The sequence below is a fragment of the Paenibacillus sp. GCM10028914 genome, assembly GCF_042666275.1.
GTDB lineage: Bacteria > Bacillota > Bacilli > Paenibacillales > Paenibacillaceae > Paenibacillus_AQ.
This window is the reverse complement of sequence record NZ_JBHTFO010000005.1, coordinates 1-55,712: the sequence shown is the minus strand read 5'-3', so window position 1 is coordinate 55,712 and position 55,712 is coordinate 1. Positions and strand designations below refer to the sequence as shown.

The window sequence follows — 55,712 nt, the reverse complement described above, 5'->3', positions numbered from 1 at the left end:
GATTTACAGAAGCATTGCTTTGGCCATTTTTGGATAGAACATCCAAAAGACTGCGGTGACGGAGCAACAATTCGGAAACTTGATCCTGAAAAGCCTGTAAACTAGGAGCGCTCATTATTATTATCCACCTCGATATCGATATTCATTGTGTTCATTATATTCCAGTCGTTCAGGGGATTTCAACCAATTCAGATACAGGAAAAGGCAAAAAGGTTGATATTCTCGTAAATACAGCTTAACACACACAGGCTTGTATAGGTCTTCTTTATTTCTTTTGCTCATGAATTTATCAAAAATGACTTTTATCGTAGAAAAAAAAAGACTTATCACGATTACAGCTCGGAAAATTGGACCATACTGGAAATTATACAATGAATAAGGAGGTGCGGGAACTCATGTTAAAAAAAGCTATCTTAGCATTCACGGTACTGTGCGGAGCATGGTGCGGGTATACGTTATATCATACGGTGGAACGGTCGTTCCCCGAACTTTTCTCGATTTTCGGTCAAGGTTTATTTTCAGGAGGCAGTGTATTTGCACTGCTTGGAGGACTGCTCTTCGGTATGATCGCTATGCTTGCAGCAGATAAGCTTGATGGTAAGCTTCAGTCTGTCATTGCATCATTTTCACGCATACCCATGACTGATCTGGCTGCAGGAACGGCAGGATTACTTGGAGGATTGCTGATATCTCTGTTGATATACCCAAGTTTGTCTTGGCTTGGACAGGGAGGACGTTTGCTTCAGGTTGGAATTACACTTTTAGGTGGTTATATCGGCCTGCGCATTGGACTGGAGAAGAAAGATGAACTTGCTTCGCTCTGGATGTCAGGGAAGTGGAGTCAAACAACGGAGCCTGAGAGCAAGAGAATTGAAGAACATAAGATTTTGGATACGAGTGTGATCATTGATGGCCGGATTGCCGATATATGCAAAACTGGATTTATTGAAGGAACCATTGTTATTCCTGAATTTGTGCTCGAAGAACTGCAGCATATCGCGGATTCGTCTGATCTATTGAAGCGTAATCGCGGACGACGTGGATTGGATATTTTAAATAAAATTCAGAAAGAACTTGATGTGAAAGTATTAATCTATGAAGGCGACTTCGAGGAAATTTCCGAGGTAGACAGCAAGCTGGTCAAATTGGCTAAAGTTCTTCAGGGTAAAGTTGTTACTAATGATTTCAACCTAAATAAAGTGTGTGAATTGCAAGGGGTATCCGTGCTCAATATCAATGATTTGGCCAATGCGGTTAAGCCTGTAGTATTGCCAGGAGAAGAGATTTTGGTCCAGATCATTAAGGATGGTAAAGAACACGGTCAGGGTGTGGCTTATCTTGATGATGGTACGATGATCGTCGTTGAAGGTGGACGTGAATATATCGGATCGATGATGGAAGTGCTTGTTACCAGTGTATTGCAGACTTCAGCGGGGCGGATGATCTTTGCGAAACCGAAACTGTTGGAAAAAGCCCAGTAAACGGGGTATGATGGAATATGTACATATCCGTTCCCGGCTTTTGATTGCAAGCTTAGCTGCCGGGTAAAGACAGGGGTTTTGGTATGAATAAGAGCTTCGGTGTTGTCATCGTGGCAGCAGGTAAAGGTTCGCGAATGGGAACCCGTGAGAGCAAACAATTTCTACAAATTGAGGGCAGACCCATCGTTGTGCATACAATGGACATTTTCAACCAGGTACCATGGCTGCAGGAGATTGTGCTGGTCACTGGACGCGATGATGTCGCTCGTTGTGAAGCTTGGGTGAAGGAATATGGGCTGGACAAGGTTTCGGCAATTATCCCAGGTGGTAATGAGCGTCAGGAATCCGTTTACCTAGGAATTAAGCAAATGAATACAGAATGGGTAATGATACATGATGGCGTTAGGCCATTCGTTACCCGCGATGAGATCGATACCTGCCGTGAGGTGGCACTCCGAGAGGGTGCTGCTGTTCTCGGAGTGCCTGTGAAGGATACGATCAAACAAGTGAACGAACAGGGGCTGATTACGGCTACACCTGATCGTCATAGTCTGTGGGCTGTTCAAACCCCACAGGCTTTTCGTCTTTCTGACCTGCTGGCTGCGCATGAATCAGCTGAGCGTGAAGGCTACTTCGGAACAGATGATGCTATGCTAATGGAAAGAGCGGGGCTACCGGTTGCTGTCGCGGAAGGTAAATACACAAACATCAAGATTACGACGCCGGAAGATTTGGAGTATGCTGCATTTCTACAATACAAGAAAAGATAGGGGAGATACAGGATGATTCGAGTAGGTCATGGATTTGATGTACATCAGCTCGTGGAGGACAGGCCTTGCATTATTGGTGGTGTTACTATTCCGTATGAAAAGGGACTGGTAGGGCACTCTGATGCCGATGTTCTTCTCCATGCGATTACAGATGCGATTCTTGGTGCTTTAGGTCTTGGAGATATTGGACGTCACTTTCCCGATACAGATCCGAGTTTTAAGGGCGCTGATAGTCTGAAACTTCTGGAACAGGTATGGGAAATGGCTAAAGAGAAAGGTTATCGACTTGGTAATATAGACAGTACTATCATTGCTCAGAAGCCGAAGATGGCACCATATATACCGGAAATGACCACGATTATCGCTAAGGCGCTTGAAGCGGAAGAAGCACAAGTCAACGTGAAGGCTACGACGACAGAGCAGCTAGGCTTTACAGGACGGGGCGAAGGAATTGCCGCGCAATCTGTTGTATGCCTTGTTCAAGGTATGCTATCATCTTGAAAGAATCTTTGAGAAAGCGAACGGAGGGGTTAGAAATGACCGAAGAAGTCCGCGTGCGCTATGCACCGAGTCCAACGGGACATTTACATATTGGCAATGCCAGAACGGCATTATTTAATTATTTGTATGCAAGAAAACACAATGGTAAATTTATTATCCGTATTGAAGATACGGACGTGAAACGTAATGTAGCCGGTGGAGAGGAAAGCCAGCTTAAATATCTGAAGTGGCTTGGCATGGATTGGGATGAGAGTGTAGACGTTGGGGGCGAATACGGACCTTACCGTCAGACGGAACGCTTGGATATCTACCGTAAGTATTGGCAGGATCTATTAGACCGCGGGCTCGCATACCGCTGCTATTGCACGGAAGAAGAGCTGGAGAAGGAGCGGGAAGAACAGACTGCACGCGGGGAAACACCTCGCTATTCCGGCAAACACCGTAATTTAACCGAGGAGCAGCGTCAAGCTTTCGAAGCGGAAGGCCGCGTTGCCAGCATACGTTTCCGAGTTCCGGAAGATAAAGTTTACACATTTGATGATATGGTAAAAGGCACAATCTCTTTTAATACAAAAGAGACAGGCGATTTTGTCATTGTGAAAAAAGACGGTATTCCGACATACAACTTTGCGGTTGCTATTGACGACTACCTTATGAAGATTACCCATGTGCTTCGTGGAGAGGATCACATCTCTAATACACCTCGTCAGCTTATGATTTATGAAGCGCTTGGTATGGAGCCTCCGCGTTTTGGTCACATGACCTTGATTGTTGGAGAGAATCATAAGAAGCTGAGTAAACGTGATGAGTCGATCATTCAGTTTATCGAGCAGTATGACCAGCTTGGTTATTTGCCTGAAGCTTTGTTCAATTTCATCGCTCTTCTGGGGTGGTCCCCGGAAGGAGAAGAAGAAATCTTCTCCAAAGAGCAGTTGATTGATATCTTTGATGCAAACCGCCTATCTAAGAGTCCTGCGGTGTTTGATACGAATAAGCTGGCACATTTGAACAACACCTATATTAAACAGGCCGATCCGAATCGAATTGCAGATTTGGCAATCCCGCATCTACAGCGTGCATCACGTCTGCCGGAAAAATTAACACCAGAGCAGGATGCGTGGGCTCGTGCGTTGGTAGCTCTTTACCAAGAGCAACTGACATCGGCTTCTGAAATTGTAGATCTGTCTGCTATGTTTTTCCGTACTCATTTGGAGCTGGATGAGGAAGGTACTGCTATTCTTGCCGAGGAGCAGGTTCCTACGGTTCTGTCGGCTTTCCTTGCTAAGCTGGAAGGTACTGATGAATTTACAGCCGCTAAGATTGCCGCATTGATTAAAGAAGTGCAGAAGGAAACCGGATGTAAAGGGAAAGCTCTCTTCATGCCAATTCGTGTAGCTTTAACGGGTCAAACACATGGACGTGATCTGAATCAGACGATTTGGTTGCTTGGAAAAGACCGTGTGCTTGATCGTCTCCGTTCCCAGATTAAGGGTGCCTAAATGATAACGGAATTTGCATGATATTTCTTGTCATGGCACAGTCTTTTGGGTAATATATAAGAAAGTACAATTTGAAAAGCTAGGATCAGGAGAAGTACGCGTAATGTATGGCACGCTCCAGAGAGGATAACCGGAAGAGGACAAGGTCACTTGATTCTTCCAGGCTGTGAGTTATCCCGTTGCCTAAAGCGGAAATGCGCCTGTGAGCTGTATGGTTGAAGCGGATATACGCCGTTAGATCATGCCGGACGTCACCGTTAAAAGACTTGAAGTTGAACTGTGCTATCCGTCCTTAGATATGGGAGGAGTTAAGCCGGTTTAAGCAGAGTGGAACCGCGTGTTTGACGCCTCTGCAGCGACAGCTGCAGGGGCGTTTTTTAATATTCTAGTAGATCCACGATGGGGGCGGACTGGGGGAGGAGGATCGTTCATGTTCAAACAAATGAGGTCGGATATACGGACAGTGTTCGAGAATGATCCGGCTGCCCGAGGGCTTTTTGAAGTTGTGTTTACTTATTCGGGTCTCCACGCTTTGTGGGCGCACCGAATTGCCCATGCTTTATTCAAACGGCGTTGGTACTCTTTGGCCCGTATTATTTCGCAATTTAGCCGGTTTATGACTGGCATCGAAATCCATCCAGGTGCACGGATTGGCAGACGTCTATTTATCGACCATGGTATGGGTGTTGTTATCGGTGAGACTTGTGAAATTGGTGATGATGTCGTTATTTATCAAGGTGTTACACTTGGGGGTACAGGTAAAGAAAAGGGGAAACGTCACCCGACGATCGGAAGCAACGTGGTCATTGGATCAGGTGCTAAAGTACTTGGATCGTTTACCATTGGGGAGAACAGTAATATTGGTTCAAATGCGGTAGTGCTTCGAGAGGTTCCTCCGAACAGCACGGTTGTTGGTAATCCAGGGAAGATCGTGAAGCAGAACGGTGAGCGCATTCGTGACAGGCTTGATCATACGAATCTTCCTGACCCGATTGTGGATACACTGCGCAGCATGCAGAAGGAAATCGATGAACTGCGTAAAGAGCTAACAACACAGAAAGAACGGATTGCGAACCCAGAAGAGGATCGTTCAGAAATTCTGATGCATAGAGATTTACAAAAGCGATAAGAGAAAGGATCGTGACCATACGAATGGCACTTCAAATTTATAACACGTTAACCCGTATGAAAGAGACCTTTACAGCGCAAGAACCGGGTAAAGTAAGCATGTACGTATGCGGACCGACTGTTTACGATTATATTCATATCGGTAATGCGCGCCCAATGATCTTTTTTGATGTGGTACGCCATTATTTTGAGCAGCAGGGGAATCAAGTCAATTATGTCGTTAACTTTACCGATGTGGATGACAAAATGATCCGCAAAGCAGAGCAGACAGGTACAACGGTGCCGGAAGTTGCAGATAAGTTCATTTCAGCATACTTCGAAGATCTGGATGGCCTTGGCATCCCGCGTGCAACGTTAAACCCACGCGTTACCGAGAACATGGATGATATTATCAACTTCATTCGTGAACTGATCGAAAGGGACTTCGCTTATGAGAATGGCGGAGATGTCTTCTATCGGACGCGTAAATTTGACGAGTATGGTAAGTTGTCACAGCAAAAACTCGATGAGCTGCAGTTTGGTATCCGGATTGAAGTAGATCAACGGAAGGAAAAGCCAGAGGACTTTGTCCTTTGGAAAGCTGCTAAGCCGGGTGAGATATTCTGGGAGAGTCCTTGGGGCAATGGTCGCCCAGGTTGGCATATTGAATGCTCAGCGATGGCTCGGCGTTACCTAGGGGATACACTGGATATTCACGGCGGTGGGCAAGACCTGCAGTTTCCTCACCATGAATGCGAGGTAGCACAGTCGGAGGCTCTAACAGGTAAACCGCTGGCCAACTACTGGATGCATAACGGTTATATTCGAATCAATAATGAGAAAATGTCTAAATCCCTTGGTAACGGGGTATTGGTTAAGGATCTGCGTGAGCAGTATACGAAAGAAGCTATTCGCTACTTTATGCTCTCGACCCATTACCGTAACCCACTGAATTTTAGCGATGAAGTAATGGAGCAGGCACAGAACAGCATAGATCGAATTGCGAATGCGGTGGGTAATCTTCGACATCGTCTTGAGACGGCAGTTGGATCGCCGGAAGGTAAAACAGGTGTTGAAGTTGCTACTAAAATGGCAGAGGTTTTAGCTGAATTCCATCAAAAAATGCAAGACGATTTCAACACTCCGGATGCGATCACGGCTATGTTCCAATGGGCAACAGAAGCGAATCATATCTTGCAGAAGGCCTCTGTGCCAGCTGAAGATATTCAGACAGCTCTGGACGCCTTTGAAGAAATGAATGGTGTATTACGCATTGTGGATTTATCCGCAGATGAGCTTCTTGACGAAGAAATTGAGCGGTTGATTGAGGAAAGAGTAGAGGCACGCAAAAATAAAGACTGGGCACGTGCGGATGAGATTCGAGACCAATTATCCGCAGAAGGTATCGTGCTTGAGGATACAGCGCAGGGCATGCGCTGGCGGCGCAAATGAGCAGTTCTAACAACAAGGAACTGGAGGGGGGATGGTTCCCCTTTCCTCCTTCCAGACCCGTTCGTCTCATTCCGCCGATCGTACTCGCCTATATTGGGGATTCGATATATGAAATTGCGGTTCGTCAGTATTTGATTTCTCTGCCTAATCTTCGCCCGCATCATTTGCACCGTACAGCTACAAGTTTTGTATCTGCGAAAGCGCAGAGCCGTATTCTGGCTTTTCTTGATCCGATATTGACCGAAGAGGAGCGGGATGTTGTACGTCAGGGGCGGAACGCTAAATCAGGTAGTATGCCAAAGAATGCTGATGTACTGGAGTATCGGCACGCTACAGCTTTTGAGTGTCTGGTCGGTTATCTTTATTACGCTGGACATCATGAACGACTTCAGGAATTAATAAAGCAAGCTATTGAGTATATCGATAGTTCCGCTGAATAATGAGCAGATAAAGCTAGAATAAACTTAACCGCCAGTCTTATGATTTAGGGCTGAGCAGGTAACGCAGGAGGAAGAAAGAAATGCAAGAAGAAGAAGTAATCGCTGGTAAACACTCAGTGACTGAAGCGCTCCGTTCAGGACGCACAATTAATAAAATTTGGGTGGCTGAAAACGCTCAGAAGCATTTGATCACACCAATCATTGCGGAAGCTAGAAAGCTCGGGATTGTTATTCAAAATGTAGATAAGCGCAAATTGGATCAGCTCGTGCCTGGTGTCCAGCACCAAGGCGTTGTTGCTCAAGCTGCTCCTCACGCATATGTAGAAGTAGACGACCTTTTAAAGATCGCTGAAGATAAAGGGGAGTCTCCATTCCTGCTTATCCTCGACGAAATTGAAGATCCACATAACCTTGGATCCATATTGAGAACAGCTGATTGTACAGGCGCTCATGGTGTCATTTTGCCAAAACGTCGGTCTGCACAGATTACAGCGACAGTATCCAAAACCTCGGCTGGAGCCGTTGAATATGTTCCTGTTGCTAGAGTGACAAATCTTGCACAAACGATAGAACAGCTGAAAGAAAAGGGAGTATGGGTTGTTGGAACGGTAGTGGATGCTGTAGAAGAAATCTATGACACCAATGTCTTTAATGGTCCGGTCGCCATTGTAATTGGTAATGAGAGCAAAGGAATGGGTAGACTTATTCGTGAGAAATGCGATGTTCTTGTCAAACTTCCAATGGCTGGTCAAATTAATTCATTGAATGCTTCGGTGGCCGCCGGTGTCGTAATGTATGAAGTCCTCCGCCGTCGTCGTCTTCAAGGGTAGATAAGATGGCCGATTGGCGGGATGTGCTGCTGGTCGATGGATATAACATGATCGGCGGATGGCCGTTTCTCGCGGAGCTCGCTAATATCGGCATGCAGGAGGCAAGGGATGCTCTTCTGGAGAAACTGGCAGATTATCAAGCGTTCTCTGGACTTCGTGTCGTAGTAGTTTTTGACGCTTACCGTGTACCGGGTTTGGGAAAGTCATTCACTCAGGGCAAGGTGCAGGTGTACTTTACGAAGGAAAAAGAAACCGCAGATGAATGCATTGAACGTCTTGTTATCGACTTCAGCCACCGTAGGCGTAAAATCTATGTCGCGACGAGTGACTTGATGGAACAGCATATTATATTTGCTCTTGGTGCTCTTCGGATCTCAGCTAGGGAGTTACTTCACCAAGTGGAACAAAGCGAACGTGAAGTAACTCGCAAAATAAAAGAGGATCAATCAAAGTCGACGAGGAACACACTGGATAATAAATTGTCTCCTGATGTTCGTCTCATGTTTGAACGCTGGCGTCGTGAATAGATTATTGTTGAAATACAGCCGATCTAAGAAAACCCTTACACTTCTGCTATTATTGGCTTGAATTAGGTATGATATGGTTGACGGTCTTATAGACATCATATATACTTGACATATATTTCAAGTGAGTGGCGGGGTACCGTGCGTTCCGGGCCGGAGGGATTCTATTGAGTGTCGACCTCAAGGAAATCATGATGTCGGGGTATGATTTGATAAGTGATGAAGACATTGTCGAGGCGGTCCGTGAAGGTGATAGCGGGGCGCTTGAATATTTGATCAATAAGTACCGGAACTTTGTACGTGCCAAAGCTAGATCTTACTTCTTAATTGGTGCAGATCGCGAGGATATCGTACAGGAAGGCATGATCGGTCTTTATAAAGCGATTCGTGATTTCAAAGGGGACAAGCTTTCTTCGTTTAAGGCTTTTGCTGAGCTGTGTATTACACGGCAGATTATTACGGCAATCAAGACCGCAACGAGACAGAAGCATATACCGTTGAACTCTTACGTGTCTTTGGACAAGCCGATCTATGACGAAGATTCAGACCGAACGTTGTTGGATGTTATTTGCGGCACGGCTGTTTGCGATCCGGAGGAACTGTTAATTAATCAAGAAGAGTTTGTAGGACTGGAAGATAAGATGTCTGAAATTCTAAGTGATTTGGAACGGAAAGTACTGATGCTTTATTTGGACGGGCGTTCCTATCAGGAAATCGCTGTGGATTTGAGGCGGCATGTTAAATCTATTGATAATGCGCTCCAGCGGGTAAAGCGAAAGCTTGAACGTTATTTGGAGGTTAGGGATAATTAGAAGAGTATTGGATGTATGGAAGGCTCTTATCGGGCCTTTTTTTACTTCATTCTAATATTCCCTTGTTTCATTTGTTCTAACTATGACCATAATGGTAAGTAAATGCAGCCTGCTTTCAGAGAGAAAAAGGCTTGAAAAGGCGTCAACCATGTGATAAAGTGTTTTAGGTAGGCCTAAATTCGCGTGTTTTATGAATGAACGTTGTTACAGTACTGGAACAACGGTTTTGTTCATCTCGCAGGAATTTCGAATGTCTGTTACAGGACGGGACGAATTTTCCTACTAGGATCAATATCGGTTCTTCTGATGAAGAAGGACGTCTTCGGGAGGTGCAAATCATGCGGGTAATTATCACTTTGGCTTGTACAAGCTGCAAACAAAGAAACTACACAACCACAAAGAACAAGCGAAATCACCCCGACCGCATGGAGATGAAGAAATTTTGCAAGTTCTGTAACGAGCAAACTCCTCATCGCGAAACCAGATAGTTTTTTGGAGGTGTAGTCGGCGTGAAACGTGGTTTCAAGTCTCTGTTTTCCTTTTTCTCTGAAAGCTGGGCGGAACTTAAAAAAGTTCGCTGGCCCAATCGTAAAGAACTGACGAACTATACTCTCATCGTTATCGGCACCATTGCGTTTGTCACAATTTATTTTTGGGTTTTAGACATCGGTATATCCTTTGTGATCGAAGCGATAATTTAGAAGGGTCCCAGGTGGCTTGATATGGAAAAAAGATGGTACGTAGTTCATACCTATTCAGGGTATGAGAATAAAGTCAAAGCCAATTTGGAAAAACGTGTCGAGTCCATGGGCATGGAGGACAAAATATTCCGCGTTCTTGTTCCTATGGAAGAAGAGATCGTAAACAAGGACGGTAAGACAAAGACCGTCATGCGTAAAGTTTACCCGGGATATGTCTTGGTCGAAATGATTCAAACCGATGATTCTTGGTATGTTGTTCGCAATACACCGGGAGTTACGGGCTTTGTTGGTTCGACAGGCTCCGGTTCAAAACCCACGCCTTTGCTTCCAGAAGAAGTTGAACAGATTCTGAAGCATATGGGTATGGATGAACCGAAACCGAAGATTGAATTCGACATCAAGGAATCAGTTCGTATCAAGGTTGGTCCTTTTGCGAATTTCGTGGGCTCCGTTGAAGAGATTTTGGCTGATAAGAGTAAGCTTAAGGTTCACGTCAACATGTTTGGACGGGAAACCCCATTAGAGTTGGAATATACTCAAGTTGAGAAGCTATAAGCTTTGGGTTTCTTGTGGGAGGGCGTTAAAGCGTCCGCTACCACTATTTATGCAAGGAGGTGTCTTACATGGCGAAGAAAATTATCAAGATGGTGAAACTGCAAATTCCTGCAGGTAAAGCGAACCCGGCTCCTCCAGTAGGTCCAGCATTGGGTCAAGCAGGTGTCAACATTATGGCATTCTGTAAAGAATTCAACGCTCGTACTGCTGATCAAGCTGGTCTGATCATTCCGGTTGAAATTTCGGTGTTTGAAGATCGTTCCTTTACATTCATCACTAAAACTCCACCGGCTGCTGTTCTGCTTCGTGTGGCTGCTAAGATCGAAAAAGGATCCGGCGAACCAAACAAGAAGAAAGTAGCAACTGTTAAACGTGATGCGGTTCGTCAAATCGCAGAACAAAAAATGCCTGACCTTAACGCTGCAACTGTTGAAGCTGCAATGTTGATGGTTGAAGGAACTGCTCGTAGTATGGGTATTACAATCGAAGACTAATTGTCTTTCGGTGAACCGGATTATATCCGGAATATGTGGGAGGAATTTCCGCTAAAACCACAAAGGAGGAAACAATCATGGCTAAACACGGTAAGAAATACCTTGAAGCTGCTAAGCTGATTGACAGCGAAGCAACTTATGAGCCTTTGGAAGCCGTTGAACTGGTGAAAAAGGCTGCAACTGCTAAATTCGACGAAACTGTTGAAGTAGCTGTGCGTTTGGGTGTAGACCCTCGTAAACAAGACCAGGCTGTTCGTGGCGTAGTAGTACTACCTCACGGTACAGGTAAAACGCAACGCGTTCTGGTATTTGCAAAAGGTGAAAAAGCGAAAGAGGCTGAGGCGGCTGGCGCTGATTTTGTTGGCGATCAAGACATGATCAACAAAATCCAACAAGGCTGGTTCGAATTCGACGTCTGCGTAGCAACACCTGATATGATGAGTGAAGTCGGTAAATTGGGCCGTCTGCTTGGTGGTAAAGGTCTTATGCCTAACCCTAAAGCTGGTACGGTTACATTCGATGTTGCTAAAGCTGTTCAAGAAATTAAAGCTGGTAAAATCGAATACCGTCTTGACAAAGCAGGTCAAATTCACGCTCCAATCGGCAAAGTGTCCTTTGATGCGGCTAAACTCAATGACAACCTTAAAGCTCTTTTGGATGCATTGAACCGCGCGAAGCCGGCTGCTGCTAAAGGTGTATACCTGAAAGGCATCGCCGTATCTTCGACAATGGGTCCTAGTGCTCGCGTGAACACAGCTTCTTACAAATAATATTTACCATTGACTTGCTTGTCTTGGTTTGATATTATGTAACAGTTGTGAGTCCATGTGACTGACCATTAAAGTTGAATATGCTTACCGTAGACAGTAGGTGCCGTTAGCTGGCTTAATTTCCTACCGAGGTGTTATGATAGAACGTCAGCAGTATGATCGGGCAACCGGCATAATGATGATTCATCAGGCCTTCGTGATTCTACGGAGGCTTTTTTAGTGCCCGTAGGATGGTGGCCTTAGGGGTCCCAGCTAACCATACAATCAGGAGGTGTAGACATTGGCAAACGTAAAAGTGATTCAAGCTAAACAAGATGCGGTTGACGTTATAACTTCCAAGTTTCGCGAAAGTGCGACAACAGTTGTAGCTGACTATCGTGGATTGAACGTTGCCCAAGTAACTGAACTGCGTAAGCAGCTTCGTGAAGCTGGCATCGAATTTCAAGTATTGAAAAACTCCCTGCTTCGCCGTGCGACAGCAGCTGCAGAGCTGACTGAGCTAGACGAAGCGTTGACAGGTCCAACGGCTGTTGCTTTCAGTACAGAGGATGTTGTTGCTCCTGCGAAAATCTTGAACGATTTCGCTAAGAAAAACGACGCTTTGAAATTGAAAGGCGCAGTAGTAGAAGGCCGTGTCATCGGAGTGGACGAAATCAAAGCGCTGGCGGAACTTCCGTCCCGCGAAGGTCTCTTGTCCATGCTCCTCAGCGTGCTTCAAGCTCCAGTGCGGAACTTCGCGCTTGCAGTTAAAGCTGTTGCTGAAAAAGAAGAACAAGGCGCGTAAGCTCCTTATTCAACAAGTAGTTTAAACAATAAAAACTTAAATATAAAATGGAGGTTCAACCCAAATGAGCAAAGAGCAAATCTTGGAAGCAATCAAAGGCATGTCCGTTCTGGAACTGAACGATCTCGTTAAAGCAATCGAAGAAGAATTCGGCGTAACTGCTGCAGCTCCAGTAGCTGTTGTAGGTGGCGCTGCAGGTGCAGATGCTGCAGCTGAGCAAAGTGAATTCGACGTAATCCTGAATGGTGCAGGCGCGTCCAAAATCAACGTTATCAAAGTTGTTCGCGAAATTACAGGCCTCGGCTTGAAAGAAGCGAAAGAACTCGTTGACAACGCTCCAAAACCATTGAAAGAAAAAGTTTCTAAAGAAGAAGCTGAAGCTGTTAAAGCTAAATTGGAAGAAGCAGGCGCATCCGTAGAAGTTAAGTAATATCTTCTAAATGCAGCATGAAACAAACCCCTTGAATATTAGTTCAAGGGGTTTGTTATTGTAATAGACTGTTTTTTTCATGAGAAGGCTATAATGGAATTAGAAGCTATTTGCAATTTGATGTCGTATTTACGGTAATCGATTTTTGTTATACGGAGGTTGGTATGCCGAATCAGCATTATTATTCTAACCAGCCGGTGACCGAGCATAATAGGCGGGAACTGGAAACAGTGCTGCGTGGCAGCAAGTTTAAGTTCATTAGTGATGCGGGCGTCTTTTCTAAAAGCGGAGTGGACTACGGAAGTAAGGTGCTGATCGAAGCGCTTGAGATCCCGAGTGATTCTCATGTCTTGGACGTTGGATGTGGATATGGGCCTATTGGACTTTCAGCGGCGAAACTCGCAAAAAACGGCCATGTGACAATGATAGATATTAACAGTCGCGCTGTAGAATTGGCCAAAGAAAATGCCAGACTGAATGGAATTAGTAATGTCACGATTATGGAAAGTGATCTGTTTGAAGGTGTGAAGGGTAAAGAGTTTGATATCGTTATAAGTAACCCGCCGATTCGTGCTGGGAAGGAAACGGTGCACAAAATCTTTGAACAAGCCTATGAACATCTGAAAGAACGGGGAGAGCTATGGATCGTTATCCAGAAAAAACAAGGCTCCCCATCGGCCAAAGCCAAACTGGAAAGCCTGTTCCCTCGTGTAGAGGAAGTAACGAAAGACAAAGGGTATCGTATATTTAGAGCGATAAAAACTACTTCGTGAATTAGCAAATAGGCTATTGACTCGGATTTCTGGCTGTGGTATTATTATAAAATGTCAGTATTAGGATGGTCTCCTTGTCTTTAGTTTGCTGAAATGTCAAGACTTGATGTGGGTATCATTGCATAAAGTCAGTCATATTGACGTATAATATGTACATTTTGGGCAAATCTACTGGATATGAGATGATTATCATTACCATGGATAAGCCGCTCTTTTTTCGAAAAAATATTCGATAAGGGCTTTTCTCTATTTATGGGAGTTTCCTCTGTACGTTCCATTATAGTGTTACAAACAGAGGTTCGCAATGAAATTTTTAAAAGTGAGTAGACATGAGGGGTGAGTTTAAGTTGGCAGGACATCTTGTTCAATATGGTCGACGCACTCGGCGAAGTTATGCACGTATTAATGAGGTACTCGAAGTTCCGAACCTGATTGAAATCCAACAAAAATCTTATGAGTGGTTTTTGGAGGAAGGACTCCGCGAAATGTTCCAAGACATCTCGCCGATTCAGGATTTTACAGGTAATTTGGTGCTGGAGTTTATCGACTACAGCCTTGGAGAACCGAAATACACCGTCGATGACGCGAAAGAACGCGACGTAACTTATGCGGCGCCGCTCCGTGTAAAAGTCCGGCTCATCAACAAAGAGACTGGAGAAGTCAAGGAGCAAGAAGTGTTCATGGGAGACTTTCCGTTAATGACGGAAACCGGAACATTTATCATTAATGGTGCCGAACGGGTCATTGTCAGCCAGTTGGTTCGCTCTCCCAGCGTCTATTTCAGCACTAAAGTTGATAAAAACGGCAAGAAAACATACACTGCGACCGTTATTCCGAATCGCGGCGCGTGGCTGGAGCTGGAGACGGACGCTAAGGATATTGTATATGTGCGGATCGACCGTACACGTAAAATACCTGTAACCGTATTGCTGCGTGCGCTTGGTTTTGGTACGGATGCAGAAATCTTGGAATTGCTGGGCGATGACGAATATATTCGTAATACCCTGGATAAAGACAACACCGACTCGACTGAAAAGGCACTTATTGAGATTTACGAGCGTCTTCGTCCAGGCGAGCCGCCAACTTTGGACAATGCGAAGAGCCTCTTGGTTGCACGCTTCTTTGATCCGAAGCGTTATGATCTTGCGAATGTAGGTCGCTATAAGATCAACAAGAAACTTCATATTAAGAACCGTCTCTTTAACCAACGTTTGGCTGAGAGTCTTATTGATGTGGAAACTGGTGAAATCATTGCGGAAGCTGGTCAAACCGTAGACCGTCGTCTTTTGGACGAGATTATGCCTTATCTTGAGAAGAGCGTTGGCTACAAAACATATCATGTTGCTGGCGGCGTTCAAGACAGTGAGGATATTACACTTCAAACGATTGATGTGTTCTCGCCGATTGAAGATGGTAAGGTCATTAAAATTATCGCTAACGGTAACATTGATAAATCCGTGAAGCATATTACGCAAGCGGACATTATTTCGTCCATTAGCTATTTCATTGATTTGCTACACGGAATCGGGAACACGGATGATATTGACCATCTGGGTAACCGTCGTCTGCGTTCCGTAGGTGAACTTCTGCAGAACCAATTCCGTATCGGTCTATCCCGTATGGAACGTGTTGTTCGCGAGAGAATGTCGATTCAAGATGCAAGTGTTATTACACCGCAGGCTTTGATCAACATTCGTCCGGTTATTGCATCGATTAAAGAGTTCTTCGGTAGCTCCCAGCTATCTCAGTTTATGGACCAGACCAACCCGCTTGCTGAATTGACGCATAAACGTCGTCTATCTGCACTCGGACCTGGTGGTTTGACGCGTGAGCGCGCGGGCTTTGAAGTTCGAGACGTTCACCACAGTCACTATGGCCGTATGTGTCCGATCGAGACGCCGGAGGGACCGAACATCGGTCTGATCAACTCCTTGTCGACATTTGCTCGTATTAATGAATACGGCTTTATCGAAGCTCCTTATCGTTGGGTTGATCCGAAGACGGGTCAAGTTACAGAACAGATTGATTATCTGACTGCTGATGAGGAAGACAACTACGTTGTAGCTCAGGCGAACGCAGCGTTAACGGAAGATAGTAAGTTTGCGGACGATATGGTAATTGTCCGTTATAACAAACAGGCCGATAACATTTTGCCAATGCCTAAAGATCGTGTGGATTACATGGACGTATCGCCTAAACAGGTGGTTTCTGTCGCTACGGCTCTGATTCCGTTCCTTGAGAACGATGACTCCAACCGTGCACTCATGGGATCCAACATGCAACGTCAGGCTGTACCGCTTCTGATTCCTAAGGCTCCGCTCGTCGGAACAGGAATGGAGCATAAATCTGCGAAAGATTCCGGTGTTTGTATTGTGTCCAAACATGACGGAATTATTGAGCGCTCAACTGCTAATGAGATCTGGCTCCGCCGCATTGAAACTGTGGATGGACAAGAAGTCAAAGGCGATCTCGTTAAACATAAATTACACAAATTTATGCGTTCGAACCAAGGTACCTGCATTAACCAACGTCCAATCGTACAGCGTGGGGATGTAGTTAAGAAGGGTGATATCCTTGCGGATGGTCCTTCCACAGAGATGGGCGAGTTGGCGCTTGGACGTAACGTTGTGGTGGCATTCATGACCTGGGAAGGTTATAACTATGAGGATGCGATTCTACTTTCTGAGAAACTCGTGAAAGAGGATGTGTACACTTCGATTCACATTGAGGAGTACGAATCCGAAGCACGTGATACGAAACTCGGACCTGAAGAAATCACACGTGATATTCCAAACGTTGGTGAAGAAGCGCTGAAGAACCTGGATGAGCGTGGTATTATCCGTATCGGTGCTGAAATCAGTGCTGGAGATATCCTCGTTGGTAAAGTAACACCTAAGGGTGTGACGGAACTGACTGCAGAAGAGCGTCTCTTGCATGCAATCTTCGGTGAGAAAGCACGTGAAGTGCGTGATACTTCCCTGCGTGTTCCTCACGGTAGTGACGGTATTATCGTTGATGTGAAGGTATTTACACGTGAGAACGGCGACGAATTGCCGCCGGGCGTAAACCAATTGGTTCGTGTATATATCGCTCAAAAACGTAAAATCTCTGAAGGTGACAAAATGGCCGGACGTCACGGTAACAAAGGTGTCGTTGCCCGTATCTTGCCTGAAGAAGATATGCCGTTCTTGCCGGATGGCACACCGGTGCAGGTTGTTCTTAACCCGCTCGGCGTACCTTCACGGATGAACATCGGTCAGGTTCTGGAAGTTCACTTGGGTATGGCTGCCCTGCAGCTTGGTATCCATGTGGCTACACCAGTATTTGATGGTGCAAGTGAGTACGACGTGTTTGATACGATGGAAGAAGCAGGCATGCAGCGCAATGGTAAGACTGTTCTGTATGACGGCCGTACGGGCGAACGCTTTGAGCGTGAAGTTACCGTAGGTGTCATGCACATGATCAAGCTGGCACACATGGTTGATGATAAAATCCATGCCCGTTCCACGGGACCTTACTCTCTCGTTACGCAACAACCGCTCGGTGGTAAAGCACAGTTCGGTGGTCAGCGTTTCGGTGAGATGGAAGTATGGGCGCTTGAAGCGTATGGCGCTGCATATACACTACAAGAAATCCTTACCGTTAAGTCCGATGACGTGGTTGGTCGGGTGAAAACCTACGAATCCATCGTTAAAGGCGAGAATGTTCCGGAGCCGGGTGTTCCAGAATCATTCAAGGTATTGATTAAAGAACTCCAGTCCCTCGGTATGGATGTTAAGATCCTTAGCGAGAACGAGGAGGAAATCGAGATGAAAGAACTCGATGATGAAGACGATGCGGCAGGCGATAAATTGAGCCTTAACTTGGAAGGCACTGAAGTCGGAGTGGAATAACGATCAGTCATCACCCCGCCGGTTAATAGCCGGCGGCGGTGTTGTGATCGGAAGCACATAATTAGGACTAGGTTGAGGAGGGTTGCTCCTTGTTGGACGTTAACAATTTTGAGTATATGAAAATCGGTCTCGCTTCCCCTGAGAAGATTCGTTCTTGGTCTCGCGGAGAAGTCAAGAAGCCGGAAACGATTAACTACCGTACATTGAAGCCTGAAAAGGAAGGTCTTTTCTGCGAACGTATCTTTGGACCGCAGAAAGACTGGGAGTGTCATTGTGGTAAATACAAGCGTGTTCGTTATAAAGGTGTAGTCTGCGATCGCTGCGGCGTTGAAGTTACACGCGCTAAAGTTCGTCGTGAACGTATGGGCCACATTGAACTAGCTGCTCCTGTATCCCATATCTGGTATTTCAAAGGTATTCCAAGCCGTATGGGTCTGGCTTTGGATATGTCTCCAAGATCTCTGGAAGAGATCATCTATTTTGCATCTTATGTCGTGACAGACCCAGGAGATACGCCACTTGAGAAGAAACAACTGCTGTCTGAGAAAGAATACCGCAGTTACCGTGAGAAATACGGATACGGCTTCCAAGCTGGTATGGGTGCTGAAGCTGTTAAAAAGCTTTTACAAGATCTCGATGTTGAGAAAGAACTCGAATTCTTGAAAGAAGAACTTCGTACAGCTCAAGGACAACGCCGTAACCGTGCGATCAAACGTCTTGAAGTTATTGAGGCGTTCCGTAACTCCGGTAACAAACCGGAATGGATGGTTATGGATGTTCTTCCTGTTATCCCTCCAGAATTGCGCCCAATGGTTCAACTGGATGGTGGACGTTTCGCAACATCCGACTTGAACGACTTGTACCGTCGTGTAATCAACCGGAACAATCGTTTGAAAAGATTGCTTGACCTCGGTGCTCCAGACATTATCGTTCAGAACGAAAAACGGATGCTTCAAGAAGCCGTTGACGCCCTGATTGATAACGGTCGCCGTGGACGTCCTGTTACAGGACCTGGTAACCGTCCATTGAAATCCCTCAGCCACATGCTGAAAGGTAAACAAGGACGTTTCCGTCAGAACTTGCTCGGTAAACGTGTTGACTATTCCGGTCGTTCCGTTATCGTAGTAGGACCTTATCTGAAAATGTATCAGTGCGGTTTGCCAAAGAAAATGGCACTCGAACTGTTCAAACCTTTTGTTATGAAAGAACTGGTCAACAAAGGCCTAGCTCATAATATCAAGAGTGCTAAACGTAAAGTGGAACGCGTAAGTCCAGAAGTATGGGATGTACTCGAAGAAGTCATCAAAGAACATCCAGTCCTTCTGAACCGTGCCCCTACCCTTCACAGACTCGGTATTCAAGCATTTGAACCGATCTTGGTAGAAGGTCACGCGATCCGTCTTCACCCGCTCGTATGTACGGCTTACAACGCTGACTTTGACGGTGACCAAATGGCCGTTCACGTTCCGTTGTCTGCTGAAGCTCAAGCGGAAGCACGTCTTCTGATGCTTGCATCCGGAAACATCTTGAACCCTAAAGACGGTAAGCCTGTCGTTACACCATCTCAGGATATGGTTCTTGGTTCTTTCTATCTGACTATGGATAACAAAGAAGAAAAAGGAACAGGCATGATTCTGGGTAGCGTGAACGAAGCTGTATCTGCATACCAACGTGGAGCAGCAGGTCTGCATGCGCGTGTAGCGATTCCAGTTAAAGCACTTGGTAAAACAGTCTTTACGGAAAAACAACAAAAAGCGATGCTCGTTACTACAATTGGACGGATTATCTTTAACGAGATTTTCCCTGCAACCTTCCCTTACATTAACGAAGCTACTCGTGTGAACCTGTTCCAAGGTACACCAGAGAAATACTTTGTTTATGAAAAAGGTGCTAATATCCAAGAAGTAATTCAAAGTCTTCCGATCAGCGGTGCTGTCGGTAAAGAATATCTGGGTCAAATTATTGCACGCTGCTTCGAGACTTATCACACAACAGAAACTTCTGTTATTCTTGACAAAATCAAGCAGCTTGGTTTCACATACTCCACACGCGCTGGTGTTACGGTTGCTGTCTCCGACGTTATCGTTCCGCCTGAAAAGGCCGGAATTCTTAAAGAATCCGACGAGAAAGTTAGCGTCGTAATGAACCAATACCGTCGTGGTTTGATCACCAACGAAGAACGCTACGACCGGGTTATCGATATCTGGTCCAAGGCGAAAGATGATCTTACTGACGTACTCATGAAATCGATGGATCGCTTTAACTCCATCATGCTCATGGTTGACTCTAAAGCTCGGGGTAACAAATCTCAGATTACTCAGCTTGGCGGTATGCGTGGTCTGATGGCCAACCCGTCAGGACGTATCATCGAGATGCCTATTAAATCGAACTTCCGTGAAGGTCTGACAGTACTCGAGTACTTCCTATCCACACACGGTGCTCGTAAAGGTCTTGCCGATACAGCACTTCGTACAGCTGACTCTGGTTACTTGACTCGTCGTCTCGTTGACGTTGCACAGGATGTCATTGTACGTGAGGATGAGTGTAGCACGGACAAAGGCTTCACAGTTAGCCGGATTCAAGATGGTAAGGAAGTTATTGAGGATCTCTATGATCGTATTGAAGGACGTTATGCGTTTGAAACCGTTCGTCATCCAGAGACAAAAGAGATTATCGTTAACCGTAATGAATTGATCGATTCTGACAAAGCTGACGAAATCGTTAAAGCTGGTATCGAGAAACTACAAATCCGTTCCATTCTTAGCTGCCGCGCTCGCTATGGTGTCTGCAAGAAGTGTTACGGACGTAACCTGGCAACAGGTAAGTTTGTCGAAATCGGTGAAGCGGTTGGTATTATCGCTGCTCAATCCATCGGGGAACCAGGAACACAGCTCACGATGCGTACGTTCCATACCGGTGGTGTTGCGGGTGATGACATCACTCAAGGTTTGCCGCGTATTCAAGAGCTCTTTGAGGCCCGTAATCCTAAAGGTCAAGCAACGATCAGTGAGATTGACGGTGTCGTTAAAGAGATTCGCGAAACGAAAGATCGTCGTGAAATTGAAATCCAAGGTGAAGCGGAAACGAAAGTATATTCCGTTACGTATGGCTCCCGTCTGCGCGTAAGCGAAGGCAAGCATATTGAAGCCGGAGATGAATTGACTGACGGTTCGATCGACCCTAAAGAAATGCTTCGCATCAAGGGTATTCGTGGCGTGCAGAACTACATCCTTCAGGAAGTTCAGCGCGTTTACCGTAACCAAGGTGTAGAAATCAACGATAAGCACGTCGAAGTTATGATTCGTCAAATGCTTCGTAAAATCCGCATTGTTGATGCAGGAGATACAAATCTGTTGCCTGGATCCTTCGTGGACATCCACGAATACGAAACGGCTAACAAAGACGCGATCTTGTCCGGTAAAGAGCCTGCAGTGGCTAAACCGGTTCTGCTCGGTATTACAAAAGCATCCCTTGAGACGGATTCATTCCTTTCAGCTGCCTCCTTCCAGGAGACAACACGCGTGTTGACTGACGCTGCCATTAAAGGTAAAGTCGATCAATTGCTCGGCCTGAAAGAGAATGTAATTATCGGTAAACTGATCCCTGCAGGTACAGGTATGAACCGCTACCGCAGTGTGAAGTTCGAGGGACAAGATGATGTGAGTGGCGAGAACCAGCAACTGGAGACCGCTAGCGTCGAGTAATAAAGAATGCTTAGGGACTGAGAATTAGCACAGCGAATAGCTAGGCTAATTCTCTCCCAAAATTCTTTTTCCACCTTGATAATATGCTTGACATCATTTAAAGCAGATGCTAATATAGCAAAGGTGCGTGAGTAGTAGCTTTATCCTTGTTCTTTTGGAGGAATTTCCAGTGGTTAATGATAAAGGATTACAGGATGCTCATGTTAAAATCGGCACCAAACAAACAATGAAGGCCGTAGAATTGGGCCAAGCTACTGAAGTTTATGTAGCTGAAGATTGCGACCAGCGTTTGACTTCAAAAATCATAGCTCTATGCGATAAGCATGGTGTAGATATTACGTATGTGCCTACAATGAGAGCACTCGGAGAGGCCTGCGGCATCGAAGTCGGTGCAGCAATGGTAGCAGTCTTAAAACAATGAGTACGAACTGTTTTTGTTGGAGGAGGGTTCTTCTCGCGGCAAAAACTTTTCATTTGTCTTTTTATGAACCGCCTGGGTCTGTGGACTTAAAACGGTTCATATGAGGATGAGAAATATAGGAAGGGGGTGGCAGCATGCCAACAATTAACCAACTGGTTCGTAAGGGCCGTCAAGCTAAAGTTTACAAATCGAAGTCACCGGCACTGCAAAAAGGATTCAACGCTTTGAAACGTGAGGATACTAACCTCAGTGCTCCGCAAAAACGCGGTGTGTGTACTCGTGTAGGCACAATGACTCCACGTAAACCGAACTCAGCGCTTCGTAAATATGCTCGTGTTCGTTTGACAAACCGCATCGAGGTTACTGCTTATATTCCAGGTATCGGACATAACTTGCAAGAGCACAGTGTTGTTTTGATCCGTGGAGGTAAAGTAAAAGACCTTGCGGGAGTACGTTATCACATCGTTCGTGGTGCACTTGATACCGCTGGTGTGAACAACCGTATGCAAGCTCGTTCGAAATACGGCGCTAAGCGTCCTAAAGCGAAGAGCTAATTTATAGTACATGTTGAAATGACATGATTGAAGAAAGGGGGATATCCATGCCACGCAAAGGTCCAGTTACTAAAAGAGACGTGCTGCCGGATCCGGTGTATAACAGCAAGCTCGTTACACGTCTGATCAACCGCATCATGCTGGATGGTAAGAGAGGTGTTGCTCAAAGCATTCTCTATAACGCATTCAATATTATCCAAGAACGTACGGGTAATGACCCAATGGAAGTATTTGAAGCAGCCATCAAGAACATCATGCCGGTTCTGGAAGTTAAAGCTCGCCGTGTCGGCGGTGCTAACTACCAAGTACCTATCGAAGTAAAACCAGAAAGACGTACATCCCTAGGATTACGTTGGCTCGTAAACTACTCCCGCAACCGCGGTGAGAAGACTATGGAAGAGCGTTTGGCAGCTGAGATTATCGATGCTTCCAACAACACTGGTGCTTCCGTTAAAAAACGTGAAGATACACACAAAATGGCTGAAGCGAACAAAGCGTTTGCTCACTACCGTTGGTAGGATTCAGCAACTAATTTATACTTTAATTTTGAAGGGAGACTATTCGCATGGCGACAAGAGAGTTCTCCTTGAAAAATACACGTAATATCGGGATTATGGCGCATATTGACGCTGGTAAAACGACCACTACAGAACGGATTTTGTTCTACACAGGACGTACTCATAAGATTGGTGAAACCCACGAGGGTTCCGCTACTATGGACTGGATGGAGCAAGAGCAGGAACGCGGAATCACGATTACTTCCGCCGCTACTACCGCTTCTTGGAAGGGTCACCGCGTTAATATTATCGACACCCCGGGGCACGTTGACTTCACAGTAGAAGTTGAACGTTCCCTTCGTGTATTGGATGGGGCAGTAGGTGTATTTAGTGCGAAAGAGGGCGTTGAGCCTCAATCCGAAACGGTTTGGAGACAAGCTGACCGTTACGGTGTACCACGGATCGCATACGTAAACAAAATGGACATTATCGGTGCCGACTATCTGAATGTTGTTAAAGACATGAAAGAGCGTCTGCAAGCTAACGCGGTAGCTATTCAGCTTCCAATTGGTGCTGAAGCAGACTTCGTTGGTATCATCGATATCATTACGGAAAAGGCATTTATTTATAAAGATGACCTTGGACAAAATATCGAAGAAACCGAAATTCCAGCGGAATACAAAGATCAAGTTGAAGAACTTCGTAATGAGTTGATTGAGAAGGTAGCAGAACTTGATGAAGAATTGACTATGAAGTACCTTGAAGGTGAAGAGATCTCAATTGATGAGATCAAAGCAGCTCTTCGTAAAGGTGTTGTAGAAGTTAAGATCTTCCCAGTAATCTGTGGTTCTTCTTACCGTAACAAAGGGGTTCAGCTTATGCTGGACGCTGTTATCGATTACTTGCCAGCTCCTACTGATGTAGCTAGCATCGTAGGTCACTTGGAAGATGGCTCAGAAGTTGAGCGCCCATCATCCGACGAAGCGCCGTTTGCTGCATTGGCATTTAAAATCATGACAGACCCTTATGTTGGTAAACTTACGTTCTTCCGTGTGTATTCCGGTGTTCTGCAATCCGGCTCTTACGTACTGAATGCAACGAAAAACAAACGCGAACGTATCGGACGTATCCTTCAAATGCACGCTAACAGCCGTCAAGAAATCACTGAAGTATTCTCCGGTGATATCGCTGCTGCTGTAGGTTTGAAAGATACTAGTACAGGTGATACACTATGTGATGAGAAGAATCCAGTTATTCTCGAGTCCATGAACTTCCCTGATCCGGTTATCGAAATCGCAGTTGAACCAAAAACCAAAGCTGACCAAGATAAAATGGGCGTGGCTCTCGGTAAGTTGACTGAAGAGGATCCAACTCTTCGTGCTCATACTGACGAGGAAACTGGCCAAACGATCCTGGCAGGTATGGGTGAGCTTCACTTGGACGTTATCATCGACCGTATGCGTCGTGAGTTCAAGGTAGAAACCAACGTGGGTAAACCACAGGTAGCTTACCGTGAAACCTTCCGTGCACCAGCACGTGTTGAAGGTAAATTCGTTCGTCAATCCGGTGGTCGTGGTCAATACGGTCACGTATGGGTTGAGTTCGAACCTCTGGAACCAGGTAGCGGTAACCAATTCGACAGCAAAGTTGTCGGTGGTTCTGTACCGAGAGAATATATTGGACCTGCACAACAGGGTATTGAAGAGCAAATGAAGAACGGTGTACTTGCCGGCTTCCCGCTTGTTGACGTTAAAGCTACAATCGTTGACGGTTCATACCATGATGTCGATTCCAACGAAATGGCGTTTAAAATCGCTGGTTCCATGGCACTTAAAGCAGCTAAAGACAAGTGTAAGCCTGTCCTGCTTGAGCCAATCATGAAAGTAGAAGTTACTGTGCCTGAGGAATACATGGGCGATGTAATGGGTATGCTGAACTCCCGCCGTGGACGGATCGAAGGTATGGATTCCCGTGGTGGTACTCAAATTATCCGTTCCAAAGTACCTCTTTCCGAAATGTTCGGTTACTCTACTACACTTCGTTCCGGTACACAAGGACGCGGTGTGTTCTCAATGGAACTCTCCCACTACGAAGAAGTTCCTAAGAATATCTCCGAAGAAATCGTGTCCAAAGTTAAAGGCGGAGAGTAATACCGTTTTTCCTGCTGGACTTAGGGCGGGATAAGAATCCCGATTCTTGAGTCCAGCCTAAACATATATATCCCCTTAAGGAGGAATTGTTCAAATGGCAAAGGCTAAATACGAACGTACGAAACCCCACGTTAACATCGGTACTATCGGTCACGTTGACCATGGTAAAACTACTCTGACTGCTGCTATCACAAGTGTATTGTCCAAAACTTACGGTGGTGCAGCTATGTCCTTCGACCAAATCGACAAAGCTCCAGAAGAGCGCGAGCGCGGTATCACAATCTCTACTTCCCACGTAGAGTATGAAACTGATACTCGTCACTATGCACACGTTGACTGCCCAGGTCACGCTGACTATGTTAAAAACATGATCACTGGTGCTGCTCAAATGGACGGCGCAATCCTGGTTGTATCCGCAGCTGACGGCCCAATGCCGCAAACTCGTGAGCACATCCTGTTGTCCCGTCAAGTAGGCGTTCCTTACATCGTTGTATTCTTGAACAAATGCGACATGGTTGAAGACGAAGAGCTCTTGGAATTGGTTGAAATGGAAGTTCGCGACCTTCTTAACGAGTATGACTTCCCTGGCGACGACACTCCGATCACTCGTGGTTCCGCTCGTGAAGCTCTGCAAAACCCAGAAGGCGAATGGGCACAAAAAATCGTTGAAATGTTCAAAACTATCGACGAGTACATCCCATTGCCAGAGCGCGACACTGACAAGCCTTTCTTGATGCCTGTTGAGGACGTATTCTCCATCACTGGTCGTGGTACCGTTGCTACAGGTCGTGTAGAGCGTGGTACTATCAAAGTTGGTGAAGAAATCGAAATCGTTGGTATCGCTGAAGAAACTAAGAAATCCGTTGTTACGGGCGTTGAAATGTTCCGTAAATTGCTGGATTCCGCTCAAGCTGGTGACAACATCGGAGCATTGCTTCGTGGTGTAGATCGTAGCCAAATCGAGCGTGGACAAGTATTGTCCAAGCCAGGTTCTGTTAAACCTCACACAGAATTTACTGCTCAAGTTTACGTACTGAGCAAAGAAGAAGGCGGACGTCATAAGCCTTTCTTCACTGGCTACCGTCCACAGTTCTACTTCCGTACTACGGACGTAACTGGTGTAATCAACCTTCCTGAAGGTTCCGAAATGGTTATGCCTGGTGACAACATCACGGTAACAGTTAGCCTGATTTCCCCAATCGCGATTGAAGAAGGAACTAAGTTCTCCATTCGTGAAGGTGGCCGTACCGTTGGTGCTGGTTCCGTAGCAACAATCATTAAGTAATTTAGGCTTTAGAGCCTCGAATATAGCAACATTGTACTGTAACGAGCAACATTGTGATGTAACGGTAAACAGGGTCCGATCTTTGATCGGGCCCTGTTTTTTTATATTTTTATGAACTGACACAATTCGCTCACAAAACGTTCCCAAGGTTGAATAATTCCTTTACTTTCTTTTTTTTAGTTATTACAATCATGTATATAGTTTGTATAACATAAAAAGGTGGCATTTTGTCACTTGAGGAGAGACAGGAATAATGAAATGTCCTTTTTCATTCTTGAAGAAAACAAATGCGTCGACTTCAACAAACACAAATGAAATGAACCTGAAAAAAAAGTATCTTCAATTAGAAGATGCGACAGAGTTAAATGAGCAAATGAGAATGATTGGTTTGACGGAAGACGATCTGATGCTACTACGTAAAATTCGGCCGCGAATGGAAGAGAACATGGATGCGATTACAGAGGCGTTTTATCAATCAGTCGTTGATGTAGAGAAATTAAGGGAAACAATTATAAGGCATAGTACAATAGATCGTTTAAAACGAACACTTCGAGATCATTTATTAGAGATCTTTAATGGTGAAGTGAATGAAGCGTATGTGTCAAAAAGACTGCGGATCGCACAAGTACATAAAGCGGTAGGACTCGAACCGAAATGGTATCTCTCCGCTTTTCAGAATCTTCAGAATGAGTTTGTGAGAGTCATATACCATGAAAGTGATCATGAGGAAGAAAGACTAAATATTGTACGGACCGTAACGAAACTACTTAGTTTGGAACAGCAGCTGGTTCTTGATGCTTATGAGAAGGAAAATATGAAAGAGAAGCAGGAACAGTATGAAGTCGTAAAAAATGAACTAAAATACAAAATTGCTATGTTTGTTAATCAATTAGCGGATTTGAATTTGAATATAAATGAGGCTTTAGAGAAGTTAATCGCCAGTGGCAGTGAAGTTAGTGATTCGTTTAATCGCACAACGAAGACAGCACTTGGATCAATTAACTATGCCAAAGCTGGGGAAGAGCGAATATCTGAGCTGGAAGTTCGAATTAATCAAATTGATGAAAGTACCAATGAAATGCAAATGGCTGTACAAGAACTTAATAGTTCATCAAAACAAATCAATATGATTGTGGATAGTGTATCGGAAATTGCTTCCCAGATTAAACTACTATCTCTGAACGCCACAATAGAGGCTGCGCGTGCCGGCGAACAGGGTAGAGGTTTTGCAGTTGTTGCTTCTGAAGTTAGTCGATTATCAGAGGACACTCGAAACACCGTTGTACGCATAGCTGATTTTGTTAAACACTCAAGAGATCTTACTACAAAAGTTGTTGAATCCATCAAACATGTACAGGCTCTTACTCATCAGGGACGGGTGCAGTCAGCGGAGACGAGTACACTATTTAATGAAATACTTCAATCTGTACAAGCAAGCACAGATGAAATAATAAATGCAGAACAAGAAATGAGGAATCTTACGATAACCATAGGCGGAATAGGAGAAGCAACCGCAGAGGCGGCAGCATCTGCTAATGAATTTATATCGGTGACGGAGAAAATGTAATGTATTTGATCTATTAAGCACATTCATTTGAGTGTGCTATTTGTTTGTTCTATTATATGGAGAGGTCTCAAATACAAGGAAAATATCTTTTATAATTAAACACTTGCATTGCGCCTATCTTTTCTATATAATAATGAATGTTGTTCTGCGACGTTGCGATGATGTGAGAGGTTACTGACACACCCGGCCCCTTTGCCATGAGGCAGGTGTCCAGAAAATTTTCACGGAGTATGTCCGATACTAAATTGGGCGATAGAAGGAGGGAATAAAATGGCAAAGCAAAAAATTCGTATTCGCTTGAAAGCATACGACCACAGAATTCTTGATCAATCCGCTGAGAAAATTGTTGAAACAGCAAAACGTTCGGGTGCTGGTGTTTCCGGTCCGATCCCGCTGCCAACTGAAAAACAAATCATTACAGTTCTCCGTGCGGTACACAAGTATAAGGATTCTCGGGAACAGTTCGAGATGCGTACACACAAGCGCTTGATCGACATCGTTAACCCGACTCCACAAACTGTGGATGCCTTGATGCGCTTGGACCTGCCGTCCGGTGTAGATATCGAAATTAAATTGTAAGATTAGAATAATGAATTATTGAAGAGAAAAGAGGTGTCAACATGAAAGGTATCTTAGGGAGAAAACTCGGAATGACTCAAGTATTTACCGCTGAAGGTAATGTAATTCCTGTAACGGTTATCGAAGCAGGTCCTTGTGTTGTTTTGCAAAAGAAAGACCTGGAGAACGATGGCTATGAAGCTGTACAAATCGGTTTCTCCGACAAGAAAGAGAATAACGCTAACAAACCAGAAGCAGGACATGCTAAAAAAGCAAATACTGCACCTAAGCGCTACGTTCGAGAAATTCGCGGTGTTGACCTCGCGAGTGTCGAGGTTGGTCAAGAAGTGAAGGCTGATATCTTCGCGGAAGGCGAATATGTTGACGTAACTGGTATTTCTAAAGGTAAAGGTTTCCAGGGTGTAATCAAACGTTGGGGACAAAGTCGTGGACCTATGTCTCACGGTTCTCGTTACCACCGTCGTCCTGGTTCCATGGGTTCGATCCAAGCTAACCGTGTTCCTAAAGGAAAACGTCTGCCAGGTCACATGGGCCACAAAACGGTTACAATCCAGAAGCTTGAAATTGTTAAAGTAGACGTTGAACGCAACGTACTGCTTGTAAAAGGCTCAATTCCTGGCCCTAAAAAAGGTCTTGTGCAAATTAAAGAAACGGTGAAAAAATAATCGCCTAAAGAAAGGAGGAACAATCAATGCCTAAAGTAGCACTTTTAAATATCGACGGTAGCCAAGTTGGCGAAGTTGAATTGAACGATGCGGTATTTGGCATCGAGCCGAATGAGCACGTTCTGCATAGCGCAGTATTGCTGCAACGCGCTTCTCTGCGTCGTGGTACTCATAAAGTCAAAGGACGTTCTGAAGTACGCGGCGGCGGACGTAAGCCTTGGAAACAAAAAGGTACTGGTCGTGCCCGTCAAGGTTCGATCCGTTCACCACAATGGAAAGGCGGCGGCGTAGTATTTGGACCAACTCCACGTAGCTACTCCATCAAACTGCCTAAGAAAGTTCGTCGTTTGGCGATCAAATCCGCTTTGTCTTCCAAAGTGATTGACAATGCGATTATCGTACTGGATCAATTGACGCTTAACGCGCCAAAAACGAAAGAGTTCGCTAACATCTTGAGTAACCTTAAGGTTGGACGCAAAGCTCTGATCGTTGCTCCTAGCTATGATGATAATGTAGCCCTTTCCGCTCGTAATATTCCTGGAGTGAAATTCGTAGCGGCAGACGGCATTAATGTTCTTGATGTGCTGACGTACGATCAATTGATCATTACGAAGGAAGCAGTTCAGAAGGTAGAGGAGGTGCTCGCGTAATGAAGGATCCTCGCGATATAATCAAGCGCCCGGTAATCACGGAACGTACAGCCGACTACATGGCGGAACTGAAATATGCTTTTGAAGTAGATATTCGTGCTAACAAAACCGAGATTAAACAAGCCGTTGAATCCATTTTTAAAGTAAAAGTATCGAACGTGAATACAATGCGTGTTCCTGGAAAGCTGAAGCGTTATGGCCGCCACTCTGGTTACACTACAGAATGGAAGAAAGCTATCGTAACTTTGACAGCTGACAGCAAACCGCTTGAGTTCTTTGAATCGGTGGAATAAGAAATTTCTGAGTAAGGAGGGAAAATTCAGTGCCTATTAAAAAGTATAAACCGACAACCCCGGCTCGTCGTAATATGTCCGTGTCTACTTTCGAAGAAATTACTACGAATCAGCCGGAGAAATCGTTGCTTGCGCCGCTGAGCAAAACAGCTGGACGTAACAACCAAGGTAAAATTACGGTTCGTCACCATGGCGGCGGACACAAACGTAAATACCGTATTATCGACTTCAAACGTACGAAAGATGGCATTCCAGGTCGCGTTGCTACGATCGAGTATGACCCGAACCGTACTTCTAACATCGCTCTGATCCACTATGCGGATGGCGAAAAGCGTTATATCATCGCTCCTAAAGGACTGAAAGTTGGAGACCAAATCGTTTCTGGTGTTGGTTCTGACATCAAAATTGGTAATGCTCTTCCTTTGGAGAACATTCCAGTGGGTACAGTTATCCACAACATCGAATTGCAACCAGGTAAAGGCGGACAATTGGTTCGTGCTGCTGGTACAGAAGCACAGCTTCTCGGTAAAGAAGATAAGTACGTAACTGTACGTTTGTCTTCCGGTGAAGTTCGTCACATTCTGAAAACTTGCCGTGCTACAATTGGTTCTGTAGGTAACGGAGACCACGAGCTGATCAAGATCGGTAAAGCTGGTCGTAGTCGTTGGCTTGGTAAACGTCCTGAAGTACGTGGTGTTGTAATGAACCCTAACGATCACCCTCACGGTGGTGGTGAAGGTCGCGCTCCTATCGGACGTAAATCGCCTATGTCTCCTTGGGGTAAACCTACCCTTGGTGCTAAGACTCGTAAAAAAGGAAAAGCTTCTGACAAATATATCGTTCGCCGCCGCACGAAGTAATACACGTTGTGCATAACTTCGTGTAAGGCTGTGGATTACGAGATAATTTGGTGAAGGGAGGATTACTATATGAGCCGTAGTTTGAAAAAAGGACCTTTTATTGATGGATATCTGCTCAAAAAAGTGGAGGACATGAACGAATCCGGTAAAAAAGCTGTGATCAAAACATGGTCCCGTCGTTCCACAATTTTCCCGCAATTTATCGGTCACACATTCGGCGTATACGATGGCCGTAAGCACGTGCCTGTATATGTAACGGAAGACATGGTGGGTCACAAGTTGGGCGAATTCGCTCCAACACGTACTTACAAAGGTCACGAAGACGATAAGAAAACAAGACGTTAATTAATAAAGCTCTTTGTTTGAGAGGAGGTTAAACAATGGAAGCAAAAGCACATGCAAGATCGATTCGGATTGCTCCTCGTAAAGCTCAACTGGTTGTTGACTTGATCCGCGGTAAGCAAGTTGGTGAAGCGATCGCGATTCTTCGTCACACTCCGAAAGCTGCATCTCCAGTTGTGGAGAAGCTCTTGAACTCAGCAATCGCAAATGCTGAGCATAACTACTCAATGGATGTTAGTAAGTTGGTCGTAAGCCAAGTTTACGTCAACCAAGGTCCGACGATGAAACGTTTCCGCCCTCGCGCGATGGGACGTGCAAGCCGGATCAACAAACGCACCAGCCACATTACTTTGGTGGTAGCTGAAAAATAAGGAGGGAAAACGTGTGGGCCAAAAGGTAAATCCAGTAGGACTCCGTATCGGTATTATCCGTGATTGGGAATCCAAATGGTATGCAGGCAAAGATTTCGGTGATCTTTTGCTGGAAGACGTTAAAATCCGTGAATACCTGAAAAATAAATTGAAAGACTCCGCTGTATCCCGTATTGAAATCGAGAGAGCGGCTAATCGTGTGAACGTGACGATCCACACTGCGAAACCAGGTATGGTTATCGGTAAAGGTGGTTCAGAAGTTGAAGTACTGCGTGGTCAAGTGACTAAAATCGCAGGCGGCAAGAAGGTTCACATCAACATCTCTGAAATTAAGAACCCTGAAATGGACGCTATTCTTGTAGCTGAAAGCATTGCACAACAACTGGAACGTCGTGTTTCTTTCCGTCGTGCTTTGAAACAAGCAATTCAAAGAACTATGCGCTCTGGAGCGAAAGGGATCAAAACATCCGTTAGCGGACGTCTTGGCGGTGCCGAGATTGCTCGTACGGAAGGCTACAGTGAAGGAACTGTTCCACTTCATACGCTTCGTGCAGACATCGACTATGGTACAGCAGAAGCGCATACGACTTACGGCCGTATCGGCGTGAAAGTATGGATCTATCGTGGAGAGGTTCTTCCTACGGCTAAGAAACAAGCTGCTCAGGAAGGAGGCAACTAATCATGTTGGTACCAAAACGTGTAAAACACCGCAAACAACAGCGCGGCCATATGAAAGGTCGGGCAAAAGGCGGTACTGAACTGAACTTCGGCGAATTCGGCTTGCAAGCAATGGAACCAGGCTGGATCACGAACCGTCAGATCGAAGCTGCGCGTATCGCGATGACTCGTTACATTCGTCGTGGTGGTAAAGTTTGGATCAAAATTTTCCCAGACAAGCCGATTACTCAAAAGCCTCTCGAAGTGCGGATGGGTAGTGGTAAAGGTAATGTTGAAAAATGGGTTGCAGTTGTAAAACCAGGCAAGATTATGTTTGAACTTGGAGGCGTGTCTGAGGAAATCGCCCGCGAAGCGATGCGTCTCGCCGCTCACAAGCTGCCTGTTAAAACGAAGTTTGTGAAACGTGAAGAAGTGGGTGGTGAAGCAAATGAAAGCTAATGAACTGCGCAACTTAACCACTGCAGAAATCGAACAAAAAATCGCCGGATTTAAAGAAGAACTCTTTAATCTCCGTTTTCAATTGGCTACAGGCCAGCTTGATAATCCGACTCGGATTCGTGACGTGCGCAAAGAAATAGCTCGTGCTAAAACCGTTATCCGTGAAAGAGAACTTGGGATTAGTTAATGAAGCAGACGGTGCCGTCTGAATTCAGGAAGGAGGCCAAATCAATGAGCGAAGAACGCAATGCACGTAAAGTGCAAATTGGTAAAGTCGTCAGTGACAAAATGGATAAAACCATCGTTGTAGCTGTTGAAACTTATAAGAAGCATAACTTGTATCACAAGCGCATTAAATACACCAAAAAATTTAAAGCGCATGATGAGAACAACACGGCTCAAATCGGAGATACCGTTAAGATCATGGAAACTCGTCCGCTCTCCAAAGACAAGCGCTGGAGACTGGTTGAAGTTGTAGAGAAAGCGGTAATCATCTAAAGATGTAATCAGCTTTTCCGAAAGGAGGAAATTTCAATGATTCAACCATTTACTCGTTTGGCTGTTGCCGACAACTCCGGTGCGAAGGAACTGATGTGTATCCGCGTATTGGGTGGTACAGGTCGCCGTACAGCTCAGATCGGTGATTTGATCGTATGCTCCGTCAAACAAGCAACACCAGGCGGCGTTGTCAAAAAAGGTGATGTAGTTAAAGCGGTTGTCGTTCGTACGAAGCGTTCCGTTCGTCGTAAAGACGGATCTTACATTTCATTTGACGAAAACGCAGCGGTAGTTGTTAAAGAAGACAGAAGCCCACGTGGAACTCGTATTTTCGGACCAGTTGCTCGCGAACTTCGCGAGAGAGACTTCATGAAAATCGTTTCCTTGGCTCCGGAAGTAATCTAATCGGTATGATTGAGATAAGTTATGCTTGCCCAGTCAAGCCCCAGGAGGTGTAACGAATGCCTAGAGTGAAAAAAGTTCTGGAATCCCATAACAATAAATTGCACGTTAAAAAAGACGATACAGTTATTGTGATCAGCGGTAAAGACAAAGGCAAAAAAGGCCGTGTCATCGCAGCATATCCTCGTGAGAACCGCGTTTTGGTGGAAGGCGTAAACATGATCAAAAAGCATCAGAAGCCTAACCAACTAAACCCGCAAGGCGGTATCATCGAGAAAGAAGCTCCGATCCATGTATCAAACGTGATGCACGTTGATCCTAAAAGCGGAAAAGTAACCCGTATCGGTTACAAAGTGCTGGACAACGGTAAGAAAGTCCGCATCGCTAAAAGATCCGGAGAATCAATCGATAAATAGAAGTGAAGAAAGGAGGTCCCTGAATCATGGCAATCAGAATGAAAGAACGTTTTCTTAACGAGGTTACTCCTGCTTTGATGCAGAAGTTCAACTATAAAACGGTAATGCAAGTTCCTAAAATTGAGAAAGTAGTCATCAACATGGGTGTAGGTGACGCTGTAGCTAACTCAAAAGTTCTTGATTCCGCGGTTAACGACATGCAGCTGATCGCTGGTCAAAAGCCAGTTATCACTCGTGCAAAGAAATCCATCGCCGGATTCAAATTGCGTGAGAATATGCCAATCGGTGTTAAAGTAACACTGCGCGGTGAGCGTATGTATTACTTCCTCGACAAGTTGTTCAACGTTACTCTTCCACGTGTACGTGACTTCCATGGCGTATCTACTAAAGCTTTCGACGGACGTGGTAACTACACGCTCGGTTTGAAAGAACAACTCATCTTCCCTGAGATTGAGTATGATAAAGTAGACAAAGTTCGTGGTATGGATATCGTTATCGTTACAACGGCTAAAACTGACGAAGAGTCCCGTGAATTGCTTACTCAACTGGGTATGCCTTTCGCGAAATAAGACGGTTTCTCCGAAACTATTTAGGAGGTGTCAGGCTAAGTGGCAAAAACTTCGATGAAAGTTAAACAACAACGCACACCTAAGTTCAAGGTGCGGGCTTATACCCGTTGTGAGCGTTGTGGTCGTCCACATTCGGTACTGCAGAAGTTTAAAATTTGCAGAATTTGTTTCCGTGAATTAGCTTATAAAGGCCAGATTCCTGGCGTGAAAAAAGCAAGCTGGTAAGAAGTTTATAACCGGGAAGGAGGTTTACCACACATGACTATGTCCGATCCAATTGCAGATATGCTTACTCGTATTCGTAACGCTAACACTGTGCGTCACGAAACGGTAGAAATGCCTGCTTCGACGATTAAGAAACAAATCGCTGATATCTTGAAGCGTGAAGGTTTCATCCGTGATGCGGAATTTGTGGAAGATAACAAACAAGGGATCATTCGTGTTTTCTTGAAATATGGTTCCAACAACGAACGTGTCATCACAGGTCTGAAAAGAATCAGTAAACCAGGTCTTCGCGTTTACACGAAGAGCAATGAAGTGCCACGTGTTCTCGGCGGTCTGGGTATCGCGATCATCTCCACATCTAAAGGAGTTATGACCGACAAAGAAGCTCGTCAAGCCAAAGCCGGCGGAGAAGTTCTCTGCTACGTATGGTAATAAACGTCACAAGATAGGAGGTGCAATGAATGTCCCGTATTGGTCGTAAACCAATTGCAATCCCAAGCGGTGTGGAAGTCACACTCGATAACTCTGTAATCACGGTAAAAGGCCCTAAAGGTACCCTGACTCGTGAATTGCATAAAGATATGCAAATTACAGTTGAAAACAACGAAATTAGTGTTGTTCGGCCTTCCGACAACAAAACTCATCGTTCTCTTCACGGCACGACCCGCAGCGTTGTCTCGAACATGGTAAGCGGCGTGACTGAAGGATTCGTTAAAAACCTTGAATTGGTTGGTGTCGGATACCGCGCAAGCAAATCTGGCGACAAAATCGTTCTGAACGTGGGTTACTCCCATCCGGTTGAAATTACACCGGAAGCAGGTATTGAATTCGAAGTACCTACCAACACGAAGATCATCGTTAAAGGAATCGATAAAGAGCGCGTAGGTGCATACGCTGCTAAAATTCGTTCCGTACGTGAGCCTGAGCCATACAAAGGTAAAGGTATTAAGTACGAAGGCGAACGCATCATTCGTAAGGAAGGTAAGGCCGGTAAGAAGAAATAAGGTAGCGATCTTCGGGTTACCCGGGTGGCTCGCTAACCTGTTTGTCCTTACTTACCCCATGAGTCTTAAAGTGAAGCTGTTAAGGCAAAACTGAAGGGAGTGAAAGGGAAGCATGATCACGAAACAAGACAAGAATAAAGCTCGTTTGAAAAGACACCTGCGCGTGCGTAAGAAAATTCAAGGCACTGCAGAGCGTCCACGTCTGAATGTGTTCCGTTCTTCGAAACACATCTATGCTCAACTGATCGATGACGTGGCCGGCGTGACTTTAGCATCGGCTTCTACATTGGATAAAGAATTGAGCGGCGACATCAAAAACGGCGGTAGCGTTGAGTCCGCTCGTAAAGTCGGCGCGCTCGTTGCAAAACGTGCAGCAGACAAAGGTTATAAATCGATCGTATTCGATCGTGGTGGATATTTGTATCATGGACGTATTCAAGCGCTGGCTGAAGCAGCTCGCGAAGCAGGCCTTGAATTCTAAGACATTTTCAAAAGGAGGTAAACGACTTGCGTGTAGATCCTAACACTTTAGAACTGACTGAAAAAGTTGTAAATATTAACCGCGTTGCTAAGGTTGTAAAAGGCGGACGCCGTTTCAGCTTTAGTGCACTGGTAGTTGTCGGTGATGGAAAAGGTTGGGTTGGAGCAGGTATTGGTAAAGCTGGCGAAGTACCGGATGCAATCCGCAAAGCCATCGAAGATGCCAAGAAAAACCTGATTCATGTTCCATTGGTTGGAACAACAATTCCTCACCTCGTTACAGGTCATTTTGGTGCAGGCCGAGTTCTTTTGAAGCCAGCATCAGAAGGTACCGGAGTTATTGCCGGCGGACCAGTTCGTGCAGTACTTGAACTGGCTGGCGTAGGCGACATTTTGACAAAATCTCTAGGTTCTTCGAACTCCATGAATATGGTCAATGCGACTTTGGAAGGTTTGTCCCGTCTGAAGCGTGTTGAAGAAGTTGCCAAGCTTCGCGGCAAATCCGTCGAAGAGCTGTTGGGTTAAGGAGGGAATCTCATGGCTAAACTTGAAATCACCCTCGTGCGCAGCGTGATCGGACGTCCGGAAGATCAGCGTGTGACCGTGAAAACACTTGGATTGCGTAAAATCAACCAATCTGTGGTTCATAACGACGATCCAGCCATTCGCGGAATGATCAAGAAGGTAAATCACCTGGTTTCTGTTCAAGAAATCGAAGGTTAGTCCCGGGATTATCCCGGATACATTAAGGAGGTGCAACGAACGATGAAGTTACATGAGCTGAGCCCAGCACCTGGTTCCCGCAAAGAGCGCAAACGCGTTGGACGCGGACCAAGTAGCGGTACGGGTAAAACATCAGGTCGAGGTCACAAAGGACAAAACTCCCGTTCAGGCGGTGGTGTTCGTCCAGGCTTCGAAGGCGGACAAAACCCGCTGTATCGTCGTCTGCCGAAGCGTGGTTTTGTGAATCCAACTCGGAAAGAGTACGCGATTGTGAACATCGAAGAACTGAACAGCTTTGCAGCAGGTACTGAAGTAACTCCAGAAGTTTTGGTCGAGAGCGGAATCGTAAACAATACGAAGAGCGGCATCAAAATTCTTGGCAACGGTGAAGTTACCGTGAAATTGACTGTAAAAGCTAATAAGTTCTCTCAATCTGCGGTAGAGAAGATCGAGGCTGCCGGCGGTAAAACCGAGGTGATCTAATGTTTAAGACCCTGAAAAATATATGGCGTGTCGATGATCTCCGTAAACGTATTTTGTTCACCCTGTTTGTACTGATCATCTTCCGTATCGGATCGTTTGTACCAGTTCCTGGTGTAAATAAAGATGTCTTTACTCAGTCAAATCAGGCAGGAAACGAATTGTTTGGACTTCTCAACACGTTCTCGGGAGGCGCACTTCAACAATTCTCGATTTTCGCTCTCTCGATCTTTCCATATATTACATCGTCCATTATCGTACAGTTACTGTCGATGGACGTCATTCCGAAATTTGCGGAATGGGCCAAACAAGGGGAACACGGTAAAAAGCAGTTGGCTCAAGTCACCCGTTATGGTACGGTAGTGTTGGGCTTGATTCAGGCTTTCGGTATGTCGATCGGTTTTAACCGTCTTTATGGAACTGAGATGATTCCGAATGCTACCTTCGTTGATTACCTCGTTATTGCGATCGTTCTTACTGCAGGTACATCATTCTTGATGTGGCTCGGCGAGCAGATCACGGAACGTGGAATCGGTAACGGTATTTCAATTATTATCTTTGCAGGTATCGCTGCGGGAATTCCAATGCATATCCGTACAACAATTGAGTCGAACTTCATTCAAGATAGTCAGACTTTCTTGAATATTCTGAAGGCTATTATTATCCTTCTGGTACTCGTCTTGATCGTAGTAGGTGTTGTATTTATCCAGCAAGGTATCCGCAAAATCCCAGTACAATACGCTAAGCGTGTTGTAGGTAACAAGATGTACGGTGGGCAGAACACACACATTCCATTGAAAATCAATGGCGCTGGCGTCATTCCGGTTATCTTTGCAATGTCGTTACTTCAATTCCCTGTTATTCTTGCAAGCTTCTGGGCTGATCTACCATGGGCCAAGTGGGTAACCACTAACCTTGCGTATGATAAGCCACTGGGTATGGTCCTCTATGTCGTTATGATTATTGGTTTCACCTTCTTCTACACATTCGTGCAGATGAATCCGAATCAGATGGCTGACAACATGAAGAAGAATGGTGGCTATGTTCCAGGTATTCGTCCTGGTAAAGCTACTGAGAAGTATCTGACTCGGGTTATGACCCGTTTGACAATGACAGGAGCATTGTTCCTGGCTGTCATTTCAGTTCTTCCTGTATTCTTCGGAGCGCTTGCAGGCCTTCCGCGTACGGTTCAAATCGGTGGTACATCCTTGCTGATCGTAGTCGGTGTTGCACTGGATACGATGAAGCAGATCGAAAGCCAATTGATCAAACGTCATTACAAAGGATTTATTAATAAATAGTCGATAGGTTCCGGTTAGTGGTCTATTCTACTTCCGGCACCTATTGTGCTGTTCTTACTATAGGCAGGAGGAGGGACTAAGGTGAACATCTTATTCATGGGCCCTCCTGGGGCAGGTAAAGGAACACAAGCAGAGAACATTGTTAATGAATTCGGCATTCCTCATATTTCTACAGGCGACGCGTTTCGTTTGGCGATTAAACAAGGAACTCCCATTGGGATTAAAGCGAAAGAATTCATGGATCAAGGTCTGTTGGTACCTGATGATGTGACAATCGGTATTGTGGCTGAACGACTGCAGCAGTCCGATTGCGAAAAAGGTTTTTTATTGGACGGTTTTCCAAGAACCCTTTCGCAAGCGGAAGCGCTGGATGATATTCTGGCCCGCTTGAATACTCGTCTTGATCATGTTATCAACCTGAAAGTTGACCGTGAGAAACTGATGGCTCGTCTTACTGGACGACGCATCTGCAAGAATTGCGGCGCAACTTATCATGTGATCTTCAACCCGCCTAAACAGGAAGGCATTTGTGATAAATGCGGCGGTGAATTGTATCAGCGCTCCGACGACAACGAAGAGAGCGTAGGCATTCGCTTGGACGAATATATCAACAAAACTGCACCACTCCTCACGTTTTATGAGAATAAAGGTCTTCTGCGTCAAATCGATGGTGATCAGGAAATCGGCGCGGTTTCAGATGAAATTGCGTCCGTACTGCGAGGTTAAGTGTAATGATCATTTGTAAATCCGAAAAGGAACTGGGCTTGATGAGAGAAGCAGGACGGATTGTGGCTGAATGCCACAAACTCCTTTCTGCTCACATTGAACCCGGTATTACAACCGGGGAATTGGATCAAATGGCCGACCGTTTCATTCGCAGCCAAGGCGCTTTGCCGTCTTTTAAGGGCTACAACGGATTTCCTTCCAGCATTTGCGCATCAGTTAATGAAGAATTGGTGCATGGATTTCCAAGCAAACGCAAATTAATCGAAGGCGATATCGTTACGTTTGATATCGGTGCACAGTATGAGGGTTACCACGGTGACTCGGCATGGACCTACCCTGTAGGGAAGATTACCGAAGAAGCCCAGCGTTTGCTGGATGTTACTGAAGGTTCTCTATTTGCCGGACTTGCGCTAATCAAACCAGATGTCCGCTTGTTTACAATCTCTCATGCCATACAGCGTTATATCGAGGATGCAGGGTTCTCTGTTGTCCGAGAGTATGTTGGTCATGGTGTGGGCACCGATCTGCATGAAGATCCGCAAATTCCGAACTATGGCATTCCTGACCGGGGACCAAGACTCAAACCTGGTATGGTACTGGCGATTGAGCCGATGGTCAATGCCGGTAAGCGTAATGTTAAGACGCTGGAAGACAATTGGACAGTCGTTACGGTTGATGGTTCACTGTGTGCTCATTTTGAACATACAGTAGCAGTGACCGAGGACGGTATGGAAATATTGACGAAGTTGGTTGATTAGGTGGTTGATTTGAATAAAGCAGCTATTCCTCAAGTCGGTCAAGTCGTCAAAGTATTGAAAGGCAGAGATGCTGATCAATATGCCATTGTCGTTTCAATAGAAGACAGCAAGTTTGTTAGTATTGCGGATGGGAACAAACGCAAGTTTGACCAGGCGAAGAAGAAGAATCTTGTTCATCTGGAACCCCAGCCTTTCATAAGTAGTGAGGTTGTAAACAGTTTGCAAGAAAGCGGTCGGGTAACGAATGGAAAACTACGGTTCGCCGTAGCCAAGTTTTTATCCGACGAATCCAAGTGTTGATCAGAAAGGAGAATAACTGTGGCCAAGGAAGATGTCATTGAAGTTGAAGGTACGGTTATCGAACCGTTGCCGAATGCAACATTTAAAGTCGAGCTAGAGAATGGTCATCAAATTCTCGCTCACGTTTCCGGAAAGTTGCGGATGCACTTTATCCGCATCCTTACAGGTGACAAAGTGGTCATTCAATTATCACCATACGATCTGACCAAAGGTCGTATCACTTACCGTAAATAGAATTCGTTCCTTAGGAACAAAGGAAAGCTGCGAAGCGGTTTTACTGAAGTAAAACTCAGCAGCGGTTACGAACAGTTTTGCATCTAGCAAAACAACAGTCTAGTTTTCGAAGCTGGTTTTACAAACGTAAAACTTTGAGGAGGTAATTAACATGAAGGTAAGACCTTCTGTGAAGCCTATTTGCGAGAAATGCAAAGTCATTCGCCGCAAAGGGAATGTAATGGTTATCTGTGAAAATCCGAAACACAAACAAAAACAAGGTTAAAGAAGGGGGTGTAGCGTAATGGCTCGTATAGCTGGTGTGGATTTGCCACGTGACAAACGCGTTGAGATCGCCTTGACTTACATTTTCGGAATCGGTAAAACGACTTCTCAGAAAATTATCAAAGAAGCAGGCATCAATCCGGACACTCGTGTTCGTGATCTGACGGAAGATGAAGTAGGTAAATTGCGTGAAACGATCGACAAAACGGTTAAGGTAGAAGGTGACCTGCGTCGTGAAATTTCCTTGAATATTAAACGTTTGACTGAAATTGGCTGCTACCGCGGTGTTCGTCATCGTCGTGGATTGCCGGTTCGTGGACAACGTACTAAAACCAATGCTCGTACACGGAAAGGTCCTCGTCGTACGGTAGCTAACAAGAAGAAATAGGAAAGGGGGATAACAGACAATGGCTAAACCAAAAAAAGTCGTACGTACTAAACGTCGTGACCGCAAAAATATTGAATCTGGCGTGGCACATATCCGTTCCACGTTCAACAATACGATCGTAACCATTACGGATCCCCACGGAAATGCTATTTCTTGGGCAAGCTCCGGCGGCATGGGATTCAAAGGTTCCCGTAAGTCTACTCCATTTGCTGCACAAATGGCTGCTGAAACAGCTGCTAAAGCTGCAATGGAGCATGGTATGAAGGCAGTGGAAGTTATGGTTAAAGGCCCAGGTGCTGGCCGCGAAGCAGCGATTCGTTCCCTGCAAGCAGCAGGTCTGGAAGTTAACCTCATTAAAGACGTAACACCGATTCCACATAACGGATGCCGCCCACCAAAACGTCGTCGCGTATAATGAAGTCATCCTGTTAATGTGGTATAAATCCGGTGCAATCTGCTAAGAATGGTTGTTTAGGCATACTACATGGATTACTGGATAAGATGACAGTTTCATATAGGAGCGACGTTTGAAGGAGGGGTACTTGCGTGATTGAAATCGAAAAGCCGAAAATTGAGACCGTTGATGTCAATGAAGAAGGAACCTATGGGAAATTCGTAGTAGAACCGTTAGAGCGTGGATATGGTACGACGCTGGGGAATTCACTTCGCCGCATTCTGCTGTCCTCGCTGCCTGGCGCAGCCGTTACATCTGTTCAGATTGATGGTGTTCTACATGAGTTCTCCACTATTCCTGGTGTCATGGAAGACGTGACTGAAATCATTTTGAACCTTAAAGCTTTGTCGCTGAAGATTCATTCCGATGAAGAGAAAGTGTTCGAAATCGATGCCGAAGGCGAAGGGGTTGTTACCGCTGGTGACATTCGTGCGGACAGTGATGTAGAGATCCTTAATCCGGATCTTCATATTGCGACGCTCGGCCCTGGTGCGAGACTTCACATGCGTATTTTTGCGAGTCGCGGTCGTGGCTATGTCCAGGCGGATCGGAACAAACGCGATGACCAGCCTATCGGCGTCATTCCCGTCGATTCGATCTACACGCCGATTAGCCGTGTAAACTACGGTGTTGAAAATACGCGTGTTGGTCAAGTAACCAACTACGATAAGTTGACACTCGAAATCTGGACGGATGGAAGCATTCGCCCAGAAGAGGCTGTCAGCCTCGGCGCCAAAATTTTGACTGAGCATTTGTTCCTCTTCGTTGGTTTGACTGATGAAGCGAAAGATGCTGAAATTATGGTCGAAAAAGAAGAAGACAAGAAAGAAAAAGTGCTTGAAATGACGATCGAAGAGCTGGATCTCTCCGTTCGTTCCTATAACTGCCTCAAGCGTGCCGGTATTAATACGGTACAAGAGCTCACTACGAAAACAGAAGAGGATATGATGAAGGTTCGTAACTTGGGCCGCAAATCCTTGGAAGAAGTTCAAGAGAAGCTCGAAGAGCTCGGTTTAGGACTCCGTACGGAAGAATAGTTTGAGATTGTTCTAGCAAAGGAGGGAAAACACATGGCATACCAAAAGTTGGGCCGCGACTCCAGTGCGCGTAAAGCGTTGTTCCGTGACCTGGTAACCGACCTGTTCTTATATGAGCGTATTCAAACGACTGAAGCGAAAGCTAAAGAAGTTCGCTCTATCGCTGAAAAACTGATCACGAAGGCAAAACGTAATGATTTGCACTCTCGTCGTCAAGTGGCTGCATTTGTACGCCGCGAAACAGTTGATGGTGAACAAGATGCTATCCAAAAATTGTTCTCCGAAATCGCGCCTCGTTACTCCGAGCGTCCAGGCGGATACACTCGTATCCTGAAATTGGGACCTCGTCGTGGCGACGCAGCTCCAATGGTTTACTTGGAACTGGTTGACCGCGCGTAGTTAACTCGATCCCGTTAGATCACCTTTTGATATCAGGTTTGATGGTTCTGCATCATATCTGATTCAAGGGAGTGAGCACTGCATTCTGAAGTGACTGTAGTTATGTATGCCCGGCTCTACACTTGTTTATCCATTATGGAGACAGTGCAGCCTATCCAATCGGGTCGTGGTTCGAGATGGATCAAAGTCGGCTTCCGGCTCATCTCGGCTACCCCAGGGCATCGTATGCGAGGGCCTTCTAGTCATGCGGCTGACTATAAGGGATCGGCTAGCATGATGAAAAGGAGCTCCTTGGGGGCTCTTTTTTAGATATAGAAGCAATTCTTCTATTTCTTACATGCTAAACTTCTATCGTCCCTAACAGGACGATGAGGTTCTATCTGCTTGGTGGCAGATTCAAGGAAGTGAACCAGGAGGAGAACCATGCGCAATCTTCTGATGAAAGTCAGTTACGACGGAACCAACTATAATGGCTTCCAGACACAGCCTGGTGGAAACACGATTCAGGATCTACTTGAGGATGCAATTGAACGACTCTCAGGTGAACGCTTGAAGATTACAGCCTCTGGTCGTACGGATGCAGGTGTTCATGCAAGAGGTCAGGTGTTCAATTTTTATACGCATTCCAAGATTCCAGTAGAGCGCTGGTGTATTGCACTGAATTCGAGGTTACCTCAGGATATCGTCGTTACAGATGCGGTGGAAGTACCGCTTGAATTTCACTCTCGTCGGGAAGCGAAGCGAAAAACGTATCGGTATACGATTAACGCTAATCAGTTCCCTGATCTGTTTAACCGCAGGTATCAATTCCATCATCATGGCAAGCTTGATATAGCTGCTATGGAAGAAGGGCTGCGCTACCTGATCGGAACGCATGACTTTACTACCTTTGCATCAAGGAAATCTACGAAACCTTCACATGTAAGAACAATATATGATGCATGGATTGAGACTGACACGAGTATGTGTCGTCCAGGTACCAGAGATCAGGGGATTGTTCATACATTTGTGACAGGCAGTGGCTTCTTACAGCATATGGTGAGAATTATCATGGGTACGCTTATGGAAGTGGGAGAGGGCAAAAGAACACCAGAGAGCATTGCAACGATACTCGAAGCCAAAAACCGGGCAGCAGCCGGACCGACAGCAATGGGTACGGGGCTCATGCTCTGGGATGTTGAATATGATTTAACTTCTTTAGAGAAAGACGATTTTTGCTAATTCATTTACAGAATCGGATTTATTAAACGGAAGTAGAATCAGGGCTTAACATTTTTCATGGTTTGTTTAAATTTAACGACTAAAAAACGTATTGTTTAACTAAAAAATCGCTTGCGATTTAGGGGTTGTTCCTGTATTATATAAGTTGTGTTTTCTTAACGGCTCTCCCACAGCCCCGGTTAAGAAAATGCCGAGAACTATCCATCAATTAAAATAATGTTAGACATACGATCGAAGATAGATGAAGAAAATTTGACAAGAATTTTCGGATGAAAACAAGGAGGAACTATACATGCGTACGACCTATATGGCTAAGCCAAATGAAGTTGAGCGTTCTTGGTACATCGTTGATGCCGAAGGCAAAACGCTTGGCCGCTTGGCAAGTGAAGTTGCTGCTCTTATCCGCGGCAAACATAAGCCACAATTCACTCCACATGTGGATACTGGCGATTTCGTAATCGTAATTAACTCGGAGAAAATCGCTCTGACTGGTAAGAAAATGACTGACAAGAAATACTACCGTCACTCCATGCATCCAGGTGGATTGAAAGTGACTGTTGCTGAAGACATGATCAAAAAATTCCCTGAGCGCGTGATCGAGAGCGCGGTTCACGGCATGCTTCCAAAAACCCGTATGGGCGAAAAAATGAAGCTGAGACTCAAAGCTTATGCAGGCACAGCACATCCACACGAAGCTCAAAAACCAGAAGTTTACGAACTTCGCGGTTAATTAAAAGGAGGACAGTTTCATGGCACAAGTACAATACTATGGGACAGGTCGTCGTAAGCACTCGGTAGCACGTGTTCGCCTTGTACCGGGTGAAGGACGAATTGTCATTAATAAACGTGACATCAATGAATACTTCGGTTTGGAAACTCTCAAACTGATCGTTAAACAACCTTTGAACCTGACTGAAACATTGGGTAAATATGACGTTCTCGTCATCGCTCATGGTGGCGGTATTTCTGGTCAAGCTGGTGCAATCCGTCACGGGATCTCCCGTGCATTGCTGAAAGCTGATCCTGAATTCCGTGGTTCCCTGAAAAAAGCTGGATTCCTGACTCGTGACCCTCGTATGAAAGAGCGTAAGAAATACGGTCTTAAAGCGGCTCGTCGCGCACCTCAGTTCTCCAAGCGTTAATATCAACGTTTACAGCCTGCTCCACCATTGGTGGAACAGGCTGTTTTTATTTAATACATATATGATATAGCAATAGTTTTAAATAAGTTTATAAACAAAGATAAGAGGCTCCTTCGTTAATCGAAAGGGAGCCTTTTAACTGTGTCTATAAGGTTGTCTCCTGCTGTCAGATTTTAACTGAAACAATTTATATACTTACCTGCTCTTCAATACTATAGGGGGTGAGAGAGTGCAGCACGAAACCGTCGACGGTCATTTTAACAAAATTTATGATGATACATATCAAGCTTGTCTCATCTATGTAACATGCAAATGTAGAAACACTCAAGATATACCGGATATTCTTCAAGAAACATATCTGTCCTTTTATCGGATTCTTGTGGAAAAAGGGGCTGACTATATTCAGAATCCTGAAGCTTATATCATCCGAATCGCCAAATCAAAGATCGCGAAGCGTTATCGCCTTCAAGATAAATTACAGCGAATCATTCCTCTGTTTGGGCGAACTGAAGAGGATGAAGAGTTCAATCAAGCAGATGTGAATGTTAATACGTTTGATAATCCTTTGGAATCCGAAATTGTATATCAAGAGGCATTAGATCAAATCTGGCGCTTTCTAAAGAATAAGCCTCAAGGTGTACAAAAAGTATTTTTGCTCTATTACTACGCTGACATGACCATTGCTGACATCGCTCAAGTACTTAATCTGAATGAATCTACAGTGAAAAATCGGATCTACCGTACCACTCGGGAAATCCGTAATAAATTTGGCCAGGATGGTGTCTATGTATGACTGAGAAGGAAATTTTGAGACATGTAATTGAAGAGAATCTTGTGAATAAAGAAGAAATCCGTCAACAAGTTCTTAATAAGGCCCACCAAGAAAGGGAAGCAAAATATATGAATAATAAAAAATCATCTTTTCTAGATAAGAAATATCTACTGATCCCTGCAGCAGCTTGTGCAGCAGTATTTGTTATTATGGTGAATACGAGCACAGTATTTGCTTCTTCTATATCCAAAATACCGATTTTGAACAACATTGCTAAAGTCGTTACCATTAGCGAGTATACGCTCTCCCGAGAAGCAGATGAGACACATGTCAAAATGCCATCTATTACAGATTCTGCAAACAAAGAATTGGAGCAGCGCATCAATAAGGAAGTATCGGATACAATTCAAGCTCTTACAGAACAAGCGGAGATTGATTCAGCAGAGTATAAGAAGAATTATATAGCAGCGGGGAATAAAGAAAGTGATTATATACCGATGAGTTATGATTTTGATTATAAAGTCCACTGTTCTAATGATAATATACTTTCATTTGTTGTGACACAGACAGAGCGTAACAACACCATTCAACAATATCTTGATGAATCGGGAATTTCAGAACCAGCAGAATATGTGACACAGTACATGTATAACATTGACATGAAGACAGGAAAGAATATTACGCTCCAGGATTTATTAGGTGATCAGTATAAGCAGGTGGCTAATCGGGAAATTGAGCGACAAGTTAAAGAACGAGCAAAGGAAGACAGCAACCTGCTTGATTACTATGAGGAATTCTATGCCTCTAAGGGAGCTAGGGGGATTGAAGATGATCAGCAGTTTTATATCAACGAGGCAGGAAATCCTGTTCTAGTATTTGATACGTATATCATCGCACCGCTGTATGCAGGTATTCAGGAATTTGAAATACAGAAACAGAAATAACTTTATGCTCTTTCGATAAGAATAAAATCAGATTGCAATTATTAATTATTTCACTGTTTCAATGAGTTGATGATTAAGGCCTTTTCCTTTTCAGGAAAAGGTTTTTTTGTAATTTTGAGCCTTAATACAGTTGACAATAAATAGAAATGATCTATACTGTATTTAATTCATACTATTACCGTAGGATTTAATGGGTTTGTTTATAAGGGAGGGCAATACATTGAATTTACTGGAAAAAGAAGCGTGGATTAATGAGAAAGCAGTTGATTTTGAGCATAGTTCTGCCGAAGAAGTAATTAGACAAGCGATTGAAGCATTCCCAAACATTACATTTGCATGCAGTTTTGGCGCCGAGGATGTTGTTTTGGTAGACATGATTCAGAAGATCAGTCCATCGACTGATATTTTTTATCTGGATACAGACTTTCACTTCCAGGAAACGTATGAAACTCGTGATCTCATGATCGCCAAATACAATATGCAGTTTGTTCGGGTATCTCCTTTGATTACGCCGGAGGAACAGGCTGCTCAGTACGGGGATACCTTGTGGAGTGTAGATCCCAATCAATGCTGCGGTATAAGGAAAGTTGAGCCTTTAACACGGATTCTAGGTAAATACGATGCCTGGATTACAGGAATTCGCCGTGATCAGGCACCAACACGTGCCAATGCGAAAAAAGTAGAGTATGACAGCAAATTTGGACTTGTAAAATTTAATCCGATCGCGGATTGGACCAGTGATGATGTATGGAATTATATTCGTACTCATGATGTTATATACAATCCATTGCATGACCGTAATTATCCGAGTATTGGCTGCCATTATTGCACAAGAGAGGTTCTTCCGGGCGAAGATCCACGTGCTGGACGCTGGTCTGGCAATGAGAAGACAGAATGCGGCCTTCATAAATAATCAGCGTAGAAATTCTCTTCACAGTGATCTTATTAAACGTTCGTGGGAGGTATATTTATGACAACCATTTTGCCGCACGGTGGGACCTTAATCCAAAGAGTTGTTAAAGGGGATAAACGAGAGGAATTATTGAAAAAAGCGAATCAGCTAACACAAATACCGGTAAACACATGGACGATCTCTGATCTGGATTTAATCGGAGTCGGTGCCTTTTCTCCGTTAGAAGGTTTTATGAACGAGGAAGATTATCGATCTGTTATGAAGTCAATGCGATTGGCTGATGGAACCGTATGGAGTATTCCGATCACTTTATCTGTGGATGAGGAGCTCGCAGCTCAGCTGCCGATTGGTGAGCAAGCAGCGCTTGTAGGAGAGAAAGACGGCGTTATTTATGGTGTTATTACAGTAGAGAGTATATACCGGATAGATCAGCGGGAAGAAGCACGTCAGGTATTTAAGACAGACGATCTAGAGCACCCAGGTGTACAAAAGCTATTTGAACGATCCGCAACTTATGTTGGTGGACCTATTGAAGTGCTTACTCGTCCAGAGCCGGATAAATTCAAAGAGTTTTATTATGATCCTGAACAGACTAGAGCTTACTTTCAGGAACAAGGGTGGAAGACAGTTGTAGGGTTTCAGACCCGTAATCCGGTTCATCGTGCCCATGAATATATTCAAAAGAGTGCTATGGAAATCGTGGATGCTCTTTTCTTAAATCCGCTAGTTGGAGAGACAAAATCAGATGACGTTCCAGCAGATGTGCGCATGAACAGCTATTTAAAGCTTCTTGAGCACTATTATCCTGCTAATCGAACATTTCTGGGTGTTTTCCCTGCAGCAATGCGATATGCTGGTCCACGCGAAGCTGTTTTTCATGCGATCGTAAGAAAAAATTATGGCTGTACGCATTTTATTGTAGGCCGTGATCATGCAGGAGTGGGCGACTATTACGGAACATATGAGGCGCAAGAGATTTTTAGTAACTTTACAGCAGAGGAGCTCGGGATAACACCTCTATTCTTTGAGCATAGTTTCTTCTGTACCGTATGCGGTAACATGGCTTCCAGTAAGACTTGTCCACATGACAAGGAGAAGCATTTGACGCTCTCAGGAACGAAAGTACGTGGATTGTTGAGAGAAGGCAAATGCCCGCCACCGGAGTTTACTCGCCCTGAGGTAGCTCAGATTCTGATTGAGGGTATGAAAGAACGTATAACTGTATAAAGAGCGGTATATTTCACCACCTTGTCCCATATGCATGAAGTACAACACTCATGGGACGAGGTGGATTTTTTATGTCCAAGCCGGGATCTGACAAAGTAACCCTGTGGATATCTTGGAAACGAGTTAAGCGTACGATATTTGGTATCGTTCTGCTTGCTTTATTACTTACCGTAGTATCTTATGAGATTCCAAGTGCACATACGGTAAAGTACTGGAATCTGCCTCTGGCAGGTAAAGTGATAGCTTTGGATCCGGGTCATGGGGGACCTGATGGGGGAGCTGTTAGCAAACAAGGAATCATTGAGAAGGATGTCAATCTCGCCGTAACGCTATATTTACGTGATTATCTTCAACAAGCAGGTGCCTTGGTGGTGATGACAAGAGAGGGCGACTACGATCTAGCTTCAACGGAGACAAAGGGATACTCGAAACGAAAAACAGAGGATCTGAAGAAACGAGTGAGGCTAATCGAGGATAGTCGTGCGGATATGTTTGTAAGTATTCACCTTAACAGCATTCCCTCAAATCGCTGGAGTGGGGCACAAACATTTTATCCACCCAACAATGACGAAAGCAAAAGTTTGGCTGAAATCATTCAGAATGAAATTAAACATAATCTGGAGAACACGCAGCGTATCGCCAAAAAAGATGATACAGTCTTTCTGCTCCAAGCACTTCGAATTCCATCCACACTTGTTGAAGTAGGTTTTCTATCACATCCTCAGGAATCTGAAATGCTCCGTGATGAAAAATACCAAAGAAAAGTTGCTGCTTCTGTGTATAAAGGTATTTTGCGTTATACATCAGGGGAGCGTGTGAATCAGTCGTCAGAGGTAGCGAAGTAATGGTATAATAGTTAAGAATTGATACATTCAGATAATGCCATTACATAGAGCTGAGGTGCTGATTGTTATGCTGATAAGCAGAGAGCAGGTACAGGAAATTCTACAGCCGATTCAGGACTCCGAGACAGGGAAAAGCCTGATTGAGCTGCAACGAATTCGCGATATTGTGGTAAAGGAAAAGACAGTAAGATTGTCCGTCACCTACAGCAACGAAGAGGAACGGGCATTGCTTGACGGACAGATTAGAGAGCTGCTTCAAGCGATAGGAGCGGAAGATATTCATATTAGGATGCGCCCTTTAGTTTATGCAGAACAAGAAGACCCGCATGATCAAGAGAAGCTTACCAAAGGACATGCTGCAGGAATGCAAAATAACGAGCTCCTGAGTGAGAATTCTGGAGTTCATTTTATTGCTATAGCGAGTGGTAAAGGCGGTGTAGGTAAATCAACCGTTACTGTCAATTTAGCAACTGCTCTTGCACGTCAGGGTAAAAAAGTTGGATTGATCGATGCTGATATCTATGGATTCAGCGTACCGGATATGATGGGGATCGAAGAAGGGCCGAATATAACGGATGATGGAGTCATTGTCCCAGTGGAACGGTTTGGAGTAAAGGTCATGTCTATGGGATTTTTTATCCGCGAGAATAGCCCGGTTGTATGGCGTGGACCGATGCTTGGTAAAATGCTGCGTCAATTTTTCGAAGACGTAGCTTGGGGTGAGCTGGATTATATGCTGCTTGACCTTCCACCAGGAACAGGTGATGTCGCCCTTGATGTCCATCAAATGATTCCACAAAGCAAGGAGATCATAGTAACGACACCTCATGCTACTGCAGCATTCGTGGCAGCTCGTGCTGGAGCTATGGCTATTCAAACAGACCACCAAATCCTTGGGGTTGTGGAGAACATGTCTTATTACAGCTGTTCACACTGTGGGGAGAAGGACTACGTATTTGGCCGCGGAGGCGGGGGAATGCTGGCAGAAACACTCCACACGGAGCTTCTTGGACAGTTGCCGCTAGGGGGTCCAGATAACCTACCGGCAGATCCTGATTTTTCTCCATCTGTGTATAGAGCGGGTACAGAAAGTGCGATCATCTATGATGAAATAGCAGCTAAGATATCCGGTAAGTGTGATGGTTCCGCATCATAATTATACGTAACAAACAAAAGCTCCCAATTCAGGAGCTTTTGTTTTTTTAATGTAGAACAATTAGGAACCTCCGCCAGTTCCGCCACCTTGTTCTTTTTCTTTTTCGTTATTTCCTTCTTTATCGCCAGCTTGCTTTTCACCTTGGCCTTGCTCGCCACCTTTTTGTTCCTTTTTCTCAACCGAAGGTTGCAGCTCGTCCTTTACGACGGATTTTAGTAATTCTAATACTTCCATCCGGAAGAGGGGGTTTTGCATGGCTTCTTGCATAATGGTCATGGATTGTTTGCGGTAGTCAGATGTTTTCGTCAAGTCGAGGAAAGATTTCATGACCTCAGGAGATTTCAAAATATCCTGTACTGATTTTTGATATGTCGGATCTTTTATTAGTTGCTGGTGAAGCTGTTTACTTTCAGCATTGATTGCTTTAGCGAACTCGCCGGCGAATTTAGGATCAGTCATGATTTTTTCGATCTCTTTCTTATATTCTTCGGAGACAAGCGTGTCTTTTACCGCTGTACGAATCTGTTCACCGGATTGAGCGGATAACATTTTCATGCTGGTCGATCCACCCTCACCGCTTGAAGAGCCAGAACCTTTCAGCGCTTCCTCAACCGCTTTTTTTCCTTCATCGCTCTTAAGAATATCAACAACCATTGATTTCATCTCTTTATAACCGAGCTGCTGTGACGAATACCCTTGATCAGATCCGCAAGCGGTAAGCAGCCCGGTAGTTGCGCAGAGAATAATACATAAACGAAATAATGGCCACTTCATAACCGTTGTCCTCCTTTGATGGGGTTCTAGAGATAGTATGTGATGGAAATGAAGAAATATGTCGAAGCGGGAATGGTTTTTTATTGTGAACGTTGGTAAAATAATGATTTAATGGGGGTGAAAGCATTTGAGTTTACGGAAGTGGGCAAGGTTATTTTGGAAAACAATGCTCGTAGGGGCAGTGGGGGCTGTTATCGCAGGGTTGATATTACAGTTCGCTACAGGTACGATCGAGTTTAAAGGTGCCGTGGATATGCTTATATTTCCGTTGATCTTGTTCGGGTATGGGGCACTTGTGAGTGTGTATTCCCAGTTGGGTTTCTTCGCTTACCTTACCTTGAACTATATGGGCGTCGGGGTATTCAAGAGGAAGACGTGGCAGTATGTACAAATTGTTCTTTCAGTACTTGCGTTGCTAGAATTAATGTTTTTGCGTACATTTGTAGGTGGAGAGAAGAATCTTACATGGGATCTTTTATTGGGAATAGGTATTCTAATCACCGCCGCTATTGTTACATATTTTAAAGTGAAGGTCACTAACATCAATGCACTTATACCAACAATGTTCTTCATGCTGGCAGTTACAATTCTCGAAATTATTGGAGTATTAAAAATCGGGGTCAACAATGCAACCGTGTTTATTATTATTCCGTTGCTGGCGTGTAATGCTTACCAAATACTTACGCTGCATAAAGTAACTCAAGATGAGAAAAAGAGCTAATCAAATTAGCTCTTTTTTTATTAAAGTCTTATCCTATAACCCTGCTGCATCTTCAATGTTTTTTTGGAGCATGGCTTGATCCCGTACTTCAGATCCTTTGGTACTGCTCTGTTGAAGGAGGTCTGTAACAGTTACAAACTCATATCCCTGACTCCGCAGCTCATCTATAATTTTGGGAAGTGCCTCATGCGTTTGTTTCGAAGAATCGCTGGCATGGAGAAGGACGATATCACCAGGATGTGCTTTCGATACTACGCGGTCAACAATCTTGTCTACACCGATATTCTTCCAATCCTGAGAGTCGGTATCCCACTGAATCACCGTGTAATTGAGACTATCTGCAATATTTAACACCCTTTTGTCAAAATCTCCGTTAGGCATCCGGATTAGTTTCGGTTCTTGTCCGATCATTGCGGTTAAAATATTATGTGCTGTTGAAATCTGTTTACGTATTTCTTCATCGGTCAGGGTGCTGTAATTGTCATGTTTAAAACCATGGCTTCCAATTTCAAAACCACCATCCTTGATTTGATTCACAATATCAGGATGACTTTTACTCCAAGGTGCGGATAAGAAGAAAGTTGCCTTTGGAACATTTTTGTCCTTTAGAACTTGTAGGATGGGCTCTGTTCGCTTTTCACCCCAACTGATGTCAAATGTAAGTGCAATCTGCTTCTTATCTGTGGACACACTGTAAATCGCCGAAGGCGAGTTCTCAGAGAAGACAGAGATGTTATCACTTTCTACATAAATGACCCCTACAGCGAAAATGGCAGCTGCGAACACAAAGAAAAACCTTTTTATTTTCTTGCCGTTTAATACATAGAAAAAATTCATATGCTAGAGTCCTCCCCCTATTCAAATGCTACTGCTTGTTTACTAAAATCTATGCTCGTACTTGTGAGTTATTACTGTTTAAGGAGGCATGTCATGTATCGTTTTAGTATTTTTATGAAAGATTTGGCGGCGATCAAGTTGCCACTGATGATTTCCGCTGTATTATTTGCTCTAGGTATTGCCGTAGGATGGATAGGTTCAGGCCCAATTCAAGACATTATTGTTAAGGAAATTCAAGGATTGGGAGAAATGAGCCAAAGTTTAAGACAATCTGATCATCCAGAGCTAAGTTTCTTTATCTTTATATTTCTCAATAACAGTATCAAAAGTATATTGGTGTTGTTCTCGGGAATACTGTTCGGAATTATTCCGATTGTGTTTTTGGCGATTAACGGGATGGTACTAGGTTTCCTTCTAAGCGTAGTGGAGTCGAGCGGAGGGGATCTGGTCGAACTGATCTTTAAGGGGCTGCTTCCGCATGGAATTATTGAAATTCCGGTAATAATCATTGCCTGTGGGTATGGTCTAGCCTTAGGAGGGCTATCATTTAAAAGCATGGCTTTTAATAAGGACAGAGGAAGCGGGATTAAGATGCAATGGCGTGAGTTCTGGCGCAAATCAAGAACAGGCTCTTTGTGGATTGTCTTGCTGCTATTAGTGGCCGCTGTAATCGAGAGTACAATAACGTTGTGGTTGGTGTCATAATTTTCCGAAAATATGAGCATACCTAATAAAGCGGCTTTGGTCTAATTACCAGAGCGCTTTATAGGTCATGACTTATGGATAAAGGGAGACAGTATCCATTCTGCAATCTATTCGCACATTGAATATTACATAGCTCTAGACAGGAGCCGGAGATGAAGCATGTATAAGGGAATACCGCTTGTACAATTTAAAGGAGGTCCAACAATGCTTGGAATGCTGTTTAATGAAAAAGAGTGTAAAGAGCTAGATTATGTATTGCGAAAAGAGCTTGATGAAATGTTGTTGGATCTGAGTGACCAGCGACTTGATCAAAATATTCGACAGGCCATAGCCAACCGTTATAAAACGGTATTCCGGATGTATGCAAGGTTCGCTCCGCAAAAAGAGTTATCCAAATATGCGCGTAACGGGAAGTTTCCGCAAATCAAACATTAATATTTATAAAAAGTGTTGACTAACTCGCTTTCTATGTGGTAAATTAATTTTCGCTTCCTTTTCAGTGAGGACGCCGCCGAATGGCGGCTTCAAATCACATAATGAAACATCGCAAAACTTTTTTAAAAAAAAGACTTGCAAAGATGATTGGGAGTATGATATATTATAAATCCGGCCGAGAAAAACAGGCCGCACACGAAACGCTAGCTAACAAGCTGAATTGAATTCTTCGAAAAAAATAATTCAAAAAAAGCTTGCTAACTTCGAAAGAGTGTGATATGATATAAGAGTTGTTGCGAATGAGAATGAACGACAACGACGAAACAATTGACCTTTGAAAACTGAACAACGAGTGAGTTAAACCGATCTTACTTCGGTAAGATCAAAAAGAGAATTTTAATTCTCGTCAGTTTTTCTAAATGAGCGAATCGCTCTTTTCATTAAACTTTAATGGAGAGTTTGATCCTGGCTCAGGACGAACGCTGGCGGCGT

Annotated in this window: 72 protein-coding genes, 1 pseudogene and 1 other annotated feature (1 of these 74 running past the window's edge); of the genes and pseudogenes, 70 read left to right on the top strand and 3 right to left on the bottom strand. The window is 44.6% G+C overall.

Annotation, left to right across the window (positions count from 1 at the left end; all coding sequences use genetic code 11):
* A protein-coding gene (locus ACFQV5_RS04475) for a nucleoside triphosphate pyrophosphohydrolase family protein (protein ID WP_379244080.1) crosses the window boundary here: on the bottom strand, positions 1-115 show its 5' portion. The gene continues 281 nt to the left of window position 1, outside the view; only the first 115 of its 396 coding nucleotides appear in the window; it begins with the start codon at positions 113-115; the stop codon falls past the left edge of the window.
* A 280-nt stretch (positions 116-395) separates the two neighbouring features.
* Between ACFQV5_RS04475 and ACFQV5_RS04470 the strand changes: the two genes are divergently transcribed.
* The 67 genes and pseudogenes from ACFQV5_RS04470 (at position 396) to ACFQV5_RS04140 (ending at position 51,748) form a co-directional block, all read left to right on the top strand.
* Positions 396-1,481: a PIN/TRAM domain-containing protein gene (locus ACFQV5_RS04470; protein ID WP_379244078.1), complete on the top strand. Its 1,086-nt coding sequence runs from the start codon at positions 396-398 to the stop codon at positions 1,479-1,481.
* 83 nt (positions 1,482-1,564) lie between these two features.
* Complete coding sequence (gene ispD, locus ACFQV5_RS04465; RefSeq protein WP_379244076.1) at positions 1,565-2,251, top strand: 2-C-methyl-D-erythritol 4-phosphate cytidylyltransferase; 687 nt, start codon at positions 1,565-1,567, stop codon at positions 2,249-2,251.
* A gap of 12 nt (positions 2,252-2,263) precedes the next feature.
* Positions 2,264-2,752, top strand: coding sequence for a 2-C-methyl-D-erythritol 2,4-cyclodiphosphate synthase (ispF, locus tag ACFQV5_RS04460; protein WP_379244074.1), 489 nt, complete (start codon positions 2,264-2,266; stop codon positions 2,750-2,752).
* A 35-nt stretch (positions 2,753-2,787) separates the two neighbouring features.
* Positions 2,788-4,251, top strand: a complete 1,464-nt coding sequence (gene gltX, locus ACFQV5_RS04455; protein WP_379244072.1) for a glutamate--tRNA ligase — start codon at positions 2,788-2,790, stop codon at positions 4,249-4,251.
* A 430-nt stretch (positions 4,252-4,681) separates the two neighbouring features.
* Positions 4,682-5,380: a serine O-acetyltransferase gene (gene cysE, locus ACFQV5_RS04450; RefSeq protein ID WP_379244070.1), complete on the top strand. Its 699-nt coding sequence runs from the start codon at positions 4,682-4,684 to the stop codon at positions 5,378-5,380.
* 23 nt (positions 5,381-5,403) lie between these two features.
* Positions 5,404-6,810 (top strand): cysteine--tRNA ligase, encoded by a 1,407-nt coding sequence (gene cysS, locus ACFQV5_RS04445; RefSeq protein ID WP_379244111.1) that lies wholly within the window; start codon positions 5,404-5,406, stop codon positions 6,808-6,810.
* Positions 6,807-7,250 (top strand): Mini-ribonuclease 3, encoded by a 444-nt coding sequence (locus ACFQV5_RS04440; RefSeq protein WP_379244068.1) that lies wholly within the window; start codon positions 6,807-6,809, stop codon positions 7,248-7,250. The genes cysS and ACFQV5_RS04440 overlap by 4 nt, the downstream gene beginning before the upstream one ends.
* Positions 7,251-7,330: 80 nt before the next feature.
* Positions 7,331-8,080, top strand: coding sequence for a 23S rRNA (guanosine(2251)-2'-O)-methyltransferase RlmB (rlmB, locus tag ACFQV5_RS04435; RefSeq protein ID WP_379244066.1), 750 nt, complete (start codon positions 7,331-7,333; stop codon positions 8,078-8,080).
* A gap of 5 nt (positions 8,081-8,085) precedes the next feature.
* Positions 8,086-8,607 (top strand): NYN domain-containing protein, encoded by a 522-nt coding sequence (locus tag ACFQV5_RS04430; protein ID WP_379244064.1) that lies wholly within the window; start codon positions 8,086-8,088, stop codon positions 8,605-8,607.
* Between the two features lie 164 nt (positions 8,608-8,771).
* Positions 8,772-9,416, top strand: coding sequence for an RNA polymerase sporulation sigma factor SigH (gene sigH / locus ACFQV5_RS04425; protein ID WP_379244062.1), 645 nt, complete (start codon positions 8,772-8,774; stop codon positions 9,414-9,416).
* A 338-nt stretch (positions 9,417-9,754) separates the two neighbouring features.
* Complete coding sequence (gene rpmG, locus ACFQV5_RS04420; protein WP_006212941.1) at positions 9,755-9,904, top strand: 50S ribosomal protein L33; 150 nt, start codon at positions 9,755-9,757, stop codon at positions 9,902-9,904.
* A 21-nt stretch (positions 9,905-9,925) separates the two neighbouring features.
* Positions 9,926-10,117: a preprotein translocase subunit SecE gene (secE, locus tag ACFQV5_RS04415; RefSeq protein WP_379244060.1), complete on the top strand. Its 192-nt coding sequence runs from the start codon at positions 9,926-9,928 to the stop codon at positions 10,115-10,117.
* Between the two features lie 21 nt (positions 10,118-10,138).
* Complete coding sequence (gene nusG, locus ACFQV5_RS04410; protein ID WP_379244059.1) at positions 10,139-10,672, top strand: transcription termination/antitermination protein NusG; 534 nt, start codon at positions 10,139-10,141, stop codon at positions 10,670-10,672.
* 68 nt (positions 10,673-10,740) lie between these two features.
* Positions 10,741-11,166, top strand: a complete 426-nt coding sequence (gene rplK, locus ACFQV5_RS04405) for a 50S ribosomal protein L11 (protein WP_208917593.1) — start codon at positions 10,741-10,743, stop codon at positions 11,164-11,166.
* A gap of 77 nt (positions 11,167-11,243) precedes the next feature.
* Positions 11,244-11,936 carry a 50S ribosomal protein L1 gene (gene rplA / locus ACFQV5_RS04400; RefSeq protein ID WP_379244058.1) on the top strand — a complete coding sequence of 231 codons (693 nt, stop codon included), beginning with the start codon at positions 11,244-11,246 and terminating at the stop codon, positions 11,934-11,936.
* A 69-nt stretch (positions 11,937-12,005) separates the two neighbouring features.
* Positions 12,006-12,163: a sequence feature (ribosomal protein L10 leader region), on the top strand.
* 53 nt (positions 12,164-12,216) lie between these two features.
* The gene (gene rplJ, locus ACFQV5_RS04395; RefSeq protein ID WP_379244056.1) at positions 12,217-12,720 is read left to right on the top strand and encodes a 50S ribosomal protein L10; all 504 of its coding nucleotides are present in this window, start codon (positions 12,217-12,219) and stop codon (positions 12,718-12,720) included.
* A gap of 64 nt (positions 12,721-12,784) precedes the next feature.
* Positions 12,785-13,150 (top strand): 50S ribosomal protein L7/L12, encoded by a 366-nt coding sequence (gene rplL, locus ACFQV5_RS04390; protein WP_379244054.1) that lies wholly within the window; start codon positions 12,785-12,787, stop codon positions 13,148-13,150.
* A 164-nt stretch (positions 13,151-13,314) separates the two neighbouring features.
* Positions 13,315-13,923 (top strand): class I SAM-dependent methyltransferase, encoded by a 609-nt coding sequence (locus ACFQV5_RS04385; protein WP_379244052.1) that lies wholly within the window; start codon positions 13,315-13,317, stop codon positions 13,921-13,923.
* A 347-nt stretch (positions 13,924-14,270) separates the two neighbouring features.
* The gene (gene rpoB, locus ACFQV5_RS04380; protein WP_379244050.1) at positions 14,271-17,816 is read left to right on the top strand and encodes a DNA-directed RNA polymerase subunit beta; all 3,546 of its coding nucleotides are present in this window, start codon (positions 14,271-14,273) and stop codon (positions 17,814-17,816) included.
* A gap of 89 nt (positions 17,817-17,905) precedes the next feature.
* Positions 17,906-21,520 (top strand): DNA-directed RNA polymerase subunit beta', encoded by a 3,615-nt coding sequence (rpoC, locus tag ACFQV5_RS04375; RefSeq protein ID WP_379244048.1) that lies wholly within the window; start codon positions 17,906-17,908, stop codon positions 21,518-21,520.
* A gap of 169 nt (positions 21,521-21,689) precedes the next feature.
* Positions 21,690-21,941 (top strand): ribosomal L7Ae/L30e/S12e/Gadd45 family protein, encoded by a 252-nt coding sequence (locus ACFQV5_RS04370; protein ID WP_379244046.1) that lies wholly within the window; start codon positions 21,690-21,692, stop codon positions 21,939-21,941.
* A 134-nt stretch (positions 21,942-22,075) separates the two neighbouring features.
* Complete coding sequence (gene rpsL / locus ACFQV5_RS04365; RefSeq protein ID WP_054956068.1) at positions 22,076-22,495, top strand: 30S ribosomal protein S12; 420 nt, start codon at positions 22,076-22,078, stop codon at positions 22,493-22,495.
* A 47-nt stretch (positions 22,496-22,542) separates the two neighbouring features.
* Entirely contained in the window at positions 22,543-23,013 is a 471-nt protein-coding gene (gene rpsG, locus ACFQV5_RS04360; RefSeq protein WP_046680956.1) for a 30S ribosomal protein S7, read from the top strand.
* Positions 23,014-23,060: 47 nt separating this feature from the next.
* A complete protein-coding gene (fusA, locus tag ACFQV5_RS04355; protein ID WP_379244043.1) occupies positions 23,061-25,142 on the top strand; it encodes an elongation factor G in 2,082 nt (693 codons plus the stop codon).
* 94 nt (positions 25,143-25,236) lie between these two features.
* Entirely contained in the window at positions 25,237-26,427 is a 1,191-nt protein-coding gene (tuf, locus tag ACFQV5_RS04350; protein ID WP_379244041.1) for an elongation factor Tu, read from the top strand.
* Between the two features lie 274 nt (positions 26,428-26,701).
* Positions 26,702-27,994: a protoglobin domain-containing protein gene (locus ACFQV5_RS04345; RefSeq protein ID WP_379244039.1), complete on the top strand. Its 1,293-nt coding sequence runs from the start codon at positions 26,702-26,704 to the stop codon at positions 27,992-27,994.
* 270 nt (positions 27,995-28,264) lie between these two features.
* Positions 28,265-28,573, top strand: coding sequence for a 30S ribosomal protein S10 (gene rpsJ / locus ACFQV5_RS04340; protein ID WP_006037947.1), 309 nt, complete (start codon positions 28,265-28,267; stop codon positions 28,571-28,573).
* Between the two features lie 41 nt (positions 28,574-28,614).
* Positions 28,615-29,238: a 50S ribosomal protein L3 gene (rplC, locus tag ACFQV5_RS04335; RefSeq protein ID WP_379244036.1), complete on the top strand. Its 624-nt coding sequence runs from the start codon at positions 28,615-28,617 to the stop codon at positions 29,236-29,238.
* A 26-nt stretch (positions 29,239-29,264) separates the two neighbouring features.
* Positions 29,265-29,888 carry a 50S ribosomal protein L4 gene (gene rplD / locus ACFQV5_RS04330; protein WP_379244034.1) on the top strand — a complete coding sequence of 208 codons (624 nt, stop codon included), beginning with the start codon at positions 29,265-29,267 and terminating at the stop codon, positions 29,886-29,888.
* Positions 29,888-30,181, top strand: a complete 294-nt coding sequence (gene rplW, locus ACFQV5_RS04325; RefSeq protein WP_379244032.1) for a 50S ribosomal protein L23 — start codon at positions 29,888-29,890, stop codon at positions 30,179-30,181. Before rplD ends, rplW begins: the two co-directional genes overlap by 1 nt.
* Positions 30,182-30,210: 29 nt before the next feature.
* The gene (rplB, locus tag ACFQV5_RS04320) at positions 30,211-31,041 is read left to right on the top strand and encodes a 50S ribosomal protein L2 (protein WP_379244030.1); all 831 of its coding nucleotides are present in this window, start codon (positions 30,211-30,213) and stop codon (positions 31,039-31,041) included.
* 69 nt (positions 31,042-31,110) lie between these two features.
* Positions 31,111-31,386 (top strand): 30S ribosomal protein S19, encoded by a 276-nt coding sequence (gene rpsS, locus ACFQV5_RS04315; protein ID WP_379244028.1) that lies wholly within the window; start codon positions 31,111-31,113, stop codon positions 31,384-31,386.
* A 35-nt stretch (positions 31,387-31,421) separates the two neighbouring features.
* The gene (gene rplV / locus ACFQV5_RS04310) at positions 31,422-31,754 is read left to right on the top strand and encodes a 50S ribosomal protein L22 (protein ID WP_379244026.1); all 333 of its coding nucleotides are present in this window, start codon (positions 31,422-31,424) and stop codon (positions 31,752-31,754) included.
* A gap of 13 nt (positions 31,755-31,767) precedes the next feature.
* Positions 31,768-32,433 (top strand): 30S ribosomal protein S3, encoded by a 666-nt coding sequence (rpsC, locus tag ACFQV5_RS04305; protein WP_054956059.1) that lies wholly within the window; start codon positions 31,768-31,770, stop codon positions 32,431-32,433.
* Positions 32,434-32,435: 2 nt separating this feature from the next.
* Positions 32,436-32,870 (top strand): 50S ribosomal protein L16, encoded by a 435-nt coding sequence (gene rplP, locus ACFQV5_RS04300; RefSeq protein WP_379244024.1) that lies wholly within the window; start codon positions 32,436-32,438, stop codon positions 32,868-32,870.
* Positions 32,860-33,057 (top strand): 50S ribosomal protein L29, encoded by a 198-nt coding sequence (gene rpmC / locus ACFQV5_RS04295; RefSeq protein WP_007132561.1) that lies wholly within the window; start codon positions 32,860-32,862, stop codon positions 33,055-33,057. Before rplP ends, rpmC begins: the two co-directional genes overlap by 11 nt.
* Before the next feature lie 44 nt (positions 33,058-33,101).
* Positions 33,102-33,368, top strand: a complete 267-nt coding sequence (gene rpsQ / locus ACFQV5_RS04290) for a 30S ribosomal protein S17 (RefSeq protein ID WP_036589437.1) — start codon at positions 33,102-33,104, stop codon at positions 33,366-33,368.
* 36 nt (positions 33,369-33,404) lie between these two features.
* Entirely contained in the window at positions 33,405-33,773 is a 369-nt protein-coding gene (rplN, locus tag ACFQV5_RS04285) for a 50S ribosomal protein L14 (protein WP_054956056.1), read from the top strand.
* A gap of 56 nt (positions 33,774-33,829) precedes the next feature.
* Positions 33,830-34,186, top strand: coding sequence for a 50S ribosomal protein L24 (gene rplX / locus ACFQV5_RS04280; RefSeq protein WP_379244021.1), 357 nt, complete (start codon positions 33,830-33,832; stop codon positions 34,184-34,186).
* Between the two features lie 26 nt (positions 34,187-34,212).
* Entirely contained in the window at positions 34,213-34,755 is a 543-nt protein-coding gene (gene rplE, locus ACFQV5_RS04275) for a 50S ribosomal protein L5 (RefSeq protein ID WP_379244019.1), read from the top strand.
* A 39-nt stretch (positions 34,756-34,794) separates the two neighbouring features.
* Positions 34,795-34,980, top strand: coding sequence for a type Z 30S ribosomal protein S14 (locus tag ACFQV5_RS04270; protein ID WP_013312154.1), 186 nt, complete (start codon positions 34,795-34,797; stop codon positions 34,978-34,980).
* Between the two features lie 33 nt (positions 34,981-35,013).
* Complete coding sequence (gene rpsH, locus ACFQV5_RS04265) at positions 35,014-35,412, top strand: 30S ribosomal protein S8 (RefSeq protein WP_007132557.1); 399 nt, start codon at positions 35,014-35,016, stop codon at positions 35,410-35,412.
* Positions 35,413-35,441: 29 nt separating this feature from the next.
* Positions 35,442-35,984, top strand: a complete 543-nt coding sequence (rplF, locus tag ACFQV5_RS04260) for a 50S ribosomal protein L6 (protein ID WP_379244016.1) — start codon at positions 35,442-35,444, stop codon at positions 35,982-35,984.
* A gap of 112 nt (positions 35,985-36,096) precedes the next feature.
* Positions 36,097-36,465: a 50S ribosomal protein L18 gene (rplR, locus tag ACFQV5_RS04255; protein WP_379244014.1), complete on the top strand. Its 369-nt coding sequence runs from the start codon at positions 36,097-36,099 to the stop codon at positions 36,463-36,465.
* 26 nt (positions 36,466-36,491) lie between these two features.
* Positions 36,492-36,989, top strand: a complete 498-nt coding sequence (gene rpsE, locus ACFQV5_RS04250) for a 30S ribosomal protein S5 (RefSeq protein WP_379244012.1) — start codon at positions 36,492-36,494, stop codon at positions 36,987-36,989.
* 12 nt (positions 36,990-37,001) lie between these two features.
* Positions 37,002-37,187: a 50S ribosomal protein L30 gene (rpmD, locus tag ACFQV5_RS04245; protein ID WP_379244010.1), complete on the top strand. Its 186-nt coding sequence runs from the start codon at positions 37,002-37,004 to the stop codon at positions 37,185-37,187.
* Between the two features lie 42 nt (positions 37,188-37,229).
* Positions 37,230-37,670 carry a 50S ribosomal protein L15 gene (gene rplO, locus ACFQV5_RS04240; protein ID WP_379244008.1) on the top strand — a complete coding sequence of 147 codons (441 nt, stop codon included), beginning with the start codon at positions 37,230-37,232 and terminating at the stop codon, positions 37,668-37,670.
* Positions 37,670-38,968 (top strand): preprotein translocase subunit SecY, encoded by a 1,299-nt coding sequence (gene secY, locus ACFQV5_RS04235; RefSeq protein ID WP_379244006.1) that lies wholly within the window; start codon positions 37,670-37,672, stop codon positions 38,966-38,968. Before rplO ends, secY begins: the two co-directional genes overlap by 1 nt.
* An 81-nt stretch (positions 38,969-39,049) precedes the next feature.
* Positions 39,050-39,694: an adenylate kinase gene (locus tag ACFQV5_RS04230; protein WP_379244004.1), complete on the top strand. Its 645-nt coding sequence runs from the start codon at positions 39,050-39,052 to the stop codon at positions 39,692-39,694.
* Positions 39,695-39,699: 5 nt separating this feature from the next.
* Positions 39,700-40,452 (top strand): type I methionyl aminopeptidase, encoded by a 753-nt coding sequence (gene map, locus ACFQV5_RS04225; RefSeq protein ID WP_379244002.1) that lies wholly within the window; start codon positions 39,700-39,702, stop codon positions 40,450-40,452.
* 9 nt (positions 40,453-40,461) lie between these two features.
* A pseudogene (locus ACFQV5_RS04220) lies at positions 40,462-40,768 on the top strand (KOW motif-containing protein).
* 2 nt (positions 40,769-40,770) lie between these two features.
* The gene (gene infA, locus ACFQV5_RS04215; protein WP_028559500.1) at positions 40,771-40,986 is read left to right on the top strand and encodes a translation initiation factor IF-1; all 216 of its coding nucleotides are present in this window, start codon (positions 40,771-40,773) and stop codon (positions 40,984-40,986) included.
* Between the two features lie 151 nt (positions 40,987-41,137).
* On the top strand, positions 41,138-41,251 hold the full coding sequence (rpmJ, locus tag ACFQV5_RS04210; protein ID WP_003333770.1) for a 50S ribosomal protein L36: 114 nt from the start codon (positions 41,138-41,140) through the stop codon (positions 41,249-41,251).
* A gap of 18 nt (positions 41,252-41,269) precedes the next feature.
* Positions 41,270-41,638 (top strand): 30S ribosomal protein S13, encoded by a 369-nt coding sequence (gene rpsM / locus ACFQV5_RS04205; RefSeq protein WP_379244000.1) that lies wholly within the window; start codon positions 41,270-41,272, stop codon positions 41,636-41,638.
* A 19-nt stretch (positions 41,639-41,657) separates the two neighbouring features.
* Positions 41,658-42,053, top strand: coding sequence for a 30S ribosomal protein S11 (rpsK, locus tag ACFQV5_RS04200; RefSeq protein ID WP_054956043.1), 396 nt, complete (start codon positions 41,658-41,660; stop codon positions 42,051-42,053).
* Positions 42,054-42,184: 131 nt separating this feature from the next.
* Entirely contained in the window at positions 42,185-43,129 is a 945-nt protein-coding gene (locus tag ACFQV5_RS04195; RefSeq protein ID WP_208917626.1) for a DNA-directed RNA polymerase subunit alpha, read from the top strand.
* Between the two features lie 33 nt (positions 43,130-43,162).
* Positions 43,163-43,528 (top strand): 50S ribosomal protein L17, encoded by a 366-nt coding sequence (gene rplQ / locus ACFQV5_RS04190; protein ID WP_379243997.1) that lies wholly within the window; start codon positions 43,163-43,165, stop codon positions 43,526-43,528.
* A gap of 90 nt (positions 43,529-43,618) precedes the next feature.
* Entirely contained in the window at positions 43,619-43,837 is a 219-nt protein-coding gene (locus ACFQV5_RS04185; RefSeq protein WP_379243995.1) for a hypothetical protein, read from the top strand.
* A gap of 114 nt (positions 43,838-43,951) precedes the next feature.
* Positions 43,952-44,749, top strand: coding sequence for a tRNA pseudouridine(38-40) synthase TruA (gene truA / locus ACFQV5_RS04180; protein ID WP_379243993.1), 798 nt, complete (start codon positions 43,952-43,954; stop codon positions 44,747-44,749).
* A gap of 292 nt (positions 44,750-45,041) precedes the next feature.
* Positions 45,042-45,479: a 50S ribosomal protein L13 gene (rplM, locus tag ACFQV5_RS04175; RefSeq protein WP_379243991.1), complete on the top strand. Its 438-nt coding sequence runs from the start codon at positions 45,042-45,044 to the stop codon at positions 45,477-45,479.
* Positions 45,480-45,498: 19 nt separating this feature from the next.
* Complete coding sequence (gene rpsI / locus ACFQV5_RS04170) at positions 45,499-45,891, top strand: 30S ribosomal protein S9 (protein ID WP_054956038.1); 393 nt, start codon at positions 45,499-45,501, stop codon at positions 45,889-45,891.
* A 229-nt stretch (positions 45,892-46,120) separates the two neighbouring features.
* Positions 46,121-46,684, top strand: coding sequence for an RNA polymerase sigma factor (locus tag ACFQV5_RS04165; RefSeq protein WP_379243988.1), 564 nt, complete (start codon positions 46,121-46,123; stop codon positions 46,682-46,684).
* Positions 46,681-47,607 carry a DUF3298 and DUF4163 domain-containing protein gene (locus ACFQV5_RS04160; protein WP_379243986.1) on the top strand — a complete coding sequence of 309 codons (927 nt, stop codon included), beginning with the start codon at positions 46,681-46,683 and terminating at the stop codon, positions 47,605-47,607. Before ACFQV5_RS04165 ends, ACFQV5_RS04160 begins: the two co-directional genes overlap by 4 nt.
* A gap of 220 nt (positions 47,608-47,827) precedes the next feature.
* Positions 47,828-48,520: a phosphoadenylyl-sulfate reductase gene (locus ACFQV5_RS04155; protein ID WP_379243984.1), complete on the top strand. Its 693-nt coding sequence runs from the start codon at positions 47,828-47,830 to the stop codon at positions 48,518-48,520.
* 57 nt (positions 48,521-48,577) lie between these two features.
* On the top strand, positions 48,578-49,747 hold the full coding sequence (sat, locus tag ACFQV5_RS04150) for a sulfate adenylyltransferase (protein ID WP_379243982.1): 1,170 nt from the start codon (positions 48,578-48,580) through the stop codon (positions 49,745-49,747).
* A gap of 71 nt (positions 49,748-49,818) precedes the next feature.
* A complete protein-coding gene (gene cwlD, locus ACFQV5_RS04145) occupies positions 49,819-50,592 on the top strand; it encodes an N-acetylmuramoyl-L-alanine amidase CwlD (protein ID WP_379243980.1) in 774 nt (257 codons plus the stop codon).
* A gap of 70 nt (positions 50,593-50,662) precedes the next feature.
* Positions 50,663-51,748 (top strand): P-loop NTPase, encoded by a 1,086-nt coding sequence (locus tag ACFQV5_RS04140; RefSeq protein ID WP_379244109.1) that lies wholly within the window; start codon positions 50,663-50,665, stop codon positions 51,746-51,748.
* Between the two features lie 60 nt (positions 51,749-51,808).
* On the opposite strand, the gene gerD is transcribed toward ACFQV5_RS04140, so the two are convergent.
* The gene (gene gerD, locus ACFQV5_RS04135) at positions 51,809-52,522 is read right to left on the bottom strand and encodes a spore germination lipoprotein GerD (protein WP_379243978.1); all 714 of its coding nucleotides are present in this window, start codon (positions 52,520-52,522) and stop codon (positions 51,809-51,811) included.
* 127 nt (positions 52,523-52,649) lie between these two features.
* Here gerD and ACFQV5_RS04130 point away from each other — a divergent pair, with 127 nt between their 5' ends.
* The gene (locus tag ACFQV5_RS04130; RefSeq protein WP_379243976.1) at positions 52,650-53,243 is read left to right on the top strand and encodes a KinB-signaling pathway activation protein; all 594 of its coding nucleotides are present in this window, start codon (positions 52,650-52,652) and stop codon (positions 53,241-53,243) included.
* 33 nt (positions 53,244-53,276) lie between these two features.
* On the opposite strand, the gene pdaB is transcribed toward ACFQV5_RS04130, so the two are convergent.
* Positions 53,277-54,080: a polysaccharide deacetylase family sporulation protein PdaB gene (gene pdaB / locus ACFQV5_RS04125; RefSeq protein WP_379243974.1), complete on the bottom strand. Its 804-nt coding sequence runs from the start codon at positions 54,078-54,080 to the stop codon at positions 53,277-53,279.
* Positions 54,081-54,173: 93 nt separating this feature from the next.
* Between pdaB and ACFQV5_RS04120 the strand changes: the two genes are divergently transcribed.
* Entirely contained in the window at positions 54,174-54,785 is a 612-nt protein-coding gene (locus ACFQV5_RS04120; protein WP_379243972.1) for a stage II sporulation protein M, read from the top strand.
* 204 nt (positions 54,786-54,989) lie between these two features.
* A complete protein-coding gene (locus ACFQV5_RS04115; protein WP_009592811.1) occupies positions 54,990-55,220 on the top strand; it encodes a hypothetical protein in 231 nt (76 codons plus the stop codon).
* Positions 55,221-55,712 lie beyond the last annotated feature (492 nt).

Bases quoted from the DNA above. Each gene is read 5' to 3' on its own strand.
- ACFQV5_RS04470 (WP_379244078.1), top strand. From the start codon at position 396: ATGTTAAAAAAAGCTATCTTAGCATTCACGGTACTGTGCGGAGCATGG.
- ispD (WP_379244076.1), top strand. From the start codon at position 1,565: ATGAATAAGAGCTTCGGTGTTGTCATCGTGGCAGCAGGTAAAGGTTCG.
- ispF (WP_379244074.1), top strand. From the start codon at position 2,264: ATGATTCGAGTAGGTCATGGATTTGATGTACATCAGCTCGTGGAGGAC.
- gltX (WP_379244072.1), top strand. From the start codon at position 2,788: ATGACCGAAGAAGTCCGCGTGCGCTATGCACCGAGTCCAACGGGACAT.
- cysE (WP_379244070.1), top strand. From the start codon at position 4,682: ATGTTCAAACAAATGAGGTCGGATATACGGACAGTGTTCGAGAATGAT.
- cysS (WP_379244111.1), top strand. From the start codon at position 5,404: ATGGCACTTCAAATTTATAACACGTTAACCCGTATGAAAGAGACCTTT.
- ACFQV5_RS04440 (WP_379244068.1), top strand. From the start codon at position 6,807: ATGAGCAGTTCTAACAACAAGGAACTGGAGGGGGGATGGTTCCCCTTT.
- rlmB (WP_379244066.1), top strand. From the start codon at position 7,331: ATGCAAGAAGAAGAAGTAATCGCTGGTAAACACTCAGTGACTGAAGCG.
- ACFQV5_RS04430 (WP_379244064.1), top strand. From the start codon at position 8,086: ATGGCCGATTGGCGGGATGTGCTGCTGGTCGATGGATATAACATGATC.
- rpmG (WP_006212941.1), top strand. From the start codon at position 9,755: ATGCGGGTAATTATCACTTTGGCTTGTACAAGCTGCAAACAAAGAAAC.
- nusG (WP_379244059.1), top strand. From the start codon at position 10,139: ATGGAAAAAAGATGGTACGTAGTTCATACCTATTCAGGGTATGAGAAT.
- rplK (WP_208917593.1), top strand. From the start codon at position 10,741: ATGGCGAAGAAAATTATCAAGATGGTGAAACTGCAAATTCCTGCAGGT.
- rplA (WP_379244058.1), top strand. From the start codon at position 11,244: ATGGCTAAACACGGTAAGAAATACCTTGAAGCTGCTAAGCTGATTGAC.
- rplL (WP_379244054.1), top strand. From the start codon at position 12,785: ATGAGCAAAGAGCAAATCTTGGAAGCAATCAAAGGCATGTCCGTTCTG.
- ACFQV5_RS04385 (WP_379244052.1), top strand. From the start codon at position 13,315: ATGCCGAATCAGCATTATTATTCTAACCAGCCGGTGACCGAGCATAAT.
- rpsL (WP_054956068.1), top strand. From the start codon at position 22,076: ATGCCAACAATTAACCAACTGGTTCGTAAGGGCCGTCAAGCTAAAGTT.
- rpsG (WP_046680956.1), top strand. From the start codon at position 22,543: ATGCCACGCAAAGGTCCAGTTACTAAAAGAGACGTGCTGCCGGATCCG.
- fusA (WP_379244043.1), top strand. From the start codon at position 23,061: ATGGCGACAAGAGAGTTCTCCTTGAAAAATACACGTAATATCGGGATT.
- tuf (WP_379244041.1), top strand. From the start codon at position 25,237: ATGGCAAAGGCTAAATACGAACGTACGAAACCCCACGTTAACATCGGT.
- rpsJ (WP_006037947.1), top strand. From the start codon at position 28,265: ATGGCAAAGCAAAAAATTCGTATTCGCTTGAAAGCATACGACCACAGA.
- rplC (WP_379244036.1), top strand. From the start codon at position 28,615: ATGAAAGGTATCTTAGGGAGAAAACTCGGAATGACTCAAGTATTTACC.
- rplD (WP_379244034.1), top strand. From the start codon at position 29,265: ATGCCTAAAGTAGCACTTTTAAATATCGACGGTAGCCAAGTTGGCGAA.
- rplW (WP_379244032.1), top strand. From the start codon at position 29,888: ATGAAGGATCCTCGCGATATAATCAAGCGCCCGGTAATCACGGAACGT.
- rpsS (WP_379244028.1), top strand. From the start codon at position 31,111: ATGAGCCGTAGTTTGAAAAAAGGACCTTTTATTGATGGATATCTGCTC.
- rplV (WP_379244026.1), top strand. From the start codon at position 31,422: ATGGAAGCAAAAGCACATGCAAGATCGATTCGGATTGCTCCTCGTAAA.
- rplP (WP_379244024.1), top strand. From the start codon at position 32,436: ATGTTGGTACCAAAACGTGTAAAACACCGCAAACAACAGCGCGGCCAT.
- rpmC (WP_007132561.1), top strand. From the start codon at position 32,860: ATGAAAGCTAATGAACTGCGCAACTTAACCACTGCAGAAATCGAACAA.
- rpsQ (WP_036589437.1), top strand. From the start codon at position 33,102: ATGAGCGAAGAACGCAATGCACGTAAAGTGCAAATTGGTAAAGTCGTC.
- rplN (WP_054956056.1), top strand. From the start codon at position 33,405: ATGATTCAACCATTTACTCGTTTGGCTGTTGCCGACAACTCCGGTGCG.
- rplX (WP_379244021.1), top strand. From the start codon at position 33,830: ATGCCTAGAGTGAAAAAAGTTCTGGAATCCCATAACAATAAATTGCAC.
- rplE (WP_379244019.1), top strand. From the start codon at position 34,213: ATGGCAATCAGAATGAAAGAACGTTTTCTTAACGAGGTTACTCCTGCT.
- rpsH (WP_007132557.1), top strand. From the start codon at position 35,014: ATGACTATGTCCGATCCAATTGCAGATATGCTTACTCGTATTCGTAAC.
- rplF (WP_379244016.1), top strand. From the start codon at position 35,442: ATGTCCCGTATTGGTCGTAAACCAATTGCAATCCCAAGCGGTGTGGAA.
- rplR (WP_379244014.1), top strand. From the start codon at position 36,097: ATGATCACGAAACAAGACAAGAATAAAGCTCGTTTGAAAAGACACCTG.
- rpmD (WP_379244010.1), top strand. From the start codon at position 37,002: ATGGCTAAACTTGAAATCACCCTCGTGCGCAGCGTGATCGGACGTCCG.
- rplO (WP_379244008.1), top strand. From the start codon at position 37,230: ATGAAGTTACATGAGCTGAGCCCAGCACCTGGTTCCCGCAAAGAGCGC.
- secY (WP_379244006.1), top strand. From the start codon at position 37,670: ATGTTTAAGACCCTGAAAAATATATGGCGTGTCGATGATCTCCGTAAA.
- map (WP_379244002.1), top strand. From the start codon at position 39,700: ATGATCATTTGTAAATCCGAAAAGGAACTGGGCTTGATGAGAGAAGCA.
- rpmJ (WP_003333770.1), top strand. From the start codon at position 41,138: ATGAAGGTAAGACCTTCTGTGAAGCCTATTTGCGAGAAATGCAAAGTC.
- rpsM (WP_379244000.1), top strand. From the start codon at position 41,270: ATGGCTCGTATAGCTGGTGTGGATTTGCCACGTGACAAACGCGTTGAG.
- rpsK (WP_054956043.1), top strand. From the start codon at position 41,658: ATGGCTAAACCAAAAAAAGTCGTACGTACTAAACGTCGTGACCGCAAA.
- rplQ (WP_379243997.1), top strand. From the start codon at position 43,163: ATGGCATACCAAAAGTTGGGCCGCGACTCCAGTGCGCGTAAAGCGTTG.
- truA (WP_379243993.1), top strand. From the start codon at position 43,952: ATGCGCAATCTTCTGATGAAAGTCAGTTACGACGGAACCAACTATAAT.
- rplM (WP_379243991.1), top strand. From the start codon at position 45,042: ATGCGTACGACCTATATGGCTAAGCCAAATGAAGTTGAGCGTTCTTGG.
- rpsI (WP_054956038.1), top strand. From the start codon at position 45,499: ATGGCACAAGTACAATACTATGGGACAGGTCGTCGTAAGCACTCGGTA.
- ACFQV5_RS04160 (WP_379243986.1), top strand. From the start codon at position 46,681: ATGACTGAGAAGGAAATTTTGAGACATGTAATTGAAGAGAATCTTGTG.
- sat (WP_379243982.1), top strand. From the start codon at position 48,578: ATGACAACCATTTTGCCGCACGGTGGGACCTTAATCCAAAGAGTTGTT.
- cwlD (WP_379243980.1), top strand. From the start codon at position 49,819: ATGTCCAAGCCGGGATCTGACAAAGTAACCCTGTGGATATCTTGGAAA.
- gerD (WP_379243978.1), bottom strand. From the start codon at position 52,522: ATGAAGTGGCCATTATTTCGTTTATGTATTATTCTCTGCGCAACTACC.
- pdaB (WP_379243974.1), bottom strand. From the start codon at position 54,080: ATGAATTTTTTCTATGTATTAAACGGCAAGAAAATAAAAAGGTTTTTC.
- ACFQV5_RS04120 (WP_379243972.1), top strand. From the start codon at position 54,174: ATGTATCGTTTTAGTATTTTTATGAAAGATTTGGCGGCGATCAAGTTG.
- ACFQV5_RS04115 (WP_009592811.1), top strand. From the start codon at position 54,990: ATGCTTGGAATGCTGTTTAATGAAAAAGAGTGTAAAGAGCTAGATTAT.